Origin of the sequence: Pseudomonas sp. FR229a (assembly GCF_030209115.1) — a bacterium.
GTDB lineage: Bacteria > Pseudomonadota > Gammaproteobacteria > Pseudomonadales > Pseudomonadaceae > Aquipseudomonas > Aquipseudomonas moraviensis_A.
Map to the genome: position 1 here is coordinate 230,687 of NZ_JARVSP010000008.1, position 57,671 is coordinate 288,357.

Below are 57,671 nucleotides of genomic sequence, written 5' to 3' on the forward strand. Positions count from 1 at the left end.
CCGAAAACATTGCGATCAAAGAGCAGTTGCCGATGTTCCGGCAGCTCTCTGAGCACCTGGCCGGCCTCGAGGCTGCCTGCACCGAACATCTGGGCGATGACGCGCCGCTGCTGCTGCCGATCTCCCGTCGCCTGAAAACCATGATCCAGCGCGCAGCCGACAACCAGCCGGCCCCCGGCGTGGTGGGTGCGGCAGTGGCGCAGGTCAAGCAGGCCGCGAGTCAGTTGCTCACCCCTGGTGCGCCGATCGACAACGAACGCGATGCGCACAAAGCCCTGCGCGCCCAGCAGGAAAGCGCCCGTCCGTTGTGCGCCTGGTGGCTCAAGCAGAAGGCCACCGACCTGCGCGCCCTGCGCCTGAACCGTACGCTGCTGTGGATGACCATTGATGCGGTGCCCGAGCGCAACGCCGAGCAGATCACCGTACTGCGCGGCCTGCCGCTGGAAAAGCTCAAGCTCTATCAGGACCGCTTCGATCAGGGTAAATACGCCGACCTGCTGGTGGAACTGGAGGCGAGCCTGGCGAAGGCGCCGTTCTGGTTCGATGGCCAGAGGATGGTCTGGGAATGTCTGCAGAACCTCAACGCCGAGCTGGCCATGCGCGAAGTGGAAATCCACTTCGCGCTTTTGATTCAGCGCCTGCCGGGCATTATCGAGTTGCGCTTCCATGACGGCGCGCCGTTTGCCGATCCGTCCACCCGGGCGTGGATCGCCGCCAACGTCATGCCGCACCTGCAAAGCGCCAGCGCACCGCGCAAGGTCGAAAGCGAAAACGTCGAAACCCAGCCGGCCTGGGAAAAAGCCCTCGAGGACGTCCAGCCGATCCTGCGCAAGGAAGGTTTGAAACCCGCCGTGCAGATTCTCAAGCAGGGTCTGCAATCAGCCTTCGGCGGGCGCGAACGCTTTTTCTGGCAGTTCGCCCTCGCGCGGCTGTGCTTCCTGGCCAAGAAATACGAACTGGCCAAGAACCAGCTCGAAACCCTCGATCAGACATTACTGGACTCAGGCCTGCACGCCTGGGAGCCGGAGCTTGCATTGCAAGTGCTGCACCTGCTGCACAGTTGCTGCGAGTTGTTGCCGCAGAACCATGCCGTACGTGAACGCAAGGAAGAGATTTATCGCAGGCTGTGCCACCTCGACCTCGAAGTGGTACTCGAATAGGCCCCAGGGCCACAACCGCAAGGAGAAAAGCCATGGCCAAAGAAGGCTCGGTAGCCCCCAAGGAACGCATCAACGTCACCTTCAAACCCGCCACCGGCGGTGCTCAGGAAGAGATTGAACTGCCGCTGAAGCTGCTGGCAATCGGTGACTACACCCACCGCAAGGACGATCGCAAAATCGAAGATCGCAAGCCGATCAGCATCGACAAGGTGACCTTCGACGAAGTGCTGGCCAAGCAAGAGCTGGGTCTGACGCTGAGCGTGCCGAACCGTCTGCAGGAAGATGGCGAGGCTGAAGAGCTGGCCGTGCAATTGCGCGTCAATTCGATGAAGGACTTCAACCCGGCCAGCCTGGTCGAGCAAGTGCCTGAGCTGAAAAAACTGATGGAACTGCGCGATGCGCTGGTGGCCCTCAAAGGCCCGCTGGGTAACGCACCTGCGTTCCGTAAAGCGATCGAAGGCGTGCTCGCCGACGACGAATCCCGCGGTCGCGTACTCGGTGAGCTGGGCCTGAACGCCGCAGCCCCGGACGCCTGAGACTCCAGCCAAGGAAGCCAACACAATGAGCACTAGCGCAGCACAAGAGAAGAGCGCCGGCAACGGCGAGTACAGCATTCTCGACAGCATCATCGCCGAAACCCGTCTGACTCCGGACGACGAAGCCTACGACATCGCCAAGCGCGGTGTGTCGGCGTTCATCGAAGAACTGCTCAAGCCGCAGAACAACGGTGAGCCGGTCAAGAAGGCCATGGTTGACCGCATGATCGCCGAGATCGATGCCAAGCTCAGCCGTCAGATGGACGAGATCCTCCACCACCCGGATTTCCAGGCACTGGAATCGTCGTGGCGTGGTCTGCAGTTGCTGGTCGACCGCACCAACTTCCGCGAAAACATCAAGATCGAAATCCTCAACGTCTCCAAAGAAGACCTGCTGGACGATTTCGAAGATTCGCCGGAAGTCATGCAGTCGGGCCTGTACAAGCACATCTACACCGCTGAATACGGCCAGTTCGGTGGTCAGCCGGTGGGCGCGATCATCGCCAACTACTACATGTCGCCAAGCTCGCCAGACGTCAAGCTGATGCAGTACGTGGCCAGCGTTTCGTGCATGTCCCACGCGCCGTTCATCGCTGCCGCCGGGCCAAAATTCTTCGGTCTGGAAAGCTTCACCGGCCTGCCGGATCTGAAAGATCTGAAAGACCACTTCGAAGGCCCGCAATTCGCCAAATGGCAGAGCTTCCGTACCTCCGAAGACTCGCGCTACGTTGGCCTGACCGTGCCGCGTTTCCTGCTGCGTAACCCGTACGATCCGGAAGAAAACCCGGTGAAATCGTTCGTGTACAAGGAAACCGTTGCCAACAGCCATGAGCACTACCTGTGGGGCAACACGGCCTACGCGTTCGGCACCAAACTGACCGACAGCTTCGCCAAATTTCGCTGGTGCCCGAACATCATCGGCCCGCAGAGCGGTGGCGCGGTTGAAGACCTGCCTTTGCACCATTTCGAAAGCATGGGCGAAATCGAAACCAAGATCCCTACCGAAGTACTGGTTTCCGACCGTCGTGAATACGAACTGGCCGAGGAAGGCTTCATCTCCCTGACCATGCGTAAAGGCTCCGACAACGCGGCGTTCTTCTCCGCCAGCTCGGTGCAGAAGCCGAAGTTCTTCGGCATCAGCGCAGAAGGCAAGGCGGCAGAGCTGAACTACAAGCTCGGCACCCAACTGCCGTACATGATGATCGTCAACCGCTTGGCTCACTACTTGAAAGTGCTGCAGCGCGAGCAACTCGGTTCGTGGAAAGAGCGTACCGACCTCGAGCTGGAACTGAACAAGTGGATCCGTCAGTACGTTGCCGACCAGGAAAACCCGAGCGCCGAAGTGCGTGGCCGTCGTCCGCTGCGCGCTGCGCAAGTGATCGTCAGCGACGTTGAAGGCGAGCCGGGCTGGTACCGCGTGAGCTTGAACGTGCGTCCGCACTTCAAGTACATGGGGGCCGATTTCACCCTGTCGCTGGTTGGCAAGCTGGACAAAGAGTAAGAGCGACTCATGGACGGATACGGCAGCCTGTTCGAACGCCTCAACGGCGACGCACAACTACGCAAGGGCAACAGCCTTGAGGCTTGTGCCATGGCGTCAGTGGCTGCCCATCTGGCCAAAATGCTCAGCACCCGGGCCGGCAGCGTGCAAACGCTGTCCGACTACGGGTTGCCCGATCTCAATGACATGCGCCTGAGCCTGCACGACTCCCTGAGTCAGGCTCGTCTGGCTATCGAAAACTTCATCGAAGCCTACGAGCCGCGCCTGAGCAACGTGCGTGTCATTTCCCTGCCGCGTGATCACGATCAGCTTCGCCTGGCCTTCAGTATCGAAGGCCTGCTGGAAGTCGAGGGTTTCAAGCGTCAGGTCAGTTTTTCCGCGCGCCTGGATGGCAGCGGTCAAGTCAAGGTCACTTAAGGAGATCCCCGATGTCTGGCAAACCCGCAGCACGCGTATCCGACCCCACCGCTTGCCCGCTCCCCGGCCACGGCACCAACCCGATCGCCGCCGGTTCCGGCGACGTATTCTTCGACGGCCTCGCGGCCGCCCGCCAAGGCGATGCCTCGGCGTGTGGTGGTGCGATGTCGGGCGGTTTGGCGACCACTGTGTTGATCAACGGCAAACCTGCCGCGACGGTTGATTCGGTGGGGACCCATGGCAACAAGGTTACGGCTGGATCCGGCACGGTGATTATTGGCAATTCGCATACGCCGGCACCGTTTGTGCCGCCGTTGCCGCTGATGCTGTTTTCACATACACAGCATGTGGTTATGGAAGACCAGGATGGAAATCCGCTGTCCGATATTCCCTATCAAATTACAACATCCAAAGGGAAGGTCATCGCCGGTCAAAGTGATGCAATGGGCAGAACCGAGTTAGTCGGAGGAAATGAGGGTGAAACTTTCGACTTCCACGCGGCGATCGATGGAGCGGCACTATGAGTGCAGAAGTTCTGTCGACGTTAATGGCACGCTCAATTGCCTTGACTCCGAAAGCGGACAAGACTCCCAAAAAAGTGACCTATAAGGTTTTTTGGAAAACAACGGCTTTTTGGACTGATGCAGACATTGCTGACTTTCACAATGATGCGCCATTGATTGCTGAAACTTTGATCAATGAAAAGTATTGGAACAGAGAAGGCGCAGTCGCTAACAATAGATTTACATGCGAAGATTTTGCACTCAGGGTGTTGTGTGAGTTCGCGTCCAAGCGTGGGTTGCCAGTCAAGTTGAAAACGGGTGTCCGGACCTACCGTAACATGGAGAACTATACCGCAGCGAACCATGACAGATATGCGTCCAATATGTTTGGATTCAGTGAAATGGTCATGTTGACTTACGGTGCTCCCGACATGCAGCGAGTCGGTGAAAATACCTTGGCAGTGGATTCAGTAGAAGGGTTGTCACCTGGCGATATCCTAGCGCAGGCGAAGGATCGACCAGGTGATCTCGCGCACCACATTCAAATGGTTGTCCGTATTACAGAAACGGAACTTGAGATTCGCCAAGGAAATACCTCTGGTGCCAGTTTTCGTCCAGTCACAACGATACAGAAATGGATGGGTTCAAACATGGCTGACCCGCAGAACTCTGGGTACGCGGGCATGCTGATCGAGACCGGGCTTTATCGAAAGGCCGGAGCAGGTTGGAATTATAAAAATCTCAGCACCGGCTCAATGGCCGAAGATTTTCTGAGTATTTTTTTGTTTTATCGATGGAATTTCATGGAGTTCAATAAGTGACTATTCAAGGTTACTTGGCCGGAGTGGCTGATAGCGATTTGTTTGGCACTTTAGCGATTATTTGCTTGGTAGTTGCCTTGTCCGGGATTTTTTCGCGAGTCAGGGAAAAGAAGATGCATAAAATCATGATGTTCGTGTGTGTGATGATGATTCCGGTTATGCACGTGATTGGAAGTATTTATTTGAACCAGACACCTGCTTGAGATGATAGTTGGACTGTCGAAGACTGGCGATTCTCTCGAAATCTCGATTGTGCCAGTCGCACGAAAATCGCTGACTTGCAAAAAAAGGGGGATGTCCCCTAATGATGGTAAGTTGGTGATATGGGAATCGAGGAAGGTGAAGTGATGAGTGCGACTCTATTATATTATTCAAATGATGAAGTATGTAGGCGCAAGCTCATGAAGCTGTCTATCGCGATTCTTGCCGTGGCTCTGGTTTCACTGACAAACGTATTTCCAAATGCCCTCATGATGTTGATGGATGGTGTTAACTTTATTCCGTCTCAATCCTCCATTTTTTCATTCGAGCCTTATGATATTAATGAGGGGTCGTCGAATTACTGGATCTATGGCGAGGATGGGGAGAACTATTACTACTTCTCCTACGAGCCCGCAACGCCTTACGTATTCATTCGCAAATCCAATACATGCCCGTCGTTTGATCGTCTTGACCATGCCACGTGGTGCGCCGCAGAACGCGGCGGTAAAAAATGAACCGGCATTTCGGTGGCGAAGCGTTTTTTTTATGAGTTCATTTTTCAGGCAGGTACCCCGTGTCCTTTAACCACTACTACCAAAGCGAACTTACCGCACTGCGCCAGCTCGGTCGCCGTTTCGCCGAGCGTAGTCCGGCGCTGGCGCCGTATCTGGGGCAGGCCGGGCGGGATCCGGATGTAGAGCGGTTGCTGGAAGGCTTTGCGTTCCTCACCGGGCGCCTGCGGCAGAAGCTCGATGACGAACTGCCGGAGCTCAGCCATTCGCTGATGCAGCTGCTGTGGCCGAATTACATGCGCCCGCTGCCGGCGTTCAGCATTCTGCAGTTTGATCCGCTCAAGCGTTCCGGCCCGGCGCTGCTGGTTGAGCGCGATACGCCGATCGAGAGCAAGCCGATCGATGACGTGCGCTGCCGCTTCCGCACCTGCTACCCGACCGAAGTGCTGCCACTGGATCTGGCTGCGCTGAACTACTCGGTGAAAGGCGACGGCTCGCTGCTCAGCCTGCGTCTGGAAATGAGCGCCGACGGCCACCTTGGTGAGCTGGAGCTGAGCAAACTGCGTCTGCACTTTGCCGGCGAGCGCTACATCAGCCAGATGCTTTATCTGAGCCTGCTGCGCAACCTCGACGGCATCGAGCTGATCCCGCTCGACGGCGCCGGCAAGGCGATCGATGGTGTCAGCGGCAAGCCGATGGCGTTCAAGATTCCCGGCGACCGGGTGAAACCGGTGGGCTTTGCCGAAGAAGAAGCGTTGATTCCGTATCCGCTGAATACCTTCCGTGGCTATCGCTACCTGCAGGAATACTTCGCCTTCCAGGACAAGTTCCTGTTCGTCGACGTCAACGGTCTGGACATTCTCAAGGCGCTGCCGGAAGACACCCTCAAGCAGATGCGCGGCCTCGAATTGCGTTTCGACATTCGCAAGAGCGGCATCATGCGCATGCGTCCGACCCTGGATAACGTCAAGCTGTTCTGCACGCCGATCGTTAATCTGTTCGAGCACGACGCATTGCCGATCCGTCTCGATGGCAAGCAGGACGAATACCTGCTGCTGCCGGCGGAATACGATCTGGAAAACTGCGGTGTGTTCTCGGTGGAAACCGTGACCGGCTGGAAGCCCGGCGGCCTCGGTTATCAGGAGTACGTGCCGTTCGAATCCTTCGAGCACGACCCGAGTTTCGACGTGCCCAACAGCCGTCCGCATTACAGCATTCGCCAGCGCTCGTCCTTGTTGCATGACGGCCTCGACACTTACCTGAGCTTCGGCATCCGCCACACCGAAGCCCACGAAACCCTGTCGATCGAGTTGATGTGCACCAACCAGAACCTGCCGAAAAAGCTCAAGCTCGGCGACATCTGCATGGCCAGCGAGCAGACCCCGGAATTCCTCAGCTTCCGCAATATCACCCCGGCCACGTCGAGCTTCGCGCCGCCGCTGAACCGCGACTTCCTGTGGAAGCTGATCAGCAACATGTCGCTCAACTATCTGTCGCTGGCGGACGTCAATGCGTTGAAGGTGATTCTGGAAACCTACGACCTGCCGCGCTACTACGACCAGCACGCGGAAAAGGTCAGCAAACGCCTGCTCGGCGGCCTCAAGCACATCAAGCATCACCACGTCGACCGACTGCATCGCGGTCTGCCGGTGCGCGGTTTGCGCACCGAACTGACCATCGACCCGGAAGGCTATATCGGCGAAGGCGACCTGTTCGTCTTCGCTTCGGTTCTCAACGAGTTTTTCGCGCTTTACGCCAGTCTCAATTCATTCCATGAGCTGCGGGTAAAAAGCACACAGGGAGAGGTGTACCAATGGACACCACGTATGGGCCTGCAGCCCCTGCTTTAAGCGGGCTGACCAAGGTAATACGCGAGTACTCGCTGTTTCAGGCCGTGCTGCTGGTGATCGACCGGCTGCGCGAGGCACACCCGCATCTGAGCGAAGACGATCTGTACGACCAGGTCGAGTTCCAGGCCAACCCGAGTCTGGGTTTTCCGCGCAGCGACGTTGATCGCGTGGAGTTTTTCGAGGAACACGGCAAGATGCGCGCGCGCATGCGCTTCAACCTGATCGGCCTGGTGGGCTCCGGTTCGCCGCTGCCGGCGTTCTACGGCGAGCAGGCGCTGGGCGACAGCGAAGACGGTAACCCGACGCGCAATTTCCTCGACCTGTTTCACCATCGCCTGCAACGACTGATGCTGCCGATCTGGCGCAAGTACCGCTACCGCGCGAGCTTCCAGAGCGGCGCGATCGATCCCTTCTCGGCGCAACTTTTTGCGCTGATCGGCCTGGGCGGCGACGAGATCCGCAAGGCCAAGGAACTCAACTGGAAACGCCTGCTGCCGTACCTCGGCCTGCTCAGTCTGCGAGCGCACTCGGCGGCGTTGATCGAAGCCGTGCTGCGCTACTACTTCAAGCATGAAGACCTGGTCATCGAGCAGTGCATCGAGCGCCGCGTGGAAATTCTCGACGAGCAGCGCAATCGTTTGGGCCGCGCCAACAGCATGCTCGGTGAAGACCTGGTGCTGGGCGAGCACGTGCGCGATCGCAGCGGCAAATTCCGCATTCACATCACCGAACTCGACTGGCAGCGATTCCATGAATTCCTGCCGATCGGTTTCGGCTACCAGCCGCTCTGCGCGCTGGTGCGGTTCACCCTGCGTGACCCGCTCGACTACGACATTCGCCTGGTCCTGCGCCAGGAAGAAATCCGCGAACTGCGCATCGGTGAGCAGAACGCCTGTCGCCTCGGTTGGACCAGTTGGCTGGGCCGCGAAAAAGCGGACGGCGTGGTGACCCTGGGCAGCAAAATTCATTAAGGACGTGAGCCATGATCAACGTAGACCTGCAACAACTCATCCAGGCGCTGGACGCCGAAACCCGTCGTGATCTGGAGCGTTCGGCCGAGCGTTGCGTTGCCCGGGGCGGCAGCAAGATCCTCGTCGAAGACTTGCTGCTGGGCTTGCTCGAGCGGCCGAACGGCTTGCTGTCGCGCGCGTTGCAAGATGCTGACGTCGACGCCGGTGAACTGACCGCTGCATTGCAATCGCGAGTCGAACACAGCGCTTCGCGCAACCCGGTGTTCGCCCCGGAGCTGGTGCAGTGGCTGCAAGACGCACTGCTGGTGGCCAATCTCGAACTGGGCCAGACCCAAGTCGAAGACGCCGCGCTGATCCTGGCGTTGCTGCGCAACCCGATGCGCTATGCCGGCAGCCGCTATCAACCGCTGCTCGCCAAACTGAACATTGATCGCCTGAAAGAATTTGCCCTGTCGCAACAGGAGCAACCGGCGGCCAATGGCAAACCGGCGGCGCAGGGCGAATCGCTGTTGCAGCGCTTCACCCACAACCTGACTCAGCAGGCCCGCGACGGCAAACTCGACCCGGTGCTGTGCCGTGACGGCGCGATTCGGCAGATGGTCGACATCCTCGCCCGGCGCCGCAAGAACAACCCGATCGTCGTCGGTGAGGCCGGTGTCGGCAAGACCGCCATCGTCGAAGGCCTCGCCTCGCGCATCGCTGCCGGTGAAGTGCCGCAGGTGCTCAAAGGCGTTGAATTGCTGTCGCTGGACATGGGCCTGTTGCAGGCCGGCGCCAGCGTCAAAGGTGAATTCGAGCGTCGTTTGAAAGGCGTGATTGATGAGGTCAAAGCCTCGCCAAAACCGATCATTCTGTTTATCGACGAAGCTCACACCCTGATCGGCGCGGGCGGTAATGCCGGCGGTTCCGACGCGGCCAACCTGCTGAAACCCGCGCTGGCCCGTGGCGAACTGCGCACCATCGCCGCGACCACCTGGGCCGAGTACAAGAAATACTTCGAGAAAGACCCGGCGCTGGCCCGTCGTTTCCAGCCTGTGCAACTGCACGAACCGACCGTCAGCGAAGCGGTGACCATTCTGCGTGGTCTGGCTCAGGTCTACGAGAAGAGCCACGGCATCTACCTGCGCGATGACGCGGTGGTGTCCGCCGCTGAATTGTCCGCGCGTTACCTGGCCGGTCGGCAATTGCCGGACAAGGCCGTCGACGTCCTCGACACCGCGTGCGCCCGCGTGCGCATCAGCCTCGCCGCCGCCCCGGAAAGTCTGGAGCGCCTGCGTGGCGAACTGGCTGAAGGTGGCCGTCAGCGTCAGGCCCTGCGCCGCGATGCCGAGGCAGGTCTGCTGATCGATCACGAAGCGCTGGAGGCACTGGAAGCGCGTCTGGACGAAGCCGAAAGCGAGATGGTCGCGCTGGAAACTCTCTGGACCGAACAGAAAGAACTGGCCGAGCGTCTGCTGGAACTGCGTCAGCAACTGGCCAAGGCTCGTGAAGCCGCCGCTGTCGAGCCGACCGTCAGCGTGGAAGAAGATGCCGAAGGCACGGTGATTGAAACCGTGGTCGCCGAGGTTGGAGAAGGCCAGAGCGTCGAAGCGTTGGAAGCCCAGCTGCATGAAACCCACGCCGCGTTGACTGCCGCGCAAGTCAAAGAACGTCTGGTCAGCTTCGAAGTGTGCCCGCGTCTGGTTGCCGAAGTGATCAGCGCCTGGACCGGTGTACCACTGGCGCAACTGGCCCGCGAGCACAACGCCAAGGTCGCCAGTTTCGCCACCGATCTGCGCACGCGCATTCGCGGTCAGGAACAAGCCGTGCACGCGCTGGATCGCTCGATGCGCGCCACCGCTGCAGGTCTGAACAAACCGGATGCACCGGTCGGGGTGTTCCTGCTGGTCGGTCCGAGCGGCGTCGGCAAGACCGAAACCGCGCTGGCCCTGGCTGATCTGCTGTACGGTGGCGACCGTTTCATCACCACCATCAACATGTCCGAGTTCCAGGAGAAGCACACCGTCTCGCGTCTGATCGGTGCGCCACCGGGCTACGTCGGTTACGGCGAGGGCGGCATGCTCACCGAAGCCGTGCGCCAGAAGCCGTATTCGGTGGTGTTGCTCGATGAAGTCGAGAAGGCTGATCCGGACGTGCTCAACCTGTTCTACCAGATCTTCGACAAAGGCGTGGCCAACGATGGCGAAGGTCGCGAAATCGACTTCCGCAATACGTTGATCCTGATGACCTCGAACCTGGGTAGCGACAAGATCAGCGACCTTTGCGAAAACGACGCACGGCCGACCGCCGAAGTCCTCGAAGAAACCATTCGCCCGGTGCTCAGCAAACACTTCAAACCGGCGCTGCTGGCGCGGATGAAAGTGGTGCCGTACTACCCGGTGGGCGGCCCGGTGCTGCGCGAGCTGATCGAGATCAAACTCGGCCGTCTCGGCGAGCGTCTGAGCCGTCGTCAGCTGGAATTCAGCTGGTGCCAGAACCTCGTCGATCACCTGTCCGAGCGCTGCACGCAAAGCGAAAGCGGCGCGCGCCTGATCGATCATCTGCTCGATCAGCACGTGCTGCCGCTGGTGGCTGATCGTCTGCTCGACGCGATGGCGACCGGCGAAAGCCTCAAGCGTGTGCATGCCACGCTCGACGGCAACTCCAGCGTGACTTGCGAGTTCGTCTGAGGTGGGCGTGATGTTCACTCAGGTGCCGCAGCCACTGGTCTACGCCGAAGCGTTGCTGGCGCAGTTCGCCAGTCTGTCGCGGGCGGCGGACAGTGCTGTGCTGCTGGGTGAATTCGTCCGTGGCCTGGCCGAGCTGAGCGGTTGCGAATTGACCCAGCTGTATCTGCTCGACGCCACCCACACTTGCCTGGGCATGAACGCCGAGTGCCTCGACGGCGCGCTGCAACCGCGTCAGGCGGCGAGCCTGCCGGCCGATTACAACGGCGAGCAACTGCTGCAGTTCGCCCTGTGTCAGAACCGCGTGGTCTGCCTCGACGACCTCGCCGGCAGCCTGCACGAAACCAGTTTTCTGCCGGCGGCAAGCACGCCGTGGCAGTCGCTGTTGTGCGTGCCGCTGGTCAATCAGCACAAGTCGGTGGAGGGCTTGCTGCTCTGCGCCAGTCGCCGTCGCACTGACTTGCAGGGTTTCGCCGACTCCCTCGGCCAGCTCGGTTCGTTCGTGCTCGGCCAACTGCATCTGCTGCAACGCCTGCGTCAGCCACCGGCCGAATCGGCTACTGCTTCACGCAGTGTGCCGAGCATCAGCGGCTACGGTCTGATCGGTAAAAGTGCGGCGATGCGCCAGACCTACTCGCTGATCAGCAAGGTTCTGCACAGCCCGTACACCGTGCTGTTGCGGGGCGAGACCGGAACCGGCAAGGAAGTGGTGGCACGGGCGATTCACGATTGCGGCCCGCGTCGCTCCCAGGCGTTCATCGTGCAGAACTGCGCGGCGTTTCCGGAAAACCTGCTCGAAAGCGAGCTGTTCGGCTACCGCAAAGGCGCCTTCACCGGTGCCGATCGCGATCGCGCCGGGTTGTTCGACGCGGCCAATGGCGGCACGTTGCTGCTCGATGAAATCGGTGACATGCCGTTGTCGCTGCAAGCGAAGATTCTGCGCGTGCTGCAGGAAGGCGAGATCCGTCCGCTGGGTTCCAATGACACGCACAAGATCGACGTGCGCATCATCGCCGCGACGCACCGTGATCTGGCGGTGCTGGTCAGCGAAGGCAAGTTCCGCGAGGACTTGTACTACCGTCTCGCGCAGTTCCCGATCGAGCTGCCGGCCCTGCGTCAGCGCGAAGGCGACATCCTCGATCTGGCCCGGCATTTCGCCGAGAAGACCTGCACGTTTTTGCAGCGTGATCCGGTGCGCTGGTCGGACTCGGCGCTGGAGCATCTGAGCGGTTACACCTTCCCTGGCAACGTTCGCGAACTCAAGGCACTGGTCGAGCGCGCGGTGTTGCTCTGCGAGGGTGGCGAGTTGCTCGCCGAACATTTTTCCCTGCGCCTGGAACCGATGCCCGAGGACAACAGCGGCCTGAATCTGCGCGAACGCCTGGAGCAGGTCGAGCGCACGTTGCTCCTCGATTGCCTGCGCAAGAACGATGGCAACCAGACCCTTGCCGCCCGCGAACTGGGCCTGCCGCGACGCACGCTGTTGTATCGGCTGGGGCGCTTGAACATCAATCTGGGAGACTTCGATGGTTGATCTGAAGAAGTGTCCTGAGCTGAACAACTTCCCTGTGGCGAGGGAGCTGGCTCCCGCGCGGCTGCACAGCAGTCGTAGCTCGGTGAACGCGATTGTCCTGAAGCACCGCGATGGCTGGTTTTGGGGCCGCTTCGCAGCCCAGCGGGAGCAAGCTCCCTCGCCACAGGAGGTTGTCGCTCCTCCCTGGCATGGCTCCAGGCCCCGGTTCAGAGCCTCGCAAAACAATGAATTCGCTAATAACGGCGCCGCCCGCAAGGGCCGGCGCTTTGTGCTTTGTCTACACCTGGAGACCCTCTGATGTCTGTTCGTCACTGGCACGCTGTCCTGCTGACCCTCGTCGTTCTATGCGGCCTTGGCGGCTGTAGCGGCAATTACAAATTCAACGACAACGACTATCGCCCGTTGGGTGATCCGCAAGCGGTCAATCGCGGCAAGTGACCGCAAGGAGCATCAAACATGGAATTGGTTTTCGAAATGCTGAACACCAAGCAGTTCGTGCCCACCGAGTTGTGCCAGCGGACCTTCAAACAGGCCGGTGGCGTGATCGGGCGCGGCGAGGACTGCGACTGGATCATCCCTGACCGCAAGCGTCACCTGTCCAATCACCACGCGATTGTCAGTTACCGCGAGGGCTCGTTCTTCCTCACCGACACCAGCAGCAACGGTGTCCAGGACGGCAGCAGCGGCGCACGCCTGCACAAGGGCGAGCCGGTGCGCATCGAGCACGGCAGCACCTACATTCTCGGCGACTTCGAAATCCGTGCGCGGCTGGTCCGTGACCCGGCGACCTTCGATGGCGAAGTCGGCCGTCCGCGCGCCGCTGGCAGCATCATTCCGGACGACGCGTTCCTTGATCTCGACCCGCTCAATGCCCTCGAACAGCAAGAGCGCGTCTACTCGGAAATCGACGAGCTGCTGTCGCCCACCGCCAAGCCGGAAGATTCCCGTCAGCGTGCCGACTACGCGCGCATCGACATGGAAAGCCTGATGGTCCCGGAGCTGATTGCCGCCCCGGTCGAGCCTGAACCGGCGCCTGCGCCGAAAGCCGTCGAGCGTCAGAGCGAAGGTTTCTGGGAGCACTTTGGCGCGGCGCTGGGCGTCGACGTCAAAGCCCTCAGCCACGACGAACGTGAAGCGCTGGCGCTGAACGCAGCGCGCCTGCTGCGCCAGAGCATCGGCGGTTTGCAGCAGAGCCTGCGTACCCGCTCGGAGCTGAAAAACGAGCTGCGTCTGGCCCAGACCACCGTGCAAGGCACCAACAAGAACCCGCTGAAATTCGCCGTCGATCCGAGCGAAGCGCTGCAGATTCTGTTGCAGCCAAGCAAGCCCGGACATCTGCCGGCCGAGCAAGCGATCTCCCGCGCATTCCGCGATTTGCAGGCGCATCAAGTGGCTCTGCTGACGGCCAGTCGCGCCGCCGTGCGTGGCACGCTGGAGCACTTCTCGCCAGAGCAACTGACCCTGCGTTTCGAGCGCGACAACAAACCGTTGATCGCGACATCGGGCGGGCGCTGGAGAGCGTTCGGCCGCTATCACCAGGCACTGCGTCAGGACGATGACTGGAGCGAGCGTCTGCTGGCCCGCGACTTCGCTCAGGCTTACGAAGAACAGATCCGCCTGATCTCCACCCTCCACACCGACCACCAAGGATGATGCGCATGTCTCGCCGCTCGACCGCTTTTTTCAAGACGCTGACTGCGCTCACCGTGCTGGTGCTGCTCGCCGGTTGCTCGTCGCTGTCGCCGTACTCGAAAGTGACCAAGATCAACCTCAAGCTGACCGGCAGCGACCAGCTCAACCCGGACCTCAACGGTCGGCCGTCGCCGATCGTCGTGCGCCTGTTCGAACTCAAGCACCCGGTGACCTTCGAGAACGCTGATTTCTTCAGCCTCTACGAGCGCGCCAAGGAATCCCTCAACCCGGATCTGGTGGCCAGCGAAGAACTCGAACTGCGCCCGGGTGAAACCGTGGAGCTGAAACTCAGCGTGGAGGAGGGCAGCCGTTACGTGGGCATCCTTGCGGCCTATCGCGACCTACCGGATACGCAATGGCGCCACACCGTGCAGATCACTCCGCTGGAACTCACCGAGGCTGATCTGACCCTCGATCAGGCCGGTATCCGCAACACCCAACAAGTGCTCGCCAAGGCGGATGACTGATCATGAACACCCATAAAGTCATTTGGCAGGAAGGCATGCTGCTGCGCCCGCAGCACTTCCAGCACAACGATCGTTATTACGATCACCAGATGAAAACCCGCACGCAGCTGCTCGGTGGCTACACCTGGGGTTTTCTCAATCTGGAAATCGACTTGCAGTTCCTCAACATGGGCAAACTGGTGATCAGTGAAGCCTCGGGGATTCTGCCGGACGGCAGCCTGTTCGAACTCGGTGGCAACACCGAGCCGCTGGCGCTGGACGTGCCGCCGAACACCGGCAACACGCCGATCTATCTGGCGCTGCCGCTGGTCACCGGCAACCACATCGAGGCCCGTCGCCCGGAGCAATCCGACGTGCTCGCGCGCTACACCGCGTATGACGCCGAAGTCGCCGACTCCAACGCCGGTGACGATTCCGCCAGTCAGGTCAGCTGTGGGCGCCCGGATTTCAAACTGTTGCTCGGAGAGCAGCAGAGCGATCAGGCCTACGTGAAGCTGAAGATCTGCGACGTGCTCGACACCACGCCCGACGGCGTGATCAGCCTCGACCCGGATTTCGTCCCGACCTACATTCAGGCCCACGCCTCCAGCTACCTGCTGTCGTGCCTGAAAGAAGTCATCAGCATGCTCAGCCACCGCGGCGACACCATTGCCGAGCGGATTCGCTCCAACGGCAAGGTCGGCGGCGCCGAAGTCGGCGACTTCATGATGCTGCAACTGATCAACCGTACCGAACTGCTGCTGCGCCATTACCTCGGGCTTGAGCAGGTGCACCCGGAAGAGTTGTACCGCACGCTGCTGACCATGCTCGGCGATCTGGCGACCTTCTCCGGCGAGAGCAAACGCCCGCGTCTGGACAGCCGCTATTCCCACGCCGATCAGGGCGCAAGCTTCCGCAAACTGATGGAAGCGATCCGTCAGGTGCTGTCGATGGTGCTTGAGCAGCACGCCATCGAACTGATCCTGCAGGCGCGTCAGTACGGCATCATCGTCTCGCCGTTGCACGACCACAAACTGCTCGGCTCGGCCTCGTTCGTGCTCGCAGCCAGTGCCAACTGCGACTCCGAAGAACTGCGTCAGCGCTTGCCGCAGCACCTCAAGGTCGGCCCGGTGGAGCGCATCCGCCAACTGGTCAACCTGCACTTGCCGGGGATCAAGGTCAAACCGTTGCCGGTGGCCCCACGGCAGATCGCGTTCCACTCGAACAAAACCTATTTCATCCTCGAACTCAGTTCCGAAGACCTGGCACAACTCGAGCGCTCCGGCGGTTTCGCGTTCCACGTGTCCGGCGAATTCGCCGAGCTTGAACTGAAATTCTGGGCCATCAGGAACTGACCGACATGATCAAGGAAACGGATTACAACCAGGACGACAAAACCGTCCTGCTCGACCGTCAGGGCCACGGACCGGCATCGAGTCCGCTGACCGACTTCGCCGCGCCGCCGCGTTTCGAGCAACTGGAAGAACGCATGATCTACGCCGCGCGCCTGCGTCCGGCGGAGGCGTTCAATATCAGCCTCAACTCGCTGGTCGCGGCCTCCTCCGACCTGCTTTCGGAAGTGGTGCGCCTCAAGCACAGCGAGACCCGCGAAGATCTGTACGCGCTCAATGAGCGGCTGACCGCCGGGCTCAAGTTGTTCGAAGTACGCGCCCTGCACAACGGCGCTGAAAGCAGCCAGGTGATGGCCGCGCGTTACGTGCTCTGCACCGTGGTTGACGAGGCTGTCGTGACCACCCCGTGGGGCAACGAAAGCGAGTGGTCGCAGATGAGCCTGCTGAGCAGCTTCCACAACGAAACCTTCGGCGGCGAGAAGTTTTTCCAGCTGCTCGATCGGCTGTCGAAAAACCCGGTCAAGCACCTGCCGATGCTCGAACTGATGTACCTGTGCCTGTCCCTAGGTTTCGAGGGCAAGTACCGCGTACAGGCACGCGGCATGCTTGAGCTTGAAGGCATCCGCGACGCCTTGTACCGGCAGATCCGTCAGTTGCGCGGCGACGTGCCGCGCGAGTTGTCGCCGCACTGGGAAGGCCTCAACGACCAGCGCCGCAACCTGGTGCGCATCGTGCCGGCGTGGATGGTGGTGCTGTTCACGCTGGTCTGCCTGGTGGTGATGTATTCGGGCTTCGCCTGGGTGCTGGGCGAGCAGCGCGACACTGTTCTGCATCCTTATCAGCCGCTTGATCCAGCCGCGGTGCAACCGCAGGCGCAGCCGTAAAACAGGGACGTGTGATGAAAAAGTTTTTTAAGAAAGTCGGCGCCTTCCTGCGCCAGACCTGGGTCTGGACCTTGTTGCTGGTGCTGTTCGTGGCGCTGCTGGTGTGGTTCGTCGGCCCGTTGTTGGCGGTCGATGATTACAAGTTCTGGGAAAGCGCGACCTCGCGCCTGCTGACCATCAGCGTGCTGTTCCTGATCTGGGGCCTGACCATGGTCTTCGTCAGCTGGCGCGCCGGTATCCGCAAGAAAGCCGAGGAAGAAAGCGAGGACGGCCAGGACCGTATTCGCCGCGAAGAGCTGATCGACGAAGAGCAGAAAGAGTTGAAGGCGCGTTTCAAGGACGCGCTGAAAACCCTGAAGACGTCGAGCCTGTATCGCGGTCGCAGCGAGCGCTGGCGCAGTGACTTGCCGTGGTACCTGCTGATTGGCCCGCAGGCCTCGGGCAAGACCAGCCTGCTGGACTTTTCCGGTCTGGAATTCCCGATCAACAAGATCGACCGCAAGCTCACTCGCGACACTCTCGGCACCCGTCATTGCGACTGGTATTTCGCCGACCATGGTGTGCTGATCGACACCGCCGGGCGCTACACGACTCAGCCGGACGCGGAAGTTGACGGCAACGCCTGGACCACGCTGCTGGAGCTGCTGCGCAAGCGTCGTCGTGGCCGTCCGTTGAACGGCGTGCTGGTGACCATTCCGGTGGAAACCCTCACCGGCGGCAGCGAGCAGGACATCGACACCCTCGCGCGCCAGGTGCGCAGTCGTTTGCAGGATGTGCATCAGAAACTGCACGTCGACGTGCCGGTGTATCTGGTCCTGAGCAAGGCTGACAAGCTCCTCGGCTTCGACGAATTCTTCGATCAACTGACCCGCGAAGAAAGCGATCAAGTGCTCGGCACCAGTTTCCGCAAGGATCAGGTCGGCACCGACGTCGCGGTTCTGCGCAACGAGTTCGAAGAGTTGCTGCGCCGCTTGAACAGCCAAGTGATCATGCGCATGCACTCCGAGCGCGATACTCAGCGCCGTGGGCGCATCCTCGATTTCCCGCATCAGTTGGGACAGATCGGCGAGCGCCTGTGCCTGTTCGTCGACATGGCGTTCACCGGCAACCGTTATCAGCGTGCCACGCAACTGCGCGGTTTCTACCTGACCAGCGCGCCGCACCTGACCCAGGAAATGGATTCGACCACCGCCGGCATCGGCGCCAGCCTCGGCATGAACGCCGGTGTGCTGCCGACCCTGCGCAGTGGCCGTTCGCGGTTCATCCACCACTTGCTCAGCCAGGTGATTTTCCCCGAGGCCGATCTGGCCGGTCTGGACAAGCGCGAGCGCAGCCGCATTCATTGGGGCCAGCGCGCGCTGTACGTCGGTGCACTGGCGGCACTGGCCCTGTTCGGCATGCTCTGGGCCGGTGGTTTCTCGGCCAACTACGAGCGTCTGGAAAACCTGCGCACGCTGGCACAGAACTGGACCCAGCAACGCTCGGCCGTAACGCCGCGCGATGACGCCATGGGCGTGCTGAAAGTCCTCGACACCAGCTACGCCGCGACCCAGGTGTTCCCGAGCAAGGGCGACGTGTCGTACCACGAGCGTGGCGGCCTGTATCAGGGCGAAGAGATCAACCCGGTGGTGAAAACCGCCTACGAGCGTGAACTTGAAGCGCAGTTGCTGCCCCGGGTGGCGAGCATGCTGGAAGGGCAGATCCGCGCCAATATGAAGGACCGCGATCGCCTGCTCAACAGCCTGCGCGCGTACCTGATGTTGAACATGAAGGATCGTCGCGACGCGGCGTGGCTCAAGGACTGGGTCGCCACTGACTGGTCGCAGCGCTACACCGGCAACACCGCTGTGCAGAACGGTCTGAACACTCACCTCGAGCGCTTGCTCAAGCAGCCGTTCATCTACCCGCTGAACGATCAGTTGGTGACGCAGGCGCGTCAGGTCCTGCGCAGCGAATCTCTGGCCAACGTTGTGTATCGCATGCTCCGCGAGCAGGCGCGCAACCTGCCGGACTACCGCTTCAGCCAACACCTCGGCCCGCAGGGCTCGCTGTTCATCGGCACCGAATACGTGATCCCGGGTTTCTACACCCAACAGGGTTATCAGCAGTATTTCTCGGTGCAGGGCGCGGCGCTGGTCACCGATATCCTGCGTGACAACTGGGTGCTGGGCGAAGGCGCGGGCATCAGCGACATGGACTTGCGTCGCCTGATGGTCGAGCTCGAGCAGCTGTACTTCCGCGACTACGCCAACTACTGGAGCGAAGCCGTTGGCCAGGTCGCGCTGCCACCGATTAGCGACGCCGGCGAAGGCGCCGAGCAACTGGCGGGCCTGACTTCGGCCAACTCGCCGGTCCTCGCGTTGCTCACCGAAGTGCGTGAAAACACCCGCTTCGAAGCGGCGGTTGATCCGGTCGACGAAGCCGGCGAAGCCGCCGATGCGCTGGCCGGGCAGAAAGGCAAACTGGGCAAGGTCGGCAAGCTCGCCGCGGCTGCTGCCGACAAGGCTTCGGCGCTGAACGTGGCGAAGAACCTGCCGGACACCGCGAAGAAATCCCTGCAACGCCGCTTCGAACCGCTGCATCGTTTGCTGGATGACAACAACGGCCCGGGCGCTGACCTGACGCCAGCGTTCAGCGCGCTCAACGACCTGCAACTGCAATTGGCCGGTCTGGCCCGTTCCAGCACGCCGGAGCAAGCCGCATTCGAGATGGCGAAGACGCGCATGAGCGGCCAGCGTGATGCGCTGACCAACCTGCGCAATGCCTCCGGTCGTCTGCCGCGTCCGCTCAGCGTGTGGTTCAACGTGCTGGCCGAGGACTCGTGGCGTCTGGTGCTCAACGATGCCTATCAATACCTGAACGGCCGTTATCAGAACGAGCTGTACAGCGTGTATGGCAAAACCATCAGCAAGCGTTATCCGTTCAGCGCCAGCAGCACCAGCGACGTGGCGATCAGCGATTTCCGCGAGTTCTTCCGCGCTCAGGGTACCGTCGACCGTTTCTTCGACAGCTACATGCGTCCGTTCGTCAGTGGCGATCCGGGCAACTACCGCATGCGCAGCGTCGATGGTCACAGCCTGCCGGTATCGAAGGTTTACCTTGATCAGATGGCGGCGGCGCAGACCATTCGCCAGAGCTTCTTCTCGATCAACCCGGCTGAGCCGACCGTGCAGTTCAAGCTCGAGCCGTACACCCTCGATCCGGCGGTCAGCCGTTCCGAATTCAAGTTCGGCGACAAGACCATGGAATACCGTCACGGCCCGATCCTGCCAATGACCTTCAAGTGGCCGACCGATGCTGAAGACGGTCGCACCAGCCTGGTCATGGACAAGATGGCCGGGCGTCCGATCGGTATCGAGAAGAACTCCGGCCCATGGTCGCTGTTCCGTCTGTTCGACCTGATGCAGACCGAGTACCTGAACGGTCGCGACGTGCTGGTGCTGAAAGCGGACGTGGGCGGCCTGCGCGCCAACTATCTGCTGACCAGCCAGCGCACGCCGAACCCGTTCGACATGGGCGTGCTGCGCACCTTCCGTATGCCGGTGCAGCTCTGATGCTGGTGGCCAGTCCCTGGCGCAGCGCGGCGCGTACCGACCCGGGCAAGGTGCGGGCGCGCAACGAAGATGCCTTCCTCGATTCCCCGCAGCATGGGCTGTGGGTGGTCGCGGACGGCATGGGCGGTCATCAGGGTGGCGACATCGCCAGCCAGTTGATCGTCGCCAGCCTGGCTGAGTTGCCGCAACACGAGGATTTCGACGAACGCCTCAAAGCCATCCGCCAGTGCCTGCACTGGCTGAACCGGCGACTGGGGCAAGAGTTGACCGTCACTGCCGGGCGTCACGACAGCATCATGGGCAGCACCGTCGTCGCGCTGCTGGTGGAAGGCAACCGCGCGGCCTGCATCTGGGCCGGTGATAGCCGTTGCTATATGTGGCGTGGACAGCGTTTGTATCAGCTGTCCAAGGACCATTCGCTGCAACAGCAGTTGATCGACGAGCAGCAAATGAGCGTCGAACAGGCGGCAGCGCACCCGGCGGCTCAGGCCTTGACCCGAGCCGTCGGTGCCGCTGAAACGCTGACCCTGGATGTGCTCGAACTCGAGGTCTATCCGGGCGATGTGTTTTTGCTCTGCAGCGATGGTTTGTATCAGGGCCTGAGCAGCGATGCCCTCGGCAACGCCCTCAGCCTCAGCGCGCCGCACGTGGCGCTGGAACGTTTGTTCGACGGCGCTCTGCGAGGCGCTGCGCGGGACAACCTGACTGCCGTGGTGATCCGCCAATGAGTGAACTCGAATCGCCCATCGATGACTTGCTGATCAGCGAAGAGCAGGCCAACAACCTGACCTACTTCGCTTTCGCCAAGGGCAACAAGGCCGAACCGTTGCTGGCGCCGACCAAGGCCAGCATCGGTGCGCTGCCGGATGTACTCGCCGGTCGCTACCACCTCGAGCGTCTGCTCGGGGCCGGTGGCATGGGCGCCGTTTACCGGGCGCGGGATCTGCTGCACGAACAGTTCGGCGATCCCGACCCTTACATTGCGCTGAAAATCCTCAGCGAAGAATTTGCCGAATCGCCGGACGCCAGTGCCTTGCTCTACAGCGAGTTCGCCCTGACCCGGCGCCTGCGCCACGACAACGTCGTGCGTGCGCACACCTTTGAAGTCGACACCGACTGCCAGCGGGCCTTCATCACCATGGAATACATGCGTGGCCTGACCCTGGACAAATTGCTCTGCGAGCGGCCCCTCGGCTTGCCGTGGAAAGAACTGCGCGACATCGTCCTGCCGCTGCTCGACACGTTGGCCTACGCCCACCGTCGCGGCGTGCTGCACGGTGACCTGAAACCGAGCAACGTCATGCTCAGCGAAGACGGCCTGCGCCTGTTCGACTTCGGTCTGGGACAGGCAGAGGAGGGCACCTTGCCCGGCCTGCCGCACCTGAGCCGCGAGCGCTTCAACGCCTGGACCCCGGGCTACGCCGCCCCCGAACTGCTTGAGGGCCAACCGTTGTCGGCCAGCGCGGACGTGTACGGCGTGGCCTGCGTGATCTATGAACTGGCGAGCGGCAAACACCCGTTCCGCCGTTTGCCCTCGACCCAGGCCCGCGACGAGCACCTGGAGCGCGAACTGCACGCGCCGAAAAACCTAGCGAAACACGGCTGGTCAGCGCTGCAGACCGCGCTGAGCTTCAACCCGGCAGAGCGCAACATCACTGCCGCACAATTGCGTGACGCCTTGGGCGCCACTTCGTCCTGGCTGCAACGTCTGCGACTTCGGGCGTAACGGATGACATTCGAACAGGGAGCACACGATGTTCAACTCAGCTAACGAAACCCACTTCAGCCTCAAGGTCGAAGACTACGTCGGCGACCTGCAAGTGCTGTCGTTCACCGGCACCGAAGGCATCAGCCAGGCGTTTCGCTTCGACCTCGAACTGGTCAGCGAAAACCCGGATCTGGATCTCGAGCAACTGCTGCACAAGCAAGCGTTTCTCGCATTCGATCCACAGGGCTCAGGAATTCACGGGCAGATCTACCGCGTCGCCCAGGGCGATGCCGGCAAGCGCCTGACCCGCTACAAAGTCTCGATCGTGCCGCAACTGCAATACCTGCATCACCGCACCAACCAGCGCATCTACCAGCAGATGTCCGCACCGAAAATCATCGCGCTGATCCTCGAAGAACACGGCATCAAGAGCAACGCCTACAGCTTCCAGCTCAGCGAGCCGTGCCCGGATCGCGACTACTGCGTGCAGTACGACGAAACCGACCTGCACTTTGTCCAGCGCCTGTGCGAAGAAGAGGGCATCCACTATCACTTCCAGCACAGCGAAAAAGCCCATCTGCTGGTGTTCGGCGACGACCAGACCGTGTTCCAGAACCTAGGGCAGCCAACCGCCTACGTGCAGGGCAGCGGCATGGTCGCGGACGAGCCGGTAATCAAAGCCTTCAAACTGCGCCTGGAAACCCGCACCACGCGCACCACGCGCCGCGACTACGACTTCGAAAAACCGCGCCTGCGAATGGAGGCTGCGTTTAAACCAGAGAGCAGACCAGACAGCGACAGCACTGAACCGGATCTCGAAGACTACGACTACCCCGGCCGCTTCATCGACCGCGCGCGTGGCAAGTTCCTCAGCCAGCGCGCCCTCGAACGCCACCGCGCCGACTACCGCCAGGCCGAAGGTCGCGGCGACCAGACCAGACTGGTCAGCGGCCACTTCATGGAAATGTCCGACCACCCGCGCAGCGAGTGGAACGACCTGTGGCTGCTCACCGAAATCTTCCACGAAGGCAAGCAACCGCAAGTCCTCGAAGAAGGCGTGACCAGCGACACCACCGACGAAAAAGACGACTTCCACCAGGGCTACCGCAACCGCTTCCTCGCCACCCCGTGGGACGTGTTCTACCGCCCGGCCCTCGAACACCCGAAACCGCGAGTGCTCGGCAGCCAGACCGCCATGGTCACCGGCCCCAAAGGCGAAGAAATCCACTGCGACCAATACGGCCGCATCAAAGTCCAGTTCCACTGGGACCGCGAAGGCCTCGCCGACGACAAAACCAGCTGCTGGCTACGCGTCTCCAGCTCCTGGGCCGGCGACCGCTACGGCGCCATCTCCATCCCGCGCATCGGCATGGAAGTCCTCGTCACCTTCCTTGAAGGCGACCCTGACCAACCGCTGGTGACCGGTTGCCTGTACCACAAGGAAAACCCGGTGCCGTATGCACTGCCGGCGAACAAGACTCGCAGCGTGTTCAAAACGCTTAGCTCACCGGGTGGCGGTGGTTACAACGAACTGCGCATTGAAGACAAGAAAGGTGCCGAGCAGATCTACATCCATGCCCAGCGGGATTGGGATGAAAACGTCGAGCATGACCAGAAGATTCGGGTCGGCAATGAACGTCATGACACGGTGGAGAAGAACAGCTACACCGAGCTCAAGGCCGAAGAACATCGCACGACGATTTCCGACCGCAAGGTTGAAGCGAAGCTGGATGATCACCTGACGATTGGGCAGAACCAGCATGTGAAGCTGGGGACTGCGCAGCTCACCAGTGTGGGGAAAGAGATTCACCTCAAGGCTGGGGACAAGATTGTTATTGAGGCGGGGACAGAGCTGACCATTCTTGGGGGTGGGAGCTTTATCAAGCTCGATGGCGGTGGAGTGACGGTGGTTGGGCCGGTGATCAAGATCAATGCGGGTGGCTCGGCTGGTTCCGGCACCGGGATCGGGATAAAACCGCCGGTGCTGCCGGGGGCGGCGGATAAGGATAAGGCGGGGAGTTTGATGGATCAGGCGTTGTTGAATGCACCGCCTGAGAAGGTTAAGCCGAAGGCTTTTTTTGTGTTTTCTGAGTGATGAGTGTCGTGATGACAAAGAACAATCGAGTGCGTCAATTCAAGCTGCAATGTCTGGCGCTGCTAGCGTTCGGGTTGTGTTCAGGAGCCTTTGCGGCGCAATCGAGCACCGTGCAATGCCCGAGTGACAACTTCCCAGATTTCGTAAAAGAGTTCTCGTCCAAGCCTGAGGTCCAGCAAGCGTTTATCGCCTCGCCCGTGATCGAGCAAAAGGTAGTCTCCACCGAGTCAAAGCCGCGAGTGGTGGAGCGAAATTCGAGGTTGTTGGACCTTCAATCGTTGGTGATGCTTGCTCCCGATAACATCGCGAAGTCCGGGTTAAGCATACAAGTCCAACTGCCGAACCATTTAGTTGTTCGCGATCACAATGGTGAAGTGCTGAATATCTTCACTTTCAAACATAACGACTGTTGGGTATTGACCCGTGCTGAAGACTGGTCGCTTGAGGCTGTAATTGATGCTCAATACCCGAACTTAAAGGCTTCACCGGGTGAGCGCGCACTAAAAAGAGGGGCGATGTATAACCAGTTGGGTATCGATACCGAGTCCTCTTCTTCCAGTCAATTGTACATTTCTGCTCTGAATAGTTATTTACATGGGGCAGACCACGGCTCCGCAGAGGCTGCTTTTGCAGCGGCGGGGATCAGCCTTTCAGGTCAAGCTCCACGGTTGGAAAACGTAAAGATCCTTCAACTACTGGAGTCAGCTGCCAAGAGCGTACCTGAAGCAGGGATTGCCCTTGCTGACTTCTATTGCGATGAAGGCAATTACGAAGAGAAGCGAGCCTGTGTAAATCCAGAAAAGTCATTGGGGGCTCTTGTAAGCTCTGCCCGGCTCGGTTCCTCGAGTGCATTGATTCAACTAGGCGGCGCCTATGAAGCCGGCGCAATCATCCCTAGTGATTTGGCTCGGGCGATGGCGTGTTACCAGGAGGCCGACAAGAAAGGCAATGAGGCAGGTGCTAGAGGCGTCGAACGACTAAGCACCCAAGGCATTACCGCAAATAATTCAATTCATTGCCTTTAAAGCAGGATGCTATCAATGAGCACGGGACTACTTGAACAGCGCGCCAAATACCCTTACAGCGGATACGAATACGGCTATGGTAAGGGCGGATCTGCGGACGAAAACGGTAACGGTCGGAAGGAAATTGATTGTTCTCACTTACTAAACCTAATGCTCCGTGATGCGGGGTATGACATCCCCTACCGCACTACAAGTCAACTTGCGACAGACACCACGCATTTCGAGTTCATTGCCCTTAACAGCGTTCAGCCGGGTGATATCGCGCTATGGACAGCTATGCACCATACCGGTGTGATCGAGGACATGGACGCTAACCGGGTCAAGGGGAATTTTTTTGGCTCACAGAGTTCGACCGGGCCAAAGTCCGCAAAGTACGGTGAGGGCAGCGGCTATTGGCCGATGCCAAACAAGTACCTCCGGCCTAAGGCGGAGTATAGGAGCGGTGCGCAACCGACGCCTGCTCCTGCTCCGGCGCCTGCAGCGACCCCGGCTCCGGCAGGATCACCGCTCATGAGTTTTCACTACCCGTTCAGAAAGGCGGACGGGAAGCAATTCGAGAGCGCCGACGAAATATATAAAGCGCTAGAAAAAGAAACATCGGGCCACTATCTCTTGGGCAGTAATAAGTTCTGGCATGGTGGTATTCACATTAGCAATGCCAGTGCCCCTCAATGCATCTTGAACGAACCGATCCGCTGCATGGCTGACGGCGAGGTTGTGGCCTATCGGCTTAACGAAGACTATCTAGAATCTACGTTCGGCGAAAATGAGAAAAAACTGCAGTATTCCAACTCGTTTTGTTTGGTGCGACATGAGTACAAATCTGCGCCAAACCCAGAAGAAGGACCGAATAAAGGCAAGCAAAACAAGCTGAATTTCTACAGCTTGTACATGCACCTTCTGCCCTTCAAGCGTTATCCGCTGACTGAGGGAGAAACTCCGAAGCCTCAAGTGACCATGAAGGTAAGTGACTTCAACGCTTACGACGATTTCCCTGAATCCAGTAGCGTTCAGAACGTTGGCAAGCTCGTTGCGGGGACCAAACTTGAAATACTGGATCAAAAGGCCCTAGGCAACGTTACCTATGCGAAAGGGAAAATTCTTTCAGGTAGCGTTAAAAAGAACGGTCACAAAGTTCGCGAGGCTGGCAAGGAGGTCTGGTTCGCATACTTGAAAGACGGAGAACCCTACAAAAACTCCAAACCCGCACGTATATGGCTGGCAGACCCGATCCCGGAGCGTTTAAAGCCAAAATATTGGCAAGGTAAGGTGAAAGGAACCGCGTTGACAAGATTGGATCTTTATCAGGGTCCTATCTCTGCCCAAAATGGGCAGAATGCCGGTGATAAGATTGGCTCGCTGCAACTTAACCCTCAAAGTTCGGTGGAATTTGAAAGCAAAGAGGTACTGAACCTCAATGTTGCAGGGACAATTCGTCGAATGGCGAAATGTACGAGCAGCGGTAGCTTGGCTGGGGATGGAAGCCTTCCTCCCAGCTTCTGGGCGATTGTGGAAAACGAATATGTTGCCTGGGATGTAATCCCGAGTAGATTCGATTCTGTAGAGCCTGCAAGTACCGGTATCAAGGCAGGTGATCCGATCGGATACTTAGGGCTGACAGAAAACCTCACAGGCGAAGATGGCGGCGTAACCAATAAGTATCAGGTTCATGTCGAGATATTCACTGCTGATGTCGACGTAAAAAATTTTCTTCAAAACGCTGCTGATTTGAAGATAGGTAAACAATATCTGCATCTTTTGGCAGGAGCTGAGCTCAAGAAAAAGGCGCCTGCTACCGGTAGTATTCCGGTCAAAAAGGAGCATGTTGTTGATTTAAGTAAGGCTCCCGTGATCAAGGAAGGCGATGAAAGCTGGTATGACGTCAGTGTGGTGGAAGACGATCAACCGTTAAAGGGACTTGTTAAAAAATCTGGCGCAACGCTCATCACTCAGCACGACTGGGAGAAATTGGGTTTTCAGATCGTGGAAGAAACAAACACCGTTGCCGATGGATTCCTCGACCCTCAAGACATGCCTCAGTTCTTCAAAGATCTTTTCGTCAAAATTGATAAAAACCACGACGGGGATGTTGATCGCAATGAACTCTCTGAGGCATTGAAAAATGTTGATATGAGAGATCACTGGGCGAAGCTCATTGCTCACCATCCAACTGAGTGGAAGGACAAGGCGGAGTCGGTTAAGTGGAGTAAGTTGGATAAATTACTAGAAGCATCTCCAAAAACGTTGAAGCACGAAAAAGAACGGATAAGCAAATATGTTTTTTGGAGTGAGCTGTCTGGTAAGGCCGCTGTTAGTTTAGATGTGGTTTGGCATTTTCATCCGGTTGAATTCATAAAAAATATGACCGCTAAAAAAATCTGCGAGTGCAATGCTATTGTTAAAGTGACTCGTTGGAATTCTAGCACTATGACCCATTATGGCCCACTACATACCGGTGATAAAGAGTTAGGCAGTGCTCCTCAATGGGATGAGCTAGTATCTGCGGGGAGGATTACAGCGGATGAAAAGAAAATCATTGTTGTCATGTCGGGGAATGAAGCAAAAATCAATGGGGTACAGTGTTATGACAGTGAAGTGATCACTGCGGGAGCGATGCAGAAAACAATGAAAGTCACCGGTGGGGGTGAGCTGCCAGATCAAATTAAAAAATTCAAGGATCAATATCCAGATGCATATGTAGAATTTTTTGAATCTAAAGGCTGGAAATTAGATGAAGCTGGCGTATCCCCGCAATTATATTATCAGGGGGAGGCTCGAGCTAACGGCGCTAAATTGGAAAAACAGGCGCTAAAAGAAAATCTGCAACTTGGATGTAATGAAGCGACCTTTGGCAAGGTAATTGATTGCCAACCGGTTTCTGCGATGGCGTGTGCAATTGCAAGCCCGCTATACGTGGAAATACAAATAATGGATTTTATTGATAGGCTGCATGCTGCATTGAGTAAAGTGCCCGCGGGGTACAGCTTTAGTGCCAAAAAGTTATTTAAGTCTCCTTTAGGAAAAGCTGTAGTACTTGATCATGATATAAATAGGCCCGCCTTTGTCAAGGATGATTTAGGTGCAGCGCTCGACACGTTTTTCTCCCAGAATCCGGCGGTAAGTAGGAATATTGATACCTGGGGAGCGGCGCACGGCGCGAATGAGCGGAAGGTTCTCGATTTGTATGGTAATAACAGAAGAATGACGAATCCATCTCTCCGTTATAATCACTTAAAGGCAGGGCTTTGAAAATGTTAAAGGCAAAACTTTTTATAGGTACATGTCTAATTTTTTCAATTGGATCTTTTTGTAATGCCGCAGATTCGAGTTTGACGAGTGCCGATGGTGCGATGCTCAAGTTTTCTTCTTGGGATCAAGGTACCGCTGTATGGAAGCGCGCTACCTTCTCCAAGATGAACAACAGCTATGATTTATACGATAATGGGAACAAAACTTCAGTTGGCGTAGGTATTAACTCTGATTCTCTTTCACCCAGCAAAAAATATGCGTTGGTTCAGCGAACTGTATTTGGAGAGTTGAGCAATGGGCAAGAGGTGGTCGCCACCGAGAATAATTATTGCGATATGGTTTCAATGGATACTGGTTGCGTACTTTTGTCACGCTCCGCTGAAGCGTGTTCTGGAAGTTGGAAAGGAGGAAATTGGTTGACTGATGGGGGAGAGGTGATTGTGCCGAACTTGGAAACGATTTCTCCTAGCAACCTAATAAAGTCAGTGGAATCGATTAATAATGCGTCTGCGAAAGGACTTGCTGTAAAAGACCAACTATTCATGGGGATCGAATCTTATATGAGTTGCTACCCGGCCAGTAAGAACGTCCAAGCCTTGAACAATGTCGGTTTCTATCTAGCACAAGCAGGTGATGATTCGTCCGCACTTAGGATTTATCGGGAAATCGAAGTAGTTGGTAAGCGGACTGTGCTGATGCTCAATATCGCGGACTCTTTGTGGAATTTGAAAGAAACTTCCGAGGCTGCGGAGTATTACAAAAAATACGCTGACGCTATGATCGCGGAAGGTAAGGCCGGCAAAATACCCGCACGCGTTGCTGAGCGGGCGAAATGACAGCGCCAGGGAAGCCTCGATCCTGGCGGCATACGCACCATCAAGCCGTACGTGTTCCATTTGCCAAACGCAAAGCCTGAATGACTCAAGGATGAACACAGTGAACCGTTTTGTTTTTACCCTGCTGGCCGTGCTACTGCCGGCTTCAGCTGCTTATGCGCAGGACGACTGCAGCCATGCCACCTCAAGTCTGGAAATGGTGCCCTGCTCGGAGGCGGCGAAGAAGGCTGCCGATGCGCAGTTGAATGTCAGCTACAAGCAGTTGATGTCGCGACTTGAGTCTGACTATCGAGCAGATCCGGCGTTGGGTGCGGAGTACGCTGCGAAGGTTAAAGAGTCGCAGCGAGCGTGGTTGAAGTTGCGCGATGCGAACTGCCCTTTGGAGGCATTCGAGATCGAAACGGGGATGCCGGCGCATGTGGTCGCCGTTAACTCGTGCATCGCGAGAATGAGTCGCGAGCGCTCGGCGTATCTGGACAAGATCGCCCCTGCTCTTGCATTCGACAAGAGGGCTTCGACGGCACCGACCAATGACGCTTGCCCCTCGGAGGAGTTCGCTCCTTTCCTGACAGCGTTTTCCGCCAACAGTGCATCGCAACGCCGTCTCACTGCGATGACGGTCAAGTCGCTGGTGTTGAAACCGGTAGCTGGGAAGGATCGAAGCACCTTTGAGCCTTCGACCTCGGGTGTTAGTGGAACAACGTTCACCTATCCGCTGATGGCTGCAATCACACCCGGCAAGACACCTGGAGTCGAGATCGAAGAGGTCGATGACAGTCACGTCAACGTTGTGGATAAACGGGCGGGTAACAGCAATATCAAGATCTTCAACTTCTCTCGTCAGGCATGTTGGGTGCTTGAGGGGATTGAGGATTGGTCGGTCAGCGAGAAGGATCTTGTCGCAACGGATAACCCGGGAATGAGCCGCGCCGAAAACTTTTGTTATCAGCGTGCAGAAGCGTTGGGTGGGCTGGGGTCTCTTGAGCAATACCGGCTGACTGCGGAGCTGATTGAAGCGTCGCTGGAAAATTTTGTGTGTGCTGCAGAGTCGGGTGATGCACAGGCGAGCCTGTCGGCGGCAAGCCTGAGTCTTTCGCAAATGGCATCTCAGTTGGAAACCCCTAAGGTTGAGGCTTTGTTCAAAGCGGCTTCGAAAATACCAAAGGGTGCGATGGGCTATGCGACGTTTCTTTGTTCGGGAAACTCCACCGACTATAACGGCCCTTGCCTTCATCCCAAGCAGGCAGAAGAGCAGGTTATTCGAGCGATTACCATGGGCTCCACAGACGCGATGAATTATCTGGCTTCTACCTTTGAAGCAGGCGAGTGGGGAACGAAGGATATGTCTCGAGCGTTAGCCTGTTATCAAATGGCGGCTGACAAAGGTGATCAGTTGGGCCTCTTCAACGTGGGGCGATTGGGATCGTCAGCCACGGCGCCGGTCAAAGCCAGCCACTGCATTTGAATGTCGAGGGCCTGTTTGAGGCGGTTTTGCACAAGTTTTTTCTGAATTCCTCACGCTAAAACGTTTAACGCTTGAGCATCTGACTCCCCCGATTTTCCTTTAAACTCCCCACCCCCCAAGGAACGCGCTCAGGACACGGAATGCCAGCCCCTACTTCCTCGCTTCGCCCAGCGTTGGTGCTTTGGCTATATGCCGCTGCGATCACGCACATCCTCGCCGGTCTTACCCTGACCTGGGCTGGTGACTCCGGCTTACTCGATGGCTACCTGCAAGTCCTCGAACTGTCGTTCTGGGGTGCTAACGCGGTGCCTGTTGCCGGCCACGAGCAACAAGTCTGGTGGCTCGCGCTGTTTGGCGCGACGCTGCAGAGTTATTCGCTGTACATGCTCGCATTGGTGCATCTGGGCAATCGCCTCAAAGTGCCGGCAGTCTGGGGATGGTTGATCGCCGGCATCCTGTTATGGGCGCCGCAGGACATGTGGCTCTCGGCGCAACAACAGGTCTGGTCACACGTGTGGCTTGATAGTTTTGCGTTGTTGGTGTTGTTGCCGCCGCTTATCTGGCTCTACGTCCACGACCGCCAGAAAGCACAGCAATAACGGCGCACTGGCATATTGGCAACGAAGGAGTTAAAGCGTGCAAGGATTCCCGATTCTTCTCGGCTGCTTGCTATTGGCAGCCTCTTCCCTGGCAATAGCGGCAGAGACGTGCAACCCAGACAGTTTTTCCAACCCGGACTTGATCACCTGCGCTCAGCAAACCTTCAAGAAAGTCGATGGTGTCTTGAACGAGCAATACAAAAAAGCGCTGTCGACTCTGGCTCCTGCGGAGCAAAGCCATCTGAGAGATGTGCAAAAGAACTGGGTGCGCTTCAAAGAGTCGTTTTGCGAAGAGCTTTATGAAGCCGCGTTGCCGGGCGCTGAAGCGCCAATCGAAAAGCTTGGGTGTCTGGTGCAGACGACCAATGCTCGGTTGGGAGAGTTGATTGCGCTACAGACGGGCTTACCGCTGGATGGTTTTTACAAAGCGGCGTCTGCGATTGCGGGGAGGGATCGCGAGAGAAATTTAGCCGCCGCAATCGAGCGGTTGGGAGGGGATGAGCTCGATGATCCGATTTGGAAGAAGTACGCAGATGGGCACTGTGAGATGGCTGGCCGTCTGTTGCGAGAAGACGTCGCTTATTGCGCGGTGAGGTTGCGCTTTCAATTACCCATGAGTCGCTAAAGGCACACAGTCTCACGGTGGAGCGGAGCAGGGGCCAAGTACACGAAGTCCCAAAAGGTCATTCCCTTGTCTATCGAAGTGGTGAAGAGGAAGTCATGGCAGAAGGGCGGCCCTCTCAGCTCACGACAACGTGGGTGGAGGTTCCCGAAGGTTTGCTGGCAGGCGAATATGAAATGGTCAGCCAAGGTGCTTGAATTTACGGGATGACTTACACGAACTACAAATCCGGAAAGAAGTATTCATTTGATCAAGACATCACCATGGATGCATCTCCAGAGACAGGCTGTCGGTGGTAAGACAGGGATCATCGAGAAAGAGGACTTAGCGTCCCCTTTTTTTCTTCCGCGAATCTCGCTAAGACTTGGCCGCCACGCTTCGCACTTAATTCGGACTTGCACATCCGGTCACCGAATACCCGATGACGCAGGAAGCCTATCGGTGATCTTCAAGCTCGCCTAGTTCACGGACAGCCCCGCACTTTGCGGGAAATTTCCCCATACATCGCAGTCCGGAAGATCAAAAGATCGCAGGCTTCGCCAGCTCCTACAGGGATGTGTTTCAACAGGTGTAGGACGTTGGGTGTGGAATCGTGACTTGGCAGTCATCGTGCGGGAAATGGTCCGCATCCTCTTCCAACAGCGTCAGATACTGGCGTTATCGTCCGAATCCCTTACACTGCCCCGGCCGTTCATTTTCCTTTTGAGGCTGTGCGCATGAAATTTCGTTTTCTCCTGTGGATGATGGGTTTGTTGATGGGCAAGGCCAGCCGGACAAATCCTGCGTTCCAGCAGCAGTTGGGTGACAAGGATCTGGTGTTTCAGCTGCAGACGCTGGATGGGAAAGTGGCGCGGCATTTTGTGGTGAAGAATCAGCGCATCACCAGCAAGGCTGGCCTGGTGGCGGAGCCGGCGTTTGCGATTGCGTTTAAAGACGCCGCGTATGGCTTTGCCACGATGCAGGCGAAGAACAAGCAGTTGGCGTTTATGCAGGGGATTCAGGACAAGTCGATCCAGCTTAAGGGCAACCCTGCGCTAGTGATGTGGTTTCAAGGGTTGATGAAGTATTTGAAGCCGAGGAAGGCTAAGCCTAAGGCTTGAGCCGAGTCTTGATGAGAAGAGCTTTTGTGGCGAGGGAGCTTGCTCCCGCTGGGCTGCGGAGCGGCCCCAAATCCTGAAAGCCGAGTTTTGCCTGAGAGACCCTGCCGGCTGGTTTTGCGACTGCTGCGCAGTCGAGCGGGAGCAAGCTCCCTCGCCACAGGGGTTTCGCTGAGTTCGTTGGATTGGGGTGGATTCTTCGCGAGCAGGCTCGCTCCCACAGGGATTTTGGTGATCCTTGGGGGAGCGGGCTTGTTTCGTTTTAGGCCTGGCTGAACTGCGAGGCCAGTTCGCGCAGCAGCACTTCGGCTTCGAGGACTTTGCTGACGACGTCATTAGCCTTGTCGCGGGTCAGGCCGACGCGTTCGAGCAGGGCATCCGGAATATCTTCATCCGGGCCAGAGCCAATTCCGCGGCTGCGCAGCAGGCGCACGGCCAGGCAGACGAGGTTCGGGTATTCGGCGTAGGCGCCGTCGTAGCTTGGGTCGTGCTGGAAGCGCAGGGCGGTGGCCAGTTCGTCCGGCATGTCCCAGTAGCGCATCAGCCATGAGCCGATCTGTTCGCGGCTGATACCGAGCAGATGTTGCTCGATGTAGCTGTGGCACAGGTGCGGGTTGACCTCCAGGTGGCGGCAGATCAGCGAGAAGTGCGGTGGGAACACGTGGGCCAGCAGCAGGTAACCGAAGTTGTGCAGCAGGCCGGCAAGATAAGTCAGGCCGGCTTCCGGGCGCTGGGCGCGCGGCATGGCGCGGGTCAGGCCTTCGATGACGGCAGCGGTGTAGATCGACTGCTGCCAGTACGGTGTGGTGTGTTGCGGGTGGTCTTTCGGCAGGCTCAGGGTCTTGCCGAGGGCCAGGCCCAGCGCGAGGTTGATCACCAGATCGAAGCCCAGCACGCGGACGATCGCGTCTTCCACCGAACGAATCTTGCCCGGCGAGGCGTAGTACGGCGATGCCGCCCAGCTCACCACTTGCGCGGCCAGCGCCGGGTCGGTTTCAACGACGCCGGTGATGTCGTCGATGGTGGCATTCGGATCAACGCGCAGCTTGATGATTTTTTGCGCCGTTTCGGCCAGCGGTGGAATCTCGATGGTCGCTTCCAGACGCTGCTGGATACGCCGCGCAGTGAACGCCTGCACGGCCTGGGTGATCTCCTCGCGGTCATCGTCCGGGCGGTCGAGGTTGGGGCGGATGCTGCTCAGGGCTTCGCCGAAGTTGGCGGCGCTGGCCTTGGTCAGCATGCTCTTGAAGGCTTCGCTGGTGATTTCCAGCAGCAGGCCCGGCTCGCCGGAGTTGATCAGCAGCTTCGGCTCGCGCAGCAGGCTTTCCTCGTAGAGGCACGGCGAACTGGTGAGCGCCGGCAGGCCCGGCAGCAGACTCAGGTTGTGTTTGCCGAGCATCTTTTCCAGACGCTCGGTGGACACGGCGGTGAGGCGGCGACCAGTGAGTTCGGCGAGGCGATTGAGGTCGAGCAACTGGCTCTGTGGAAACAGCACCATCAGCGCGCCCACGGCGTCATCCAGCAACACGGCCTGGACCTTGCGCGAAGCATTGAGGCCGTGGTGATCGAGCACTTCTTCGTAGGCGATCCCCAGCTTGCCAAGCAGCAGCCGAATTACAGACGGCGCGTGCGGGAGTTCGGGGGCGAGAGCTGCGTCAGTCATGGTCTGTATCCGTTTTTGAAACAATGGCAGGAGTATAACCAGCTCTGTAGGAACGATCCTTCACAAACTGCGACGGTGCTCACACTTGGCCGTATTGCTGTCCATGCCGCAGCCAGCGGTCGAGCAACGGGCTGACGTGGGTCGGCCAGCGCTCCAGCAAGGCCTGGGCGGCATCGCGCACGGCGGGCAACAAATCGGCGTCGCGCATCAGGTCGGCGACCTTGAATTGCAGCAGGCCGGTCTGGCGGGTGCCGAGCATTTCGCCGGGGCCGCGCAGTTCGAGGTCCTTTTCGGCGATGACGAAACCGTCGTTGGTCTCGCGCATGATGCCCAGGCGCTGGCGGCCGATCTGCGACAGCGGCGGATGGTAGAGCAGCACGCAATGGCTGGCGGCGCTGCCCCGGCCGACGCGACCGCGCAACTGGTGCAGTTGCGCGAGGCCAAGACGCTCGGGGTTTTCGATGATCATCAGGCTGGCGTTGGGCACGTCGACGCCGACTTCGATCACCGTGGTCGCGACCAGCAGTTGCAGGTTGCCGGCCTTGAACTCAGCCATCACCGCAGCCTTTTCGACCGGCTTCATGCGCCCGTGAATCAGCCCGACTTTCAATTCGCCAAGGGCGGCGGTGAGGTCTTCGAAGGTGGTTTCGGCGGCTTGGCAGGTCAGCTCTTCGGACTCTTCGATCAGCGTGCATACCCAATAGGCCTGACGCCCCTCGGCACAGGCGCTGCGCACTCGTTCGATGACTTCGACGCGGCGGGTGTCAGTGACCAGCACGGTGTTGACCGGGGTTCGGCCGGGCGGCAATTCGTCGAGGATCGAGGTGTCGAGGTCAGCGTAGGCGCTCATCGCCAGCGTCCGTGGAATCGGCGTGGCGGTCATGATCAGTTGGTGCGGGCACATGCGCCCGCCGACGCCTTTCTGCCGCAGCGCCAGACGCTGTTGCACGCCGAAGCGGTGCTGTTCGTCGATGATCACCAGCGCGAGGTTCTTGAACTGTACTTCGTCCTGAAACAGCGCGTGGGTGCCGACCACCATTGGCGTGCCGCTGGCGATCTGCTCCAGCGCGGCGACGCGGTTTTTGCCTTTGAGCTTACCGGCCAGCCACGCGACTTCAATGCCCAGCGGTTCGAGCCAGCGCTTGAAGGTGATGAAGTGCTGTTCGGCGAGAATCTCGGTCGGCGCCATCAGCGCGACCTGATAACCGGCCTCCAACGCCTGCAGCGCAGCGAGGGCGGCGACCACGGTTTTACCCGCGCCCACGTCACCCTGAATCAGCCGCAGCATCGGTTCGTGCTGGCTGAGGTCGTAGGCGATTTCGTTGCCGACTCGCTGTTGCGCACCGGTCGGGTTGAAGCCGAGGTTTTTCAGGTATTTCGGTGGCAGTTTCGTGGCTTTCGGCATCGCTGGCGCGCGCAGTGAACGCATGCTTTCGCGCAGACGCTGCTGCGACAATTGATGCGTCAGTAATTCTTCAAAGGCCAGGCGATGCTGGGCCCAGTGATGACCGAGGGCGAGTTCATCGACGTCGGCATCGGCGGGCGGGTTGTGCAGGTAGCGGATCGCATCGGCCAGCGGCGCCAGTTGATAGTCGCGGGCGAGCTCGGTCGGCAGCCAGTCGGGCAGGGTGCTCGGCTTGAGCAGCGTCAGGGTCTGCATGCACAACTGGCGCAGGCGCTGCTGGGTCAGGCCTTCGGTGAGCGGGTAGACCGGGGTCAGGGTTTCATCCACTGGCGGCGGTTCGTCGCCGGTGATCGCGCGGTATTCCGGGTGATAGATTTCCAGGCCCGAGGCGCCGGGCCGGGCTTCGCCGTAGCAGCGAACCCGCGTGCCACGCTTGAGGCCTTCTTTCTGCGCGTTGCTGAAATGGTAGAAGCGCAGACTCAGGCCGCCGGTGCCGTCCTGCAAGCGCACGACCAGACTGCGGCGGCGGCCCATGACCACATCGGCGCCGCTGACGGTGCCTTCAACCACAGCGTCCTGACCCGGCCGCAAAGCGCCGATCGACACCACGCGGGTGCGATCCTGATAGCGCAGCGGCAGGTGGAACAGCACGTCCTGCAGATTCTCGAGGCCGACCTTGGCCAGTTTCTCGGCCATGGCCTCGCCGACACCCTTGAGTGCCGTCACCGACACTTGCGACAGCTCCGTCATGACGCTCGCTTAACCGGCCGTAACCGGCGCGGCAGGCTTGGCCACCGAGCACAGGCGAATGGAGTCGGCGAGGATCTCGATGGCTTTCGGCCGTGGGAAGCTCGCGCGCCAGGCAATCGCCACGGTGCGGAACGGCACCGGCGCGGTCAGCGGACGCACTTCGATCACGCCGGGGGCGTAGTGATGGCTGTCCACCGCCGACAGCGGCAGGATCGAGATGCCCAGGCCGGACGCGACCATGTGGCGAATGGTTTCCAGCGAGCTGGATTCGACCGTGGTGTGCTTGGCGCCGTCGTTGCCCTTGGTCAGGGTCGGGCAGGCTTCGAGCACCTGATCACGGAAGCAATGACCCTCGCCGAGCAGCAGCAGGCTCTTGTCGTTGAGCAGACCGGCGTCGATGGATTCTTTCTTGGTCCACGGGTGCTGGGCCGGCATGAGCACATAGAACGGCTCGTCGTACAGCGGCAGGGTCAGCACATCGGCTTCGTTGAACGGCAGGGCGATGATGATCGCGTCGAGTTCGCCGTTGCGCAGTTTGTCGCGCAGCACGTGGGTGAAGTTTTCTTCGATGTACAACGGCATCTGCGGGGCGACCCGGTGCAGTTGTGGAATCAGATGCGGGAACAGGTACGGGCCGACGGTGTAGATCGCGCCGACTTTCAGCGGTGCGGTCAGCTGATTCTTGCCGGCCTGGGCCAGTTCGCGGATGCCCTGGGCCTGCTCCAGCACTTTCTGCGCCTGGGCGACGATGCCTTCGCCGACCGGGGTCAGGCGCACGGCGCTTTTGCTGCGCTCGAAAATCAGCACACCGAGTTCGTCTTCAAGTTTTTTCACGCCCACCGACAGCGTCGGCTGACTGACGTGGCAACGCTCGGCGGCATGGCCGAAGTGCTGCTCTTGGGCGAGGGTAACGATGTAGCGTAATTCTGTGAGGGTCATAGCAAGCGTCCATGAAGATGCGCGCCAAGCATACCGGCTGCAATCGATAGACGCACGTTATCAGACTGCGGGCTGAGTGCGACACCGGTCGAGGTCGGTTTGCCGCTGGCAGATATGCAAAAGGCACCTTTCGGTGCCTTTTGACATTGTTCTCTCGGCTGGCGGAGAACCTTTGTAGGAGTGAGCCTGCTCGCGATGGCGTCGTGTCAGTCAATCATTCATCGTCTGATACACCGCTATCGCGAGCAGGCTCACTCCTACAGGGTTTTGCGTTGCCTTAGCGGCGACGTTCGAGCGAATAAACAAACGGCGCAACGATTTCGATCGAGCCGTTGTTGAGCATGTCGGCCGGCGGCTTGGGCAGCGGTTGGGCGCGGCGGATCATGTCCAGGGTGGCCCGGTCCAGATCAGCGTTGCCAGAGCGGCCTACCAGTTCGAACGACAGCACATTACCTTCGCCATCAACCACGAAGCGCAGACGATTCAAACCTTCCTTGCCACGCGACTGTGCACTTTGCGGGTACTTCTTGTACTTCTGCAAATGCGCGAGCAGGGTGCCTTGCCAACTGGCCTTGGCTGCCAATTGAGCAGGCGATGGGCCGGGTGCGGGCTGGGCTGATTTCTCCGTTGGTGCCTGGGTCGGTTGAGTGTCGGCCGGTTTCTCCTCGGAAGGTTTTTCCTTCGGCGGCTCGGGCAGCTTCTTCTCGACCGGCTTCGGCGGTTTTGGCTTGGGCTTCGGCTTGGGTTTGGGTTTGGGTACCGCGATTTCCGCTTTCGGTGCTTCAGCCAGTTTCGGAATCGGTAACTCTTCAACCGGAGCCGGTGGCTGCGGCGGTGTGACGACTTTCGGCGGAGCCGGCGGTGGCGGGGCGGGCAACGGAGCCAGCTCGACCATCATTGCCTGCGGCGGCAACTCGATGGGCGGGCGGGCGGTCCAGTTCAGCGCCAGCGCGATGGCCAGCGCGTGCACGCCCAGCACCACGGCCAGGCTACCGCTGTAACGCGTCAGCTTATGGCGCGTCGTGATCATTTCTTGGCTGCCGTCTCAAGGCCGACCAGACCGACCTTCAGGTAGCCGGCGGCGCGCAGGCTGTCCATCACGCTCATCAGGTCACCGTAATCCACGCCTTTATCGGCCTGGAAAAAGATGGTGGTGTCTTTCTTGCCCTGGGTCTTGGCGTCGAGGGTGGCGCCGAGGGTTTCGGCCTTCACTTCGTCGTCGCCGAGGAACAGGCGCTGGTCCGCTTTCACACTGAGAAACACCGGTTTCTCTGGTCGCGGCGCCGGTTTGGCGGTCGAGGCGGGCAGATCGACTTTGATGTCCACAGTGGCCAATGGAGCGGCCACCATGAAGATGATCAACAGCACCAGCATCACGTCGATGAACGGCGTGACGTTGATTTCGTGGTTCTCGGCCAGATCGTCGTCTGCGCCTTCTTTCAAATGCAGGCCCATGGCCGATTACCCCACTTTAACCATGTGCGGCTGCGAGCTGCGCTCAGGCTGGTGGTCGAGATCGCGGCTGACCAGCAGCAGGACTTCTGCCGAGGCATCGGAGACCTGCGCCTTGTAACCGGCGATGGAACGGGCGAAGACGTTGTAGATCACCACTGCAGGAATCGCCGCAACCAGACCCAGTGCGGTGGCCAGCAGCGCTTCAGCGATACCAGGTGCGACAACGGCGAGGTTGGTGGTCTGGGTTTTGGCGATGCCGATGAACGAGTTCATGATGCCCCAAACGGTACCGAACAGACCGACGAACGGCGCAGTGGAGCCGATGGTGGCGAGGACGCCAGTGCCGCTGCTCATGTTGCGGCCACAGGCAGCGACGAGGCGCTCGAGGCGGAAGCTGACGCGTTCCTTGATGCCTTCCTTCTCGCGGCTGTTGACCGACAGGCGCATCTCTTCGAGAGCGTCGTGGACCAGCAGGTTGGCGAGGGTGCCTTCCTTGCCGGCCGTGGCGCTGGCTTCTTTGAGGGTGGTGGCTTTTTTCAGTGCGGCGATTTCGCCTCGCAGACGACGCTTCGCGCCCATCAGCTCGAAGCCTTTGGCGATCCAGATGGTCCAGGTGATGATCGAAGCGATAGCCAGACCGATCATCACGATTTTCACGATGATGTCGGCGTTCTGGTACATGCCCCACGGCGACAGGTCGTGGGCCATGCCCAAGGTGTTGTCGGCTTCGAGGACTTCAGGTGCGTCGGCCGCATCGACAGCCTGCACCGGATCGGTGGCGGCGGGTGCAGCCGGAGCGGCAGCGGGCGCGCTCTGTTCGGTGGCGGCTGGGGTGGCTGGCGCTTGAGCGTCGGCGAAGGCCGCGGTCGGGGCCAGCATCAGGCTGAGCAACAGAGCCGCGACAGCGCTCCAGGCGCGAGGTCGAGTGGTTGGCGAAGCGGGAGTTTGATTACGTGTCATGCTGGCCGGACCTGAGGTAGAAAAACGTTATTGCTCTTCCAGGCCTCGTGAGGCCGAGAACAAAAGTGGCGTGCATTATTGCAAGTAATTCTTGTTAACAAAAGTAATAGAGTAACTTTTTTTCCACCATTGCTAGCCGTTCGTCCTGTGCCAGAGCTAGTCTGTGCCTTTCCGATGGGAGTTTTCTGATGTCCGCGCCTTCTGTTTTGATTGCCGGTTGTGGTGATGTCGGCAGTCGTCTCGCCACGCAATTGCTGGCGGCTGGCTGGCAGGTTCATGGCTTGCGCCGGGACGTTTCCAAGTTACCGGAGGGGGTCATTGGCGTCGCCGGCGATCTGTTCAACGAAGAATGCCCGGCGACCTGGCCGGTGGGCGCTTTGGATTATCTGGTGTATTGCGCTGCGGCCACCGACCACGATGAAGAGGGTTATCGCAAGGCCTATGTGCAGGGTTTGCAGAACGTGTTGAGCTGGCTGGGCGACTACGGGCAAGTGCCCGAGCGACTGATCTTCGTGTCCAGCAGCAGCGTGTACGGCCAGCAGGACGGAGCGTGGGTGGATGAGACGTCCGAGACTGTCGCTGCCGGTTACTCAGGGCGCTTGATGCTTGAAGCCGAGCAGGTCGCGCTCGATAGCGGCATCCCCGCTAGCGTACTGCGTCTGACCGGCATTTACGGCCCGGGCCGCGAATGGCTGCTGACTCAAGTGCGTCGCGGTTATCGCGTGGCGGTCGAGCCGCCGCTGTATGGCAACCGGATTCATGCCGATGATGCCGCCGGCTTGCTGGCGTTTCTGCTGGAGAAAGACCGCGAAGGCGTCAAGCTGGAGCAGCTCTACATCGGAGTAGACGATGCGCCGGCGCCATTGGCCGAGGTGGTGGGCTGGTTGCGCGAATATCTGGGGGTAACTGAATGGGCGGAAGACGCCAGCGTGCGCCGCACCGGCAGCAAGCGTTGCAGCAATGCGCGGGCGAAAGCGTTGGGTTGGGTACCGAAGTATCCGAGTTACCGCGAAGGCTATGCAGCGATCCTTGAAGGTAAATGCTGACTTTCTGCCTCCACAAAACAACTGTAGGAGTGAGCCTGCTCGCGATAGCGTTGTGTCAGTCGACATCAATGTGTCTGACATACCGCTATCGCGAGCAGGCTCACTCCTACATGGGTTCTATGTGAATTCAAAAGCGGGTTACTGCTTCTCCAGCAACCACTTGCGCTCACCCGCGGCAAACTGCGGTTGCTCATCCGCCAGCGCAGCATTCACTGCCTGCAGAATCTCCAGTTGCTTGCCCTTGCGCACAAAGATCCAGTTGTTGCCCTGGCCATTGAGTTGCAGCCACATGCTGTCGTTGCCATTGCTCATCGATGCGCAATCGCCGGCCAGGCACAAGGCATAACGGTCAACGCCCGGAAGGCCGGTCACCTGACCGTCAGCCTGGAACTGCACGGTGCCGCCCTCACCCTGACCGCTCGCGATGGTCCAGTTGCCGCCCAGGTACGCCGAGTACAGCGCGCGTTCGAAGCTCGCACCGATTGGGGCGCCTTCGGGCACCGGGATCTGTGCGCGATCGAAGAGTTGTTCGGGTTCGTTGTCGCTGGCGGCTTGCTGCAGGCGTCCGCCGTCGCGTTTCAGTTCGCTGGCGGAGCTGCCATAGAAGTCGACTTTCCAGGCGCCGGACTCTTGGCCCAGCAACCGTCCTTCGACATTCTCAAAACCGTTGGTGTAGCGAGCCTGACCGGCCTTGGTGTTGACGTCCCATTCCAGATTCGGGCCGTAGGCCTGCAGCGCTTCGCGCAGAGGGCCGCCCTTGGCGGCGGCATCGATCGCCACCTGGTTGATCCAGGTGCCGCTGATGTCGCGGTCGGCAGGGTCGCTGGCGCAGCCGCCGAGGAACAGGGCGAGCAGCGAGAGAGCTAGCGCTTTGCGCATGGTGGAATCCTTTCAAAACCTTTTCTTGCGGCAGTCGGCGCGGCGTTGAAAGCCGCGCCGTGCGCATCACTCGATGACCAGAATGGCATCCATTTCAACCTGCGCACCCTTCGGCAGGGCGGCCACGCCGATGGCGGCGCGGGCAGGGTAGGGCTGGTCGAAGTACTTGCCCATGATCTCGTTGACCTTGGCGAAGTGGCTCAGGTCGGTGAGGAAAATGTTCAGTTTGACGATGTCCTTGAACGAACCGCCGGCGGCTTCGGCTACGGCCTTGAGGTTCTCGAAGACCTGGACGGTCTGGGCTTCGAAGCCTTCGACCAGTTCCATGGTTTTCGGGTCCAGGGGGATCTGGCCCGACATGTAAACGGTATTGCCTGCCTTGATCGCCTGGGAGTAAGTACCGATGGCGGCCGGGGCCTTGTCGCTGGTGATGACGGTTTTGGTCATGTAGGACTCCTTGTAATAGGCAGGTTATGCACGCATGCGGGTGATGCGGATCACCCCGGTCAAGGCGCGCAGTTTCTTGATCACGCGGGCCAGGTGCACACGGTCGTGGACGCTGACCACCAACTGCACGACGCTGATGCGACCATCGCGTTCGTCCATGCTGATTTTCTCGATATTGCCGTCGGCCGCGTTCACGCTGCTGGCCAGCAGGGCGATCAGGCCGCGCTGGTGTTCCAGTTCGACGCGCAGCTCGACGTTGAATTCGCCGGTGACATCCTTGGCCCACGAGAGCTGGATGCATTTTTCCGGGTTGTGGCGTATTTCGCTGATGTTGCGGCAGTTGTCCAGGTGCACGACCATGCCTTTGCCCGCTGACAGGTGGCCGACGATCGGGTCGCCCGGGATCGGCGTGCAGCACTTGGCGTAGCTGAGCACGAGACCTTCGGTACCGCGAATCGCCAGCGGACCTTCCGGACTTGGCAACTGTTCGCCTTCGCCCAACAGCCGGCGGGCGACCACGTAGGCCATGCGGTTGCCCAGGCCAATGTCTTCGAGCAGGTCTTCGATCAGTTCGAGGCGGTACTCGGTGAGCATCGCCTTCACGCGCTCGGCCGGAATTTTTTCCAGGGAGCTGTCGAAACCGTTGAGCACCTTGTTCAGCAGGCGTTCGCCGAGGCTTATGGACTCGGAGCGGCGTTGCAGTTTAAGCGCATGGCGAATGTGCGTTCGCGCCTTGCCGGTGACCACGAAGTTGAGCCACGCCGGGTTCGGCCGGGCGCCGGGAGCGCTGACGATCTCGACCGTGGAGCCGCTTTGCAGCGGTTCGGACAGCGGCGCGAGGCGACGGTTGATCCGGCAGGCAATGCAGCTGTTCCCGACGTCGGTGTGCACTGCGTAGGCGAAGTCGACCGCTGTCGAGCCTTTCGGCAGCTCCATGATCCGGCCTTTGGGCGTGAACACGTAGACCTCGTCCGGGAACAGGTCGATCTTCACGCTTTCGATGAATTCCAGCGAGTTGCCAGCACGTTGCTGCATTTCCAGCACGCCTTTGACCCACTGACGGGCGCGGGCATGGGTGCCTTTGGGCTGTTCGTCACCGCTGGACTTGTACAGCCAATGGGCGGCGATGCCGTTGTTGGCCATCTCCTCCATTTCGCGGGTACGGATCTGGATCTCGATCGGTACGCCGTGCATGCCGAACAGCGTGGTGTGCAGCGACTGATAGCCGTTGGCCTTGGGGATCGCGATGTAATCCTTGAAGCGCCCCGGCAGCGGCTTGTACAAATTATGCACAGCACCCAGCACGCGGTAGCAGGTATCGACCTTGTCGACGATGATCCGGAACGCGTAGACGTCCATGATCTCGTTGAAGGCCCGACGCTTGCCGCGCATTTTCTTGTAGATGCCGTAGAGGTGCTTCTGGCGACCGCTGACTTCGCCCTGGATGCCGTCGATGGCGAGGCAGTGGCCAAGGGATTCTTCGATCTTGTTGACGATTTCCTTGCGGTTGCCCCGGGCGCGTTTGACCGCCTGGTAGATCCGCGCGGAACGCATCGGGTGCATCGCCTTGAAGCCGAGGTCTTCGAACTCGATGCGGATCGCGTGCATGCCCAGCCGGTTGGCGATGGGTGCGTAGATCTCGAGGGTTTCCTTGGCGATGCGCCGACGTTTTTCGCCGGACAGCACTTCCAGCGTGCGCATGTTGTGCAGGCGGTCGGCGAGCTTGACCAGGATCACCCGGATGTCGCGCGCCATGGCCATGGCCATCTTCTGGAAGTTTTCCGCCTGAGCTTCGGCTTTGGTCTCGAAGTTCATCTGGGTCAGTTTGCTGACCCCGTCGACCAGTTCCGCCACGGTTTCACCGAACTGCGCCTGCAGCGCTTCCTTGGCGATCCCGGTGTCTTCGATCACGTCATGCAGCATGGCGGCCATCAGGCTCTGATGGTCCATGTGCATGTCGGCAAGAATATTCGCCACGGCAAGAGGATGCGTGACGTACGCCTCGCCGCTGCGACGGCGTTGACCGTCATGGGCTTGTTCGGCGTAGAAATACGCTCGGCGGACCAGGTTGACCTGGTCATTGCCGAGGTAGGTCGATAAGCGATCGGCGAGGGCGTCTATGCTCGGCATGATGATTCCTGCCGAAAGCTGTGACCCCGCGCCGTGCTACGTCGACCAGGCATAGGCTTAGACGGCCTCGTTCGACTCGTCCTCGAACGCTGCGAACAGCGGTTCATCCTGGACGATTTCCTGCTCGGCGATGAACTCGTAGCTCATCAGGCCTTCAGCAATTTCACGCAGCGCGACAACGGTCGGCTTGTCGTTTTCCCACTGCACCAATGGCTCTTTGCCGCCGGTGGCCAGTTGACGGGCACGCTTGGTAGAGAGCATGACCAGCTCAAAGCGGTTTTCCACGTGTTCTAGGCAGTCTTCAACGGTTACGCGGGCCATGGTATTCCTCGGAGCGAATGCAATATGCGCGCTGCCCGGTTGGGCGAGCGGACTGAGCAGTTTAAAAAATCACCAGCGATTAGGGAAGCGCTGATTTTTTGACCAGACCCTTCAACGCGCTGCAAGCACCAATGTAAAGCGCTTGCAGGCATTTTGGGAAGTGCTGTTTTAACCGAGCAGTTCGGCCAGCAATTTGCCGAAACGCACTTGCTGGCGTTTCTGTTGCAGCTGATTGGCGCGGAAAATCGCCTTCAGATCGTTCAGCGCGTGGGCAAAATCGTCATTGATGATCAGGTAGTCGTAATCGACATAGTGGCTCATCTCGCTGACCGCTTCGCGCATGCGGCCGTCAATGATCTCGTCGCTGTCCTGGCCGCGGTTGGTCAGGCGCTGGTGCAATGCTTCCAGCGACGGCGGCAAAATGAAGATCGAGCGCGCTTGCGGCATCAGCTTGCGCACTTGCTCGGCGCCTTGCCAGTCGATTTCCAGAATCAGGTCATGGCCTTCGTCCAGGGTCTGCTGCAGGCGGCTTTGCGAGGTGCCGTAGAAGTTGCCGAAGACCTCGGCGCGTTCAAGGAAGTCACCGTGCTCGCCCATTTTCACGAACTCTTCGCGGGTCACGAAGTGGTAGTTCACGCCATCCACTTCACCCGGACGCATGGCGCGGGTGGTGTGCGAGACCGAAACGCGGATCTCCGGATCGGCGTCGGTCAACGCCTTGACCAGACTGCTCTTGCCCGCGCCCGATGGCGCGGAAATGATGTACAGGGTGCCGGTGTGTTGGGTCATGTCGGGGTAGCCTTACTCAATATTCTGCACTTGTTCGCGCATCTGCTCGATCAACACCTTGAGGTTGACGGCGGCCTGGGTGCTGCGCGGGTCGAAGGCTTTGGAGCCCAGTGTGTTGGCCTCGCGGTTGAGCTCCTGCATCAGGAAGTCCAGACGCCGCCCGGCGGCACCACCGGATTTGAGTACCCGGCGAACTTCGATGATGTGTGTGCTCAGGCGATCCAGTTCTTCGGCCACGTCGTTTTTTTGCGCGAGGATGACCATTTCCTGTTCCAGACGTTGCGGGTCGAGCTCAGCCTTCATGTCGGCAAAGCGGTCGAGGACTTTCTGGCGCTGGGTGGCGAGCATCTGCGGCACCAGTTCACGCAGGGTCACGACGTCTTCTTCAATGGAAGTCAGGCGATCATTGATCAAACGCGCCAGCTCCGCGCCTTCGCGCTCGCGGCCAGCCTTCAAGTCCTTCAAGCCCTGATTGAACAGCGCCAGCGCTTCGGCGTTCAGCGCCTGCGGGTCGGTCGCATCGGCCACCAGCACGCCGGGCCAGGCCAGCACTTCCAGCGGATTCAGCGCAGCGGGATTCTTGATCAGCCCGGCCACGGTTTCCGCAGCGGCAACCAGTTGCGCGGCGCGCTCGCGGTCGACTTGCAGCGGCTTGCCGGTGCTTTCTTCGGTGAAGCGCAGCGTGCACTCCAGTTTGCCCCGCGACAGGCCCTGACGCAGCGCTTCACGCACGGCGCCTTCGAGGTCGCGAAATGATTCGGGCAAACGCAGGTGCGGTTCCAGATAGCGGCTGTTGACCGAGCGCAGTTCCCAGCTCAGGGTGCCCTGAACGCCGGCTTTCTCGACGCGGGCGAAGGCGGTCATGCTGTGCACCATGGCGGTGACCTCGCAATGCAGATCGGCGCGAAACGCTGTTTCGCAGGCGCGATTTCAATGAATTTAAGCCGACTGGCAGCAAAGGCGCAGGATTGTAGCGCAGTGCGGCGAATGCGCCCAAACACACGGTGTGACAAAGCGCTGCAGCCCGTCGGTTATGCGCGCTTGAGGCGCTTCGGTCGTCGGCCGGCGGTTTTAACCAGTGCCCACTCGCGGTGCAGCGCTCTATAATGCTCGGCAGTTTTCCGTCCTCAGTACAGGTATCCCTATGAAACGTCCAAGTGGTCGCGCTGCCGATCAGCTCCGCTCGATCCGCATCACCCGCAACTACACCAAACACGCCGAGGGATCCGTACTGGTCGAATTCGGTGATACCAAAGTCATCTGCACCGTCAGCGTCGAAAATGGCGTGCCGCGTTTCCTCAAAGGTCAGGGCCAGGGCTGGTTGACTGCCGAGTACGGCATGCTGCCGCGCGCCACCGGCGAGCGTAACCAGCGTGAGGCCAGCCGTGGCAAGCAGGGCGGTCGTACTCTGGAAATCCAGCGTCTGATCGGCCGTTCTCTGCGCGCGGCACTGGATATGTCCAAGCTCGGCGACGTGACCCTGTATGTGGATTGCGACGTGATCCAGGCCGATGGCGGTACTCGTACCGCGTCCATCACCGGCGCCATGGTTGCGCTGGTCGATGCCCTGAAAGTGATCAAGAAGCGCGGCGGCCTGAAAGGCGGCGATCCGCTCAAGCAAATGATCGGCGCGGTCTCGGTGGGCATGTACCAGGGCGAGCCGGTGCTGGATCTGGACTATCTTGAAGATTCCGCAGCCGAAACCGACCTGAACGTGGTGATGACCAGCACCGGTGGTTTCATCGAAGTGCAGGGCACCGCCGAAGGCGCGCCGTTCCAGCCTGAAGACTTGAACGCCATGCTGGAACTGGCGAAGAAGGGCATGAACGAGATCTTCGAATTGCAGAAGGCTGCACTGGCCGACTGAAGTTCTTGACCACAAGGAGGATGTGATGAGTGATGAGCAAGAGTTGCTGCCCAAACCGAGCCAGGAGGTTCGCCAGTGGGCGATGTTCTGTCACTTGTCCGCCTTGCTGGGGATCTGGATTCCGTTCGGCAATCTGATCGGGCCGCTGATCCTTTGGCAGATGAAGCGCGAGAAGGACCCCTTCATCGACGCGCAGGGCAAAGAGGCGCTGAATTTTCAGATCACGGTGGCGATTGCCTCAATGATCTGCTTCCTGCTCATGCTGCTGATCATCGGTTTCTTCCTGTTTGGTTTGCTGGCGATTGCGGCGCTGGTCCTGACGATCATTGCAGGTGTCAAAGCCAACGAAGGTTTCCCCTACAGATATCCGTTCACCTGGCGATTGATCAAGTGAAAGTCTGTTGTATCGCAATATGAAAATGCCCCGACTTATCGGGGTATTTTTATTTGTGCAACTGAATAATTGGGTTTTGTTGTAGGACTAGTCTGTTAACGATGTGCGGCTTGGCATTTATTTACTGATATTTCTCTATTACATCTTTGGTCACAACTGATCGGGCAAGTGTATATCCCGGTCCTTGTTATTCGCGCAAGCTGGTTGTTAAAGTTGCCCGGTGTAATGTTTCGATTGAAACATTTCGATATGTTCAAGCCATCGATGGCACTTGAACTCCCCAGTAATCAGTGTTGAGAAAATCAGCCGGTTCACCCGTCGGGCCAAGGTAAATGCTCGCCTCGTGAATACTTAGCCAAGAATAATCCACATGATTGAGCTCGATTTCTACGGCACGCTCGTGGCCGCTTCATTAGTGCTACTGCTCGGGCGCGGACTTGTAACGCGTGTCGGCTTTCTGCGAAGTTACAATATTCCCGAGCCGGTAGCGGGTGGCCTGGTGGTTGCCGTGCTCCTGTTGATATTGCGCACTTTCAATATTGAAGTCCGCTTTGATACTTCATTGCAAACACCGTTGATGTTGGCTTTCTTTGCCACGATTGGCCTGAGTGCCGACCTTGCCAGTCTGAAAAAGGGCGGGCGCATTGTCGGCATCTTTCTGCTGGCGGTGATCGGTTTGCTGGTGGTGCAGAATGCCATGGGTATCGGACTGGCAACTCTGCTCGGACTCGATCCTTTGATGGGGTTGCTGACGGGCTCGATCACGCTCGCCGGTGGCCACGGTACTGGCGCTGCATGGGGAGCGGTGTTCAGCGAGAAATATGGTCTGGCCTCGGCTTCGGAGCTGGCGCTGGCCTCAGCGACGTTCGGACTGGTCCTGGGGGGACTGATCGGTGGTCCCGTTGCGCGGTTGCTGATCAAGCGTGTGCAGGTGCCGGGCTGCAGTCCCCAGCAAGCACCGCGACTGCCAAGAGGTTTTGAACAGCCGAACAAAGAACGTTCGATCACGCCCTTTTCGTTCGTCGAGACACTGGCGCTGATTGCCGTCAGCCTGCTCGCTGGCAATTTGTTGAATGGTTTGCTCCACGGCACTGCGTTCGAGTTGCCGACCTTTGTCTGTGTGCTGTTCGTGGGTGTGGTGTTGCGTAACGGATTATCAGCACTTGGCTTGTATCAGGTATTCGAGCGTGAAGTTTCTGTGCTCGGCAATGTCAGCCTCTCGCTGTTTCTGGCGATCGCGCTGATGTCGCTGAAGCTTTGGGATCTGGCAGCGCTGGCATTGCCGATCTTCATCATTCTGGCCGTGCAGGCGCTGGTCATGGCACTGTTCGCGATTTTTGTAACGTTCCGGGTAATGGGTAGCAACTATGATGCTGCCGTGCTTGCTGCGGGGCATTGCGGCTTTGGGCTGGGTGCTACGCCGACGGCCATTGCCAACATGCAAGCAGTGACGCAACGGTATGGGCCTTCGCAGATCGCGTTTCTGGTGGTGCCGATGGTAGGAGCGTTCTTCATCGATATCGTTAACGTCATCGTGATCAAGCTGTACCTGACCTTGCCTTTCTTCGCTGCGGTTTAGGAAGCACGGCGCATAAAAAATGCCCGCATCTCACGATGCGGGCATTTTCTTTGGCTGCGATAAAACGCTTAGATGGTCAGCGTCCAGTCGTAGTCGACGATCAATGGCGCGTGCTGCGAGAACCGTGGCTGACGCGGCAGGCGTGCGCTGCGCACCGAGCGACGCAGGCCCGGGGTCAGGATCTGGTAATCGAAACGCCAGCCCAGATTGAGCATCTCGGCCTGTTCGTTATCCGGCCACCAGCTGTACTGGTCGCCTTCACGGCTGACTTCGCGCAGCGCATCGACATAGCCCATATTGCCGACAATCTCGTCCATCCAGGCGCGTTCCGGCGCCAGGAAGCCTGGAGACTGCTGGCTGTCGCGCCAGTTCTTGATGTCGAGTTTCTGCTGCGCAACGTACAGCGAGCCACAGTAAATGTACTCGCGACGTTTGCGTCGCTGTTTGTCCAGGTACTTGCCGAAATCATCCATGAGCTTGAACTTCTGGTTCAAGTCCTCATCGCCGTTCATCCCCGAGGGAAACAGCAAGGTGGCAATACTGACTTTGTCGAAATCTGCTTGCAGGTAGCGCCCGTAGCGGTCGGCCGTCTCGAAACCGAGACCGCTGATGACAGCCTTCGGTTGCAACCGCGAATACAAAGCCACGCCGCCTTGGGCAGGGACTTCGGCATCGCAGGCATAAAGGAAGTAGCCATCCAGTTGGAAGGCTGGGTCATCCAGTTCAAAGGCGGAGGCACGGGTGTCCTGCAGGCAGATGACGTCGGCATTCTGGGCTTGCAGCCAACTGAGCAAACCGCGCTCGACTGCCGCCTGAATACCATTGACGTTCACACTGATGATCCGCATAAATGGCCCCAAAAATCGCGTGCGTGTATGATACACGGCGTCAAGCTAATTAGCTAAATCCGTGGTATTTGGGGTTTTTTTCATGCAAGCGTATCAGCGCGATTTCATTCGTTTTGCCATCGATCGCGGCGTTTTGCGCTTCGGTGAGTTCACCCTGAAGTCCGGACGCACCAGTCCCTACTTCTTCAACGCCGGCCTGTTCAACTCGGGTTCGGCCCTGGCGCAACTGGGGCGTTTCTACGCTGCGGCCATCGCCGAAAGCGGCATCCCCTTCGACGTTCTGTTCGGCCCGGCCTACAAAGGCATTCCACTGGCGGCGACTACCGCCGTTGCGCTGGCCGAACATCACGACCGTGATCTGCCATGGTGTTTCAACCGCAAGGAAGCCAAGGCCCACGGCGAGGGCGGCAGCCTGGTCGGCGCACCGCTGACTGGCGAAGTCTTGATCATCGACGACGTGATCACCGCCGGCACTGCCATTCGCGAAGTGATGCAGATCATCGCTTCCCAGGACGGCGCCAAGGCCGCCGGCGTGCTGATCGCGCTGAACCGTCAGGAGCGTGGCAACGGCGAGCTGTCGGCCATCCAGGAAGTCGAGCGCGACTTCGGCATTCCGGTGATCAGCATCGTGTCGCTGAATCAAGTGTTGGAGTTCCTCGCCGACGATCCACAGCTCAAGCAGCACCTGCCAGCCGTGGAAGCCTATCGCGCCCAATTTGGCGTGTGACCAATGTGGGAGCGAGCCTGCTCGCGAATGGCCGTCACACTGAGCGATGTGAGGCGAATACCGCTTTCGCGAGCAGGCTCGCTCCCACAATAAAAAAGACCCAGTTCAGTCAGTCGAATTGGGTCTTTTTGTTGATGATTAACGCAGATTTCGCCATTTGATCAGCAGCCTCAGCGCGAGCCCCATATTGACCAGCGCAAACACCAACAGCGCGACAACCACCATCACGTACAGCGTGCGATCCACATCGAAATCCCACAGATCCAGCGTGCTGCTGCGCACGATTCCGACTGCCGCCGGCAAGTTAACGTAAAACAGCGCCACAAAAGCGCATGTCAATGGCAATGCGCGCCAGTAGACAGTGGCCAGAATCTTGTCTCGACTGCGTTTTCGAGCCTGCGAACCCTTTTGATATTCATCCTGCGCCAGCGCTTCATTGAGCGCCGGCCACGCCAGGTTGAACATGAACGTGGTCAGGGTCAGCAGCAAGCCACTGACCGCAACAATGTCACTGAACGGCATTCAGACCCAGCGTGGCGCAGAGCAATGCGTGGGAGTCTTCGCTGATCTCGAACTGCCCGGCGCTGCCCTTGCGTTTGGTGATGGGTTTGAAGGTCGGCTCGTTTTGCGTGATGAGCATATTCAACTCATCACGAATTACGTCTGAGCTGATTACCACCAGAAATACGTTTTGCGCATGTTCGGCGGACTCGATCACCGCGCGCATGCTCTGCTGCAGGATGTCGTCGAGCTGGTTGCGAAAGCGCGAAACGGTGTTCTTCAACAGGGTTTTGCTCTGGCTCTGGGTCAGTTGAAAGATCGTCGAAATCTGCGATTCGGTTGGCAGGGTTTGCCCGAAGTAACTCTGGATCAGATACAGCAGGCGATCCTGTTTGGCTTCGTCAGCCCGGCTGGGCATGCCGCCTTCGACCAGCATTTTCAGGTATTCGGTCAGGCTGGCCTTGGCGATGCGCTCCAGCGCATGGGCGATTTCGGCGTCGCCGATGCGCAAGGTCTTTTTCACCGGTTCCTTCTGTTCCTGCTCGAAAGCGTCGGCGTCGATCGTGAACGAGATCTGCATGGATCAGGCGCTCCGGATTATTTGTCGCTGGCTGCTGGATAGGGATCCTGAGGCGCATCTCCCTGGCCACGCAGCACTTTCCAACCCTTGAGAGGGTGAGAGGCTTGGGTGAAATCAGGGCAGGGTGGCATCGATGTTCGTGACGGGGCTGAATACTCTCGGCCGCAGTCCACGCAAGCATAAGTACCTGCTGAAATGTCACTGCCGTAAGGAACGCTGTCTTTTTGCATGGGAAGATCTCCACTGGATGAAAGGAAGATCCTAGGGGGATTTGTTCTGAGGGGATGTCGGACATTTCGCCGTGTGGAGTAAGGCGTTTCCTGCACGCATAAAAAAGACCGCAGCCCGCGGCAGCTCCTGCAAAAGCGGATTTCCGTAAGTGCGAAATCCCTGTAGGAACTGCCGAAGGCTGCGATCTTTTGCTTTCAGCGATCAGCCATCAAGGACGCTTGCGATTGCTGATCAGCGTACCCACGCCGGTGTCAGTGAAGATTTCCAGCAGGATCGCGTTCGGCACACGACCGTCGATGATCAACGAACTGCCAACCCCACCCTGAACCGCTTCCAGTGCACAACGGATCTTCGGCAGCATGCCGCCGTAAATCGTGCCGTCAGCGATCAAGTCATCGACCTGCTGCGTGCTCAGGCCGGTCAACACGGTGCCCGATTTGTCCATCAGGCCGGCGATGTTGGTCAACAGCATCAGCTTTTCAGCTTTCAGCGCTTCGGCAACCTTGCCCGCCACCAGGTCGGCATTGATGTTGTACGATTCGCCGTTTTCACCCACGCCGATCGGCGCAATCACCGGGATGAAGTTGCCCTTGACCAGCAGGTTCAGCAGTTCGGTGTTGATGCCGACGACTTCGCCGACGTGGCCGATGTCGATGATTTCCGGCTGGGTCATTTCCGGGGTCTGGCGGGAGACGGTGAGCTTCTTCGCGCGAATAAGCCCGGCATCTTTACCGGTCAGGCCGATGGCGCTGCCGCCATGGCGGTTGATCAGGTTGACGATGCTCTTGTTGACCTGACCGCCAAGGACCATTTCCACCACGTCCATGGTCGCCGCGTCGGTGACGCGCATGCCGTCGACGAAATGGCTTTCGATCGACAGGCGCTTGAGCAGATCACCAATCTGCGGGCCGCCACCGTGCACGACCACCGGGTTGATGCCCACGGCTTTCATCAGCACGATGTCGCGGGCGAAGCCGGTTTTCAGCTCCTCGCTTTCCATCGCGTTGCCGCCGTATTTGATCACCAGGGTCTTGCCGACGTAGCGTCGGATGTAAGGCAGCGCTTCGGACAGGACCTTGGCAGTGTTGGCGGCGGCTTCGCGTTCGAGGGTCATTCAGGGCTCCGGGTGGATCAGAACGGTAGTTGGAGATCAGGTGCAACGCGTTTCAGTTGGGCGTGGAACACATCCTTGATGCGCTGCAATTCAGCCTCGTCATCGGCCTCGAAGCGCAGCACCAGCACCGGCGTGGTGTTGGACGCGCGCACCAGGCCCCAGCCTTTGGCGTAATCGACCCGCACGCCGTCGATGGTGGTCAGGTCGGCGCCTGCGCCCCACTGTGCGTCGTGCAGTGCATCAATGATGCTGAATTTGCTCTCTTCGGTCACATGGATATTGATTTCCGGCGTAGAAATATCGTTCGGGAAGGTCGCGAACAGCTCTTCCGCGGTAGATTTTTCCTTGCTGAGGATCTCCAGCAGACGCGCGGCGCTGTAGATGCCGTCGTCGAAACCGAACCAGCGTTCCTTGAAGAAGATGTGCCCGCTCATTTCGCCGGCCAACAGCGCGCCGGATTGTTTCATTTTCTTTTTGATCAACGAGTGACCAGTCTTCCACATTAGCGGCCGACCGCCGTATTCCTTGATCAGCGGCACCAGGCGACGGGTGCATTTGACGTCGAAGATGATCTCCGCGTCCGGGTTGCGTGCCACCACATCGCGGGCGAACAGCATCAGCAGACGATCCGGGTAAACGATGCTGCCGGTGTTGGTCACCACGCCCACGCGGTCGCCGTCGCCGTCGAAGGCCAGGCCGATATCAGCGTTGGTCTCTTTGACCTTGGCGATCAGGTCGACGAGGTTTTCCGGTTTGCCCGGATCCGGGTGATGGTTCGGGAAGTTGCCGTCGACTTCGCAGAACAGCGGAATGACTTCGCAGTTCAGCGCTTCGATCAACTGCGGAGCGATGACGCCGGCCGCACCGTTACCGCAGTCGACCACGACTTTCAGGCGCCGGGCCAGTTTGATGTCCTGGACGATTTCGGTGTTGTAGCGGTCGAGGATTTCGACTTGGGTGACGCTGCCCTGGCCAGTGCTCAGATCGTTGTTCTTGATGCGTTCATGCAGCACTTGAATCTGTTCGTTGGCGAGGGTGTCGCCGGCGATCACGATCTTGAAGCCGTTGTAGTTGGACGGGTTGTGGCTGCCGGTGAGCATCACCCCGGACTTGCCGGCCAGCACGTTGGCGGCGTAGTACAGCGCCGGCGTCGGTACCAGACCGACATCGCTGACGTAGCAACCGCTCTCGGCGATACCGCGAATGAGTTCCGCAACCAGTTCCGGGCCGGACAGGCGGCCGTCGCGGCCGACCGACACGTTCGGTTCGCCCTGGGCCAGGCTTTGCGAGCCGATGGCGCGACCGATCCAGTAAGCGGTTTCACCGTTGAGGTATTCCGGCACGGTGCCACGAATGTCGTAGGCGCGGAAAATGCTGTCAGGCAGCTTCGGGGCGATCTTGGCGGGGGTGCTCATCTGTGGACATGCTCCATCTCGAAAAGGGCGGGACAGACCGACGAAATGTTCGACGGCAGGCTCAAACTGAAGGGTATGACGGCGTTTTCCACAGAGAGTTCGTGCTATGAAAGGGCCATGACGCCCCGGCTGACCGGGCTTGCGGCCGGCAATACCTTGATTTTGTGCGCTTAACCGTGCGCCACCCATTGCACAAATTTTGTGGCGAGGGAGCTTGCTCCCGCTTGGGTGCGCAGCGCCCACAAGATTTTGGGTCTGCTGCGCAGCCCAGCGGGAGCAAGCTCTCTCGCCACAATAGTGTCTTTGCGCTATTTGGTGCCGGTATGCCCGAAGCCGCCGGTGCCGCGTTCGGTTTCGACGAATTCCTCGACCATTTCGAAATGCGCCTGTACCACCGGTACCAGCACCAGTTGCGCCAGACGTTCGCCGACGGGCATGGTGAAGTCGCTCTGGCCGCGGTTCCAGCAGGAGACCATCAGCGGACCCTGATAATCGGAGTCGATCAGGCCGACCAGGTTGCCGAGAACGATGCCGTGTTTGTGGCCCATGCCCGAGCGCGGCAGGATCAGTGCCGCGAGGTTCGGGTCGCCGATGTAGACCGACAGGCCGGTGGGGATCAGCACGGTTTCACCCGGTTTGATCACGATGTTCTGTTCCAGCATGGCGCGCAGGTCGAGGCCGGCGGAGCCCGGAGTGGCGTATTGCGGCAGCGGGAACTCGGTACCGATGCGTGGATCGAGGATCTTGGCTTGCAAAGCGTGCATGTAAATTAAACCTGGTTCAGACGTTCGGCGATAAAAGTGACCAGTTGGCGAGCGATCTTGCTCTTGCTGGTCTGGGCGAAAACCGTGGCGTGCAGCTCACGGTCGATGACGCTGCAGGCGTTTTCTTCGCTGTTGAAACCGATGCTCGGGTTGGCGACGTCGTTGGCGACGATCAGATCGAGATTCTTGTCCTTCAGCTTGCGTGCAGCGTAGTCGAGCAGGTGTTCGGTTTCGGCGGCGAAGCCGACACTGAACGGGCGGTCGGTGCGGGTCGCGATGGTGGCAAGGATGTCCGGGTTGCGCACCATTTGCAGGACGAAGCCGTCACCGCTCGCAGGATCTTTCTTGAGTTTATGCGGCGCGACGACTTCAGGGCGGTAGTCCGCCACCGCTGCCGACGAGATGAACACGTCGCAAGGCATGGCCGATTCGCAGGCGGTGAGCATGTCGCGGGCGCTGACCACATCGATACGGGTGACGCGATCCGGCGTCGGCAGGTGTACCGGGCCGCTGATCAAGGTGACGCGGGCGCCGGCTTCCACGGCCGCTTCGGCGAGGGCAAAACCCATTTTGCCGGAGCTGTGGTTGGTGATGTAGCGCACCGGGTCGATGTTTTCCTGGGTCGGGCCGGCGGTGATCACCACATGCTTGCCGGTCAGCGCCAGGCGCTGGAAGCAGTCGGCGGCGAGCAGCGCCAGATCGGTGGCCTCCATCATGCGGCCCATGCCGACGTCGCCGCAGGCCTGACTGCCCGAGGCCGGGCCGAAAGTCTTCAGCCCACGGCTTTCCAGCAGTTGCAGGTTGGCCTGGGTCGCCGGGTCGCGCCACATTGCCTGATTCATCGCAGGCGCGACGGCCACTACGGCGTCGGTGGCCAGCACCAGTGTGGTCAGCAGATCGTTGGCAATGCCTTGGGCCAGACGGGCGATCAGGTCGGCGGTGGCCGGCGCGATGAGTACCAGATCGGCCCATTTCGCCAGCTCGATATGGCCCATGGCGGCTTCGGCGGCGGGGTCGAGCAAGTCGAGGTGAACCGGGTGGCCGGACAGGGCCTGCATGGTCAGCGGGGTAATGAATTCGGCGCCGCCGTGGGTCATGACCACGCGCACTTCGGCACCCTGGTCGATCAGGCGGCGAACCAGATCGGCGCTCTTGTAGGCCGCAATGCCGCCGCCGACGCCCAGAACGATGCGTTTCCGATACAGCCGCTGCATAGGTCTGCCTTTCATTTCGTTGATGACTGCGGTGCGATGCCCCTCCCCAGGGTTGAATCGACCGCCAAAAAGATGGGCTACGATATCACAGCGACCGCTACGGAACAGCGGCGCCCACAGACAAGGAGGTGCTATGAGTATTCGCGATTGGCCGGCGGCGGAACGCCCGCGGGAAAGGTTGTTGGAGCATGGAGCGGGGAGTCTGTCGGACGCTGAGTTACTGGCGATTTTTCTGCGCACCGGATTGCCCGGGAAAAGTGCTGTGGACCTCGCCAGACATCTGCTGACGCAATTTGGCGGCCTGCGTTTGCTGCTCGAGGCCGATCAGGACGCATTCAGCAAACAAATGGGCCTCGG

General features: G+C 59.3%; 52 protein-coding genes and 1 pseudogene (2 of these 53 running past the window's edge). 34 read left to right on the top strand and 19 right to left on the bottom strand.

What is annotated here, in order from left to right; genetic code table 11:
* From tssA to QRN33_RS07790, 28 genes are all read left to right on the top strand, one after another.
* Positions 1-1,160 carry the 3' portion of a type VI secretion system protein TssA gene (gene tssA, locus QRN33_RS07655; protein ID WP_253497264.1) on the top strand. The gene continues 403 nt to the left of window position 1, outside the view, so 1,160 of the gene's 1,563 nt are visible here — the last part of the coding sequence; its start codon lies beyond the left edge, outside the window; it ends in the stop codon at positions 1,158-1,160.
* A 32-nt stretch (positions 1,161-1,192) separates the two neighbouring features.
* Positions 1,193-1,696 (top strand): type VI secretion system contractile sheath small subunit, encoded by a 504-nt coding sequence (gene tssB / locus QRN33_RS07660; RefSeq protein ID WP_042608085.1) that lies wholly within the window; start codon positions 1,193-1,195, stop codon positions 1,694-1,696.
* A 25-nt stretch (positions 1,697-1,721) separates the two neighbouring features.
* Complete coding sequence (gene tssC / locus QRN33_RS07665) at positions 1,722-3,197, top strand: type VI secretion system contractile sheath large subunit (RefSeq protein WP_007920272.1); 1,476 nt, start codon at positions 1,722-1,724, stop codon at positions 3,195-3,197.
* 9 nt (positions 3,198-3,206) lie between these two features.
* The gene (gene tssE, locus QRN33_RS07670; RefSeq protein ID WP_123454704.1) at positions 3,207-3,614 is read left to right on the top strand and encodes a type VI secretion system baseplate subunit TssE; all 408 of its coding nucleotides are present in this window, start codon (positions 3,207-3,209) and stop codon (positions 3,612-3,614) included.
* Between the two features lie 11 nt (positions 3,615-3,625).
* Positions 3,626-4,138, top strand: a complete 513-nt coding sequence (locus QRN33_RS07675; protein ID WP_123417706.1) for a PAAR domain-containing protein — start codon at positions 3,626-3,628, stop codon at positions 4,136-4,138.
* On the top strand, positions 4,135-4,938 hold the full coding sequence (locus tag QRN33_RS07680; RefSeq protein WP_281925876.1) for a hypothetical protein: 804 nt from the start codon (positions 4,135-4,137) through the stop codon (positions 4,936-4,938). Before QRN33_RS07675 ends, QRN33_RS07680 begins: the two co-directional genes overlap by 4 nt.
* Positions 4,935-5,141 (top strand): hypothetical protein, encoded by a 207-nt coding sequence (locus QRN33_RS07685; protein ID WP_259740476.1) that lies wholly within the window; start codon positions 4,935-4,937, stop codon positions 5,139-5,141. The genes QRN33_RS07680 and QRN33_RS07685 overlap by 4 nt, the downstream gene beginning before the upstream one ends.
* A 198-nt stretch (positions 5,142-5,339) precedes the next feature.
* A complete protein-coding gene (locus QRN33_RS07690; protein WP_123417920.1) occupies positions 5,340-5,654 on the top strand; it encodes a hypothetical protein in 315 nt (104 codons plus the stop codon).
* Positions 5,655-5,713: 59 nt separating this feature from the next.
* The gene (gene tssF, locus QRN33_RS07695; protein WP_042608090.1) at positions 5,714-7,501 is read left to right on the top strand and encodes a type VI secretion system baseplate subunit TssF; all 1,788 of its coding nucleotides are present in this window, start codon (positions 5,714-5,716) and stop codon (positions 7,499-7,501) included.
* Entirely contained in the window at positions 7,465-8,472 is a 1,008-nt protein-coding gene (gene tssG, locus QRN33_RS07700; RefSeq protein WP_042608091.1) for a type VI secretion system baseplate subunit TssG, read from the top strand. Before tssF ends, tssG begins: the two co-directional genes overlap by 37 nt.
* Positions 8,473-8,483: 11 nt before the next feature.
* On the top strand, positions 8,484-11,141 hold the full coding sequence (gene tssH, locus QRN33_RS07705; RefSeq protein WP_285407861.1) for a type VI secretion system ATPase TssH: 2,658 nt from the start codon (positions 8,484-8,486) through the stop codon (positions 11,139-11,141).
* Between the two features lie 10 nt (positions 11,142-11,151).
* A complete protein-coding gene (locus QRN33_RS07710; RefSeq protein ID WP_123417709.1) occupies positions 11,152-12,672 on the top strand; it encodes a sigma-54 interaction domain-containing protein in 1,521 nt (506 codons plus the stop codon).
* A gap of 297 nt (positions 12,673-12,969) precedes the next feature.
* Complete coding sequence (locus tag QRN33_RS07715; RefSeq protein ID WP_003229566.1) at positions 12,970-13,110, top strand: hypothetical protein; 141 nt, start codon at positions 12,970-12,972, stop codon at positions 13,108-13,110.
* 18 nt (positions 13,111-13,128) lie between these two features.
* Positions 13,129-14,325 carry a type VI secretion system-associated FHA domain protein TagH gene (tagH, locus tag QRN33_RS07720; protein ID WP_042608095.1) on the top strand — a complete coding sequence of 399 codons (1,197 nt, stop codon included), beginning with the start codon at positions 13,129-13,131 and terminating at the stop codon, positions 14,323-14,325.
* Between the two features lie 5 nt (positions 14,326-14,330).
* Positions 14,331-14,831, top strand: a complete 501-nt coding sequence (tssJ, locus tag QRN33_RS07725) for a type VI secretion system lipoprotein TssJ (protein WP_016772509.1) — start codon at positions 14,331-14,333, stop codon at positions 14,829-14,831.
* A 2-nt stretch (positions 14,832-14,833) separates the two neighbouring features.
* The gene (gene tssK / locus QRN33_RS07730) at positions 14,834-16,165 is read left to right on the top strand and encodes a type VI secretion system baseplate subunit TssK (protein ID WP_016772510.1); all 1,332 of its coding nucleotides are present in this window, start codon (positions 14,834-14,836) and stop codon (positions 16,163-16,165) included.
* Positions 16,166-16,170: 5 nt separating this feature from the next.
* Positions 16,171-17,046, top strand: coding sequence for a type IVB secretion system protein IcmH/DotU (gene icmH, locus QRN33_RS07735; protein WP_064365130.1), 876 nt, complete (start codon positions 16,171-16,173; stop codon positions 17,044-17,046).
* 14 nt (positions 17,047-17,060) lie between these two features.
* Positions 17,061-20,600 (top strand): type VI secretion system membrane subunit TssM, encoded by a 3,540-nt coding sequence (tssM, locus tag QRN33_RS07740; protein ID WP_258639740.1) that lies wholly within the window; start codon positions 17,061-17,063, stop codon positions 20,598-20,600.
* The gene (locus tag QRN33_RS07745) at positions 20,600-21,328 is read left to right on the top strand and encodes a PP2C family protein-serine/threonine phosphatase (protein ID WP_042608097.1); all 729 of its coding nucleotides are present in this window, start codon (positions 20,600-20,602) and stop codon (positions 21,326-21,328) included. Before tssM ends, QRN33_RS07745 begins: the two co-directional genes overlap by 1 nt.
* On the top strand, positions 21,325-22,326 hold the full coding sequence (locus tag QRN33_RS07750) for a serine/threonine-protein kinase (RefSeq protein ID WP_186630717.1): 1,002 nt from the start codon (positions 21,325-21,327) through the stop codon (positions 22,324-22,326). Before QRN33_RS07745 ends, QRN33_RS07750 begins: the two co-directional genes overlap by 4 nt.
* A 28-nt stretch (positions 22,327-22,354) precedes the next feature.
* Complete coding sequence (locus tag QRN33_RS07755) at positions 22,355-24,403, top strand: type VI secretion system Vgr family protein (RefSeq protein ID WP_285407869.1); 2,049 nt, start codon at positions 22,355-22,357, stop codon at positions 24,401-24,403.
* Positions 24,404-24,414: 11 nt separating this feature from the next.
* Positions 24,415-25,428, top strand: coding sequence for an SEL1-like repeat protein (locus QRN33_RS07760; protein ID WP_285407871.1), 1,014 nt, complete (start codon positions 24,415-24,417; stop codon positions 25,426-25,428).
* Between the two features lie 15 nt (positions 25,429-25,443).
* A complete protein-coding gene (locus QRN33_RS07765; RefSeq protein ID WP_285407873.1) occupies positions 25,444-28,677 on the top strand; it encodes an EF-hand domain-containing protein in 3,234 nt (1,077 codons plus the stop codon).
* Between the two features lie 2 nt (positions 28,678-28,679).
* Positions 28,680-29,513 (top strand): tetratricopeptide repeat protein, encoded by an 834-nt coding sequence (locus QRN33_RS07770; RefSeq protein ID WP_285407875.1) that lies wholly within the window; start codon positions 28,680-28,682, stop codon positions 29,511-29,513.
* Between the two features lie 100 nt (positions 29,514-29,613).
* Positions 29,614-30,978 (top strand): lysozyme inhibitor LprI family protein, encoded by a 1,365-nt coding sequence (locus QRN33_RS07775; RefSeq protein WP_285407877.1) that lies wholly within the window; start codon positions 29,614-29,616, stop codon positions 30,976-30,978.
* A 140-nt stretch (positions 30,979-31,118) separates the two neighbouring features.
* The gene (locus QRN33_RS07780) at positions 31,119-31,577 is read left to right on the top strand and encodes a cell division protein (protein ID WP_285407879.1); all 459 of its coding nucleotides are present in this window, start codon (positions 31,119-31,121) and stop codon (positions 31,575-31,577) included.
* Positions 31,578-31,614: 37 nt separating this feature from the next.
* Positions 31,615-32,202, top strand: a complete 588-nt coding sequence (locus tag QRN33_RS07785) for a lysozyme inhibitor LprI family protein (RefSeq protein WP_285407881.1) — start codon at positions 31,615-31,617, stop codon at positions 32,200-32,202.
* Positions 32,203-32,915: 713 nt separating this feature from the next.
* The gene (locus QRN33_RS07790; RefSeq protein ID WP_042608105.1) at positions 32,916-33,299 is read left to right on the top strand and encodes an SCP2 sterol-binding domain-containing protein; all 384 of its coding nucleotides are present in this window, start codon (positions 32,916-32,918) and stop codon (positions 33,297-33,299) included.
* A 259-nt stretch (positions 33,300-33,558) separates the two neighbouring features.
* Here the strand turns inward: QRN33_RS07790 and QRN33_RS07795 are convergent, their stop codons facing one another.
* The 6 genes from QRN33_RS07795 to exbB form a co-directional block, all read right to left on the bottom strand.
* Positions 33,559-34,959, bottom strand: a complete 1,401-nt coding sequence (locus QRN33_RS07795) for an aminoacyl-tRNA deacylase and HDOD domain-containing protein (RefSeq protein ID WP_042608106.1) — start codon at positions 34,957-34,959, stop codon at positions 33,559-33,561.
* A 79-nt stretch (positions 34,960-35,038) separates the two neighbouring features.
* A complete protein-coding gene (gene recG / locus QRN33_RS07800; protein WP_285407885.1) occupies positions 35,039-37,114 on the bottom strand; it encodes an ATP-dependent DNA helicase RecG in 2,076 nt (691 codons plus the stop codon).
* Positions 37,115-37,123: 9 nt separating this feature from the next.
* The gene (locus QRN33_RS07805) at positions 37,124-38,053 is read right to left on the bottom strand and encodes a hydrogen peroxide-inducible genes activator (protein WP_024014805.1); all 930 of its coding nucleotides are present in this window, start codon (positions 38,051-38,053) and stop codon (positions 37,124-37,126) included.
* A gap of 277 nt (positions 38,054-38,330) precedes the next feature.
* Positions 38,331-39,083, bottom strand: a complete 753-nt coding sequence (locus tag QRN33_RS07810; RefSeq protein WP_016772534.1) for a TonB family protein — start codon at positions 39,081-39,083, stop codon at positions 38,331-38,333.
* The gene (exbD, locus tag QRN33_RS07815; RefSeq protein WP_016772535.1) at positions 39,080-39,508 is read right to left on the bottom strand and encodes a TonB system transport protein ExbD; all 429 of its coding nucleotides are present in this window, start codon (positions 39,506-39,508) and stop codon (positions 39,080-39,082) included. The genes QRN33_RS07810 and exbD overlap by 4 nt, the downstream gene beginning before the upstream one ends.
* 6 nt (positions 39,509-39,514) lie before the next feature.
* Entirely contained in the window at positions 39,515-40,468 is a 954-nt protein-coding gene (gene exbB / locus QRN33_RS07820) for a tonB-system energizer ExbB (RefSeq protein ID WP_024014803.1), read from the bottom strand.
* Positions 40,469-40,656: 188 nt separating this feature from the next.
* Between exbB and QRN33_RS07825 the strand changes: the two genes are divergently transcribed.
* Positions 40,657-41,514, top strand: a complete 858-nt coding sequence (locus QRN33_RS07825) for an SDR family oxidoreductase (protein ID WP_116658673.1) — start codon at positions 40,657-40,659, stop codon at positions 41,512-41,514.
* Between the two features lie 138 nt (positions 41,515-41,652).
* Here the strand turns inward: QRN33_RS07825 and QRN33_RS07830 are convergent, their stop codons facing one another.
* The 6 genes from QRN33_RS07830 to QRN33_RS07855 form a co-directional block, all read right to left on the bottom strand.
* Complete coding sequence (locus tag QRN33_RS07830; RefSeq protein WP_285407890.1) at positions 41,653-42,393, bottom strand: hypothetical protein; 741 nt, start codon at positions 42,391-42,393, stop codon at positions 41,653-41,655.
* A 66-nt stretch (positions 42,394-42,459) separates the two neighbouring features.
* Positions 42,460-42,840 carry a deaminase RidA gene (ridA, locus tag QRN33_RS07835; RefSeq protein WP_014340863.1) on the bottom strand — a complete coding sequence of 127 codons (381 nt, stop codon included), beginning with the start codon at positions 42,838-42,840 and terminating at the stop codon, positions 42,460-42,462.
* A gap of 24 nt (positions 42,841-42,864) precedes the next feature.
* Complete coding sequence (spoT, locus tag QRN33_RS07840) at positions 42,865-44,970, bottom strand: bifunctional GTP diphosphokinase/guanosine-3',5'-bis pyrophosphate 3'-pyrophosphohydrolase (protein WP_007920338.1); 2,106 nt, start codon at positions 44,968-44,970, stop codon at positions 42,865-42,867.
* Between the two features lie 57 nt (positions 44,971-45,027).
* Entirely contained in the window at positions 45,028-45,291 is a 264-nt protein-coding gene (gene rpoZ, locus QRN33_RS07845) for a DNA-directed RNA polymerase subunit omega (RefSeq protein WP_008030604.1), read from the bottom strand.
* A 168-nt stretch (positions 45,292-45,459) separates the two neighbouring features.
* Positions 45,460-46,080 carry a guanylate kinase gene (gmk, locus tag QRN33_RS07850; RefSeq protein ID WP_042608112.1) on the bottom strand — a complete coding sequence of 207 codons (621 nt, stop codon included), beginning with the start codon at positions 46,078-46,080 and terminating at the stop codon, positions 45,460-45,462.
* 12 nt (positions 46,081-46,092) lie between these two features.
* Positions 46,093-46,956 carry a YicC/YloC family endoribonuclease gene (locus QRN33_RS07855; RefSeq protein WP_285407895.1) on the bottom strand — a complete coding sequence of 288 codons (864 nt, stop codon included), beginning with the start codon at positions 46,954-46,956 and terminating at the stop codon, positions 46,093-46,095.
* A gap of 268 nt (positions 46,957-47,224) precedes the next feature.
* Between QRN33_RS07855 and rph the strand changes: the two genes are divergently transcribed.
* From rph to gltS, 3 genes are all read left to right on the top strand, one after another.
* Complete coding sequence (gene rph, locus QRN33_RS07860; RefSeq protein WP_027610407.1) at positions 47,225-47,947, top strand: ribonuclease PH; 723 nt, start codon at positions 47,225-47,227, stop codon at positions 47,945-47,947.
* 25 nt (positions 47,948-47,972) lie between these two features.
* Positions 47,973-48,341 (top strand): DUF4870 domain-containing protein, encoded by a 369-nt coding sequence (locus QRN33_RS07865; RefSeq protein WP_016772541.1) that lies wholly within the window; start codon positions 47,973-47,975, stop codon positions 48,339-48,341.
* A 370-nt stretch (positions 48,342-48,711) separates the two neighbouring features.
* Positions 48,712-49,920: a sodium/glutamate symporter gene (gltS, locus tag QRN33_RS07870; RefSeq protein WP_285407898.1), complete on the top strand. Its 1,209-nt coding sequence runs from the start codon at positions 48,712-48,714 to the stop codon at positions 49,918-49,920.
* A gap of 68 nt (positions 49,921-49,988) precedes the next feature.
* On the opposite strand, the gene crc is transcribed toward gltS, so the two are convergent.
* Entirely contained in the window at positions 49,989-50,768 is a 780-nt protein-coding gene (gene crc / locus QRN33_RS07875) for a catabolite repression control protein Crc (protein WP_016772543.1), read from the bottom strand.
* Positions 50,769-50,850: 82 nt separating this feature from the next.
* Between crc and pyrE the strand changes: the two genes are divergently transcribed.
* Positions 50,851-51,495, top strand: a complete 645-nt coding sequence (pyrE, locus tag QRN33_RS07880; RefSeq protein WP_042608114.1) for an orotate phosphoribosyltransferase — start codon at positions 50,851-50,853, stop codon at positions 51,493-51,495.
* 138 nt (positions 51,496-51,633) lie between these two features.
* On the opposite strand, the gene QRN33_RS07885 is transcribed toward pyrE, so the two are convergent.
* The 6 genes and pseudogenes from QRN33_RS07885 to coaBC form a co-directional block, all read right to left on the bottom strand.
* Positions 51,634-52,017: a hypothetical protein gene (locus tag QRN33_RS07885; RefSeq protein WP_116658670.1), complete on the bottom strand. Its 384-nt coding sequence runs from the start codon at positions 52,015-52,017 to the stop codon at positions 51,634-51,636.
* Positions 52,004-52,576, bottom strand: coding sequence for a hypothetical protein (locus tag QRN33_RS07890; protein ID WP_042608116.1), 573 nt, complete (start codon positions 52,574-52,576; stop codon positions 52,004-52,006). The genes QRN33_RS07885 and QRN33_RS07890 overlap by 14 nt, the downstream gene beginning before the upstream one ends.
* A gap of 439 nt (positions 52,577-53,015) precedes the next feature.
* Positions 53,016-53,921: an acetylglutamate kinase gene (argB, locus tag QRN33_RS07895; RefSeq protein WP_016772548.1), complete on the bottom strand. Its 906-nt coding sequence runs from the start codon at positions 53,919-53,921 to the stop codon at positions 53,016-53,018.
* A gap of 17 nt (positions 53,922-53,938) precedes the next feature.
* Positions 53,939-55,342 (bottom strand): annotated as a pseudogene (locus QRN33_RS07900) (phosphomannomutase/phosphoglucomutase); the annotation flags it as partial.
* Between the two features lie 302 nt (positions 55,343-55,644).
* Positions 55,645-56,100: a dUTP diphosphatase gene (dut, locus tag QRN33_RS07905; protein ID WP_042608119.1), complete on the bottom strand. Its 456-nt coding sequence runs from the start codon at positions 56,098-56,100 to the stop codon at positions 55,645-55,647.
* A gap of 5 nt (positions 56,101-56,105) precedes the next feature.
* Positions 56,106-57,314 (bottom strand): bifunctional phosphopantothenoylcysteine decarboxylase/phosphopantothenate--cysteine ligase CoaBC, encoded by a 1,209-nt coding sequence (coaBC, locus tag QRN33_RS07910; RefSeq protein ID WP_042608120.1) that lies wholly within the window; start codon positions 57,312-57,314, stop codon positions 56,106-56,108.
* Positions 57,315-57,447: 133 nt separating this feature from the next.
* On the opposite strand from coaBC, the gene radC reads away from it, so the two are divergent.
* Positions 57,448-57,671: the beginning of a RadC family protein gene (gene radC / locus QRN33_RS07915; protein WP_042608121.1), read on the top strand. The gene runs 451 nt beyond the window's last position; only the first 224 of its 675 coding nucleotides appear in the window; it begins with the start codon at positions 57,448-57,450; its stop codon lies off the right edge, out of view.

Coding starts and splice junctions, on each gene's coding strand:
- tssB (WP_042608085.1), top strand. CDS start 1,193: ATGGCCAAAGAAGGCTCGGTAGCCCCCAAGGAACGCATCAACGTCACC.
- tssC (WP_007920272.1), top strand. CDS start 1,722: ATGAGCACTAGCGCAGCACAAGAGAAGAGCGCCGGCAACGGCGAGTAC.
- tssE (WP_123454704.1), top strand. CDS start 3,207: ATGGACGGATACGGCAGCCTGTTCGAACGCCTCAACGGCGACGCACAA.
- QRN33_RS07675 (WP_123417706.1), top strand. CDS start 3,626: ATGTCTGGCAAACCCGCAGCACGCGTATCCGACCCCACCGCTTGCCCG.
- QRN33_RS07680 (WP_281925876.1), top strand. CDS start 4,135: ATGAGTGCAGAAGTTCTGTCGACGTTAATGGCACGCTCAATTGCCTTG.
- QRN33_RS07690 (WP_123417920.1), top strand. CDS start 5,340: ATGAAGCTGTCTATCGCGATTCTTGCCGTGGCTCTGGTTTCACTGACA.
- tssG (WP_042608091.1), top strand. CDS start 7,465: ATGGACACCACGTATGGGCCTGCAGCCCCTGCTTTAAGCGGGCTGACC.
- tssH (WP_285407861.1), top strand. CDS start 8,484: ATGATCAACGTAGACCTGCAACAACTCATCCAGGCGCTGGACGCCGAA.
- QRN33_RS07710 (WP_123417709.1), top strand. CDS start 11,152: ATGTTCACTCAGGTGCCGCAGCCACTGGTCTACGCCGAAGCGTTGCTG.
- QRN33_RS07715 (WP_003229566.1), top strand. CDS start 12,970: ATGTCTGTTCGTCACTGGCACGCTGTCCTGCTGACCCTCGTCGTTCTA.
- tagH (WP_042608095.1), top strand. CDS start 13,129: ATGGAATTGGTTTTCGAAATGCTGAACACCAAGCAGTTCGTGCCCACC.
- tssJ (WP_016772509.1), top strand. CDS start 14,331: ATGTCTCGCCGCTCGACCGCTTTTTTCAAGACGCTGACTGCGCTCACC.
- tssK (WP_016772510.1), top strand. CDS start 14,834: ATGAACACCCATAAAGTCATTTGGCAGGAAGGCATGCTGCTGCGCCCG.
- icmH (WP_064365130.1), top strand. CDS start 16,171: ATGATCAAGGAAACGGATTACAACCAGGACGACAAAACCGTCCTGCTC.
- tssM (WP_258639740.1), top strand. CDS start 17,061: ATGAAAAAGTTTTTTAAGAAAGTCGGCGCCTTCCTGCGCCAGACCTGG.
- QRN33_RS07745 (WP_042608097.1), top strand. CDS start 20,600: ATGCTGGTGGCCAGTCCCTGGCGCAGCGCGGCGCGTACCGACCCGGGC.
- QRN33_RS07750 (WP_186630717.1), top strand. CDS start 21,325: ATGAGTGAACTCGAATCGCCCATCGATGACTTGCTGATCAGCGAAGAG.
- QRN33_RS07755 (WP_285407869.1), top strand. CDS start 22,355: ATGTTCAACTCAGCTAACGAAACCCACTTCAGCCTCAAGGTCGAAGAC.
- QRN33_RS07760 (WP_285407871.1), top strand. CDS start 24,415: ATGACAAAGAACAATCGAGTGCGTCAATTCAAGCTGCAATGTCTGGCG.
- QRN33_RS07765 (WP_285407873.1), top strand. CDS start 25,444: ATGAGCACGGGACTACTTGAACAGCGCGCCAAATACCCTTACAGCGGA.
- QRN33_RS07770 (WP_285407875.1), top strand. CDS start 28,680: ATGTTAAAGGCAAAACTTTTTATAGGTACATGTCTAATTTTTTCAATT.
- QRN33_RS07780 (WP_285407879.1), top strand. CDS start 31,119: ATGCCAGCCCCTACTTCCTCGCTTCGCCCAGCGTTGGTGCTTTGGCTA.
- QRN33_RS07790 (WP_042608105.1), top strand. CDS start 32,916: ATGAAATTTCGTTTTCTCCTGTGGATGATGGGTTTGTTGATGGGCAAG.
- QRN33_RS07795 (WP_042608106.1), bottom strand. CDS start 34,959: ATGACTGACGCAGCTCTCGCCCCCGAACTCCCGCACGCGCCGTCTGTA.
- recG (WP_285407885.1), bottom strand. CDS start 37,114: ATGACGGAGCTGTCGCAAGTGTCGGTGACGGCACTCAAGGGTGTCGGC.
- QRN33_RS07805 (WP_024014805.1), bottom strand. CDS start 38,053: ATGACCCTCACAGAATTACGCTACATCGTTACCCTCGCCCAAGAGCAG.
- QRN33_RS07810 (WP_016772534.1), bottom strand. CDS start 39,083: ATGATCACGACGCGCCATAAGCTGACGCGTTACAGCGGTAGCCTGGCC.
- exbD (WP_016772535.1), bottom strand. CDS start 39,508: ATGGGCCTGCATTTGAAAGAAGGCGCAGACGACGATCTGGCCGAGAAC.
- exbB (WP_024014803.1), bottom strand. CDS start 40,468: ATGACACGTAATCAAACTCCCGCTTCGCCAACCACTCGACCTCGCGCC.
- QRN33_RS07825 (WP_116658673.1), top strand. CDS start 40,657: ATGTCCGCGCCTTCTGTTTTGATTGCCGGTTGTGGTGATGTCGGCAGT.
- QRN33_RS07830 (WP_285407890.1), bottom strand. CDS start 42,393: ATGCGCAAAGCGCTAGCTCTCTCGCTGCTCGCCCTGTTCCTCGGCGGC.
- ridA (WP_014340863.1), bottom strand. CDS start 42,840: ATGACCAAAACCGTCATCACCAGCGACAAGGCCCCGGCCGCCATCGGT.
- spoT (WP_007920338.1), bottom strand. CDS start 44,970: ATGCCGAGCATAGACGCCCTCGCCGATCGCTTATCGACCTACCTCGGC.
- rpoZ (WP_008030604.1), bottom strand. CDS start 45,291: ATGGCCCGCGTAACCGTTGAAGACTGCCTAGAACACGTGGAAAACCGC.
- gmk (WP_042608112.1), bottom strand. CDS start 46,080: ATGACCCAACACACCGGCACCCTGTACATCATTTCCGCGCCATCGGGC.
- QRN33_RS07855 (WP_285407895.1), bottom strand. CDS start 46,956: ATGGTGCACAGCATGACCGCCTTCGCCCGCGTCGAGAAAGCCGGCGTT.
- rph (WP_027610407.1), top strand. CDS start 47,225: ATGAAACGTCCAAGTGGTCGCGCTGCCGATCAGCTCCGCTCGATCCGC.
- QRN33_RS07865 (WP_016772541.1), top strand. CDS start 47,973: ATGAGTGATGAGCAAGAGTTGCTGCCCAAACCGAGCCAGGAGGTTCGC.
- gltS (WP_285407898.1), top strand. CDS start 48,712: ATGATTGAGCTCGATTTCTACGGCACGCTCGTGGCCGCTTCATTAGTG.
- crc (WP_016772543.1), bottom strand. CDS start 50,768: ATGCGGATCATCAGTGTGAACGTCAATGGTATTCAGGCGGCAGTCGAG.
- pyrE (WP_042608114.1), top strand. CDS start 50,851: ATGCAAGCGTATCAGCGCGATTTCATTCGTTTTGCCATCGATCGCGGC.
- QRN33_RS07885 (WP_116658670.1), bottom strand. CDS start 52,017: ATGCCGTTCAGTGACATTGTTGCGGTCAGTGGCTTGCTGCTGACCCTG.
- QRN33_RS07890 (WP_042608116.1), bottom strand. CDS start 52,576: ATGCAGATCTCGTTCACGATCGACGCCGACGCTTTCGAGCAGGAACAG.
- argB (WP_016772548.1), bottom strand. CDS start 53,921: ATGACCCTCGAACGCGAAGCCGCCGCCAACACTGCCAAGGTCCTGTCC.
- dut (WP_042608119.1), bottom strand. CDS start 56,100: ATGCACGCTTTGCAAGCCAAGATCCTCGATCCACGCATCGGTACCGAG.
- coaBC (WP_042608120.1), bottom strand. CDS start 57,314: ATGCAGCGGCTGTATCGGAAACGCATCGTTCTGGGCGTCGGCGGCGGC.